Raw genomic sequence first — 56841 nt, 5'->3', positions numbered from 1 at the left:
CGGCGAGCAGGGCACGGTTCAACCGGAACATCTTGCCCTCGACCAGCAGCCCGGCGCGATTGGCCACGCCCATCAGCGTGCCGGTCGCATCGAACAGTTCGACGAGGAAGAACACCAGGATCACGTTCAGCACGCCGCCCGAGAGCGCGCCGCGAATGTCGAGCTGGAACAGCGTGGGTGTGATCGACGGCGGCGCGGAGACGATGCCGTGGAACTGATTGCCGCCGAAGAAAAAGCTCAGCACCGTCACGCCGACAATGCCGATCAGGATCGAACCGCGCACCCGCAGATAGTCGAGCGTGACGATCGCGAAGAAGCCGATCACCGCGAGGACCACATGCGAGTTGTGCAGATCGCCGAGCGTGACGAGCGTGGCCGGATTGCCGACCACGATGCCGGCCGATTTCAGCGAAATGATCGCGAGAAACAGGCCGATGCCGCCGGTGATGGCGATACGGATCGAATGCGGAATCCCGTTGACGATCACTTCGCGCACGCGAAACAGTGTGACGATCAGGAACAGGCAGCCGGAGATGAACACCGCGCCGAGCGCGGCTTGCCACGTGAAGCCCATGCCCTTCACGACGGTGTAGGCGAAATACGCGTTCAGGCCCATGCCGGGCGCGAGTGCGATCGGGTAGTTCGCGTACAGGCCCATGATCAGCGAGGCCAGCGCGGCCACGATGCAGGTCGCGACGAATACCGCGTCTTTCGGCATGCCGGCGTCGCCGAGAATCGCCGGATTGACGAAGATGATGTAGGCCATCGTCAGGAAGGTGGTCAGCCCGGCGAGCACTTCGGTGCGCAGGTCGGTGCCGGCGGCTTCGAAGCCGAAGTATCGTTTTATCGAGTCCATGAGGCGGGTCTCTCGTTGTTCATCTCGTTGTTGGAAAAGCGTTTCTTGTGGTTGATACGGCCCATGCACAGCAGATCAGCAGGCACGGGTGCCGTCCGGCACGGCGCCGGTGCGCCACGCAGCCAGGCCTACGGGCGGATTGTAATCATGATTGGCGGCGGCGCACTGAATTACGTGACTGCGGGCTTTGCCGAAGGGGCGAGATGATACCTTGCCAGCGCGCGGGGTGGCGCGGCAAGCGAATTTGCGATGTTGCGGCGGCGGGCGGTGCTGTTTGTGGGGTAGGCGGCGGGCGACGCGGGTGGCTCATTGGCTCGTGGGCTCACGGGCTCACGGGCTCACGGACTCATGGGCGGATGGGTAGGGCACGCGAGGCCGGCGTTGCCTGCGACGCCGGTCGTCGCGGGCGGGCCGGCCTGCCGCATCGAGGCTCGGGCGAGACCGGTTACTGCGGCATGCTCCCGCCCATCTGCTGCGCCCGCCGTGCGGCGACAATGCGGCCCGCGCGTTGCGCGTTGTCCGGATAGTCGATCCAGTCGAGCGGATCGTAGCCGGCGGCGCGCCAATCGGCCAGATCGGCTTTCACCTGGGCACGCGTTACCGGCGCCGAGGGATCGTAAGGTCGCGAGGTCTGCGCAAACGCCGTACTCATATTCACGGCGGTTAATAGCGCGCCGAGTCCAACTAATGAAGCGATTTTCATGACTGGCTCCCATGGAGCGGTTAATAACGACCGTTACATTTTAGTTTTCGTATGCAGGTCGATTAAGTCGATCGAAGACAATGCACCGTCTCACCCCGCGTTCCAAAGCGGGTCGATGTGAACCGGCGCGCCCCCCGGTTCAGGAGGCCGAAGGTTTGCTGAAGCGATCCAGCACCGCGCTCAGCAGATCGATCGGCAACGGGAATACGATCGTCGAATTCTTGTCGGCGGCGATCGTCGTGAGGGTTTGCAGGTAACGCAACTGCATGGCCTGCGGCTGCCGCGCGAGCGTCTGCGCCGCCTCCAGCAGATGCTGCGAAGCCTGCAATTCGCCTTCCGCATGAATCACCTTGGCGCGCCGTTCGCGCTCGGCTTCGGCCTGACGGGCGATCGCGCGGATCATCGTTTCGTTGATGTCCACATGCTTGATCTCGACAATCGAGACCTTGATGCCCCACGCGTCGGTCTGTGCGTCGAGCACCTTCTGGATATCGGCGTTCAACTGCTCGCGATCCGCCAGCAGGTCGTCGAGTTCGTGCTTGCCGAGCACCGCGCGCAGCGTCGTTTGCGATAACTGGCTGGTCGCCTCGAAATAACGCGCCACCTGGATCACCGCTTTCTCCGGATCGACGACGCGGAAATACACCACCGCGTTGACCTTCACCGAAACGTTGTCGCGCGTAATGACGTCTTGCGGCGGCACGTCGAACACGACGGTGCGCAAATCCATGCGTACCACCTGCTGCACGATCGGAATGATCAGCACGAGGCCGGGCCCCTTGACCTTCCAGAAGCGCCCGAGCATGAACACCACGCCGCGTTCATACTCGCGAAAAATCCGTATCGACGAAGCAATCAGTGCGGCCACCAGCAGAATCAGAATGCTGCTGAAGCCGAATGTGAAACCGATCATGAGCGTTCTCCTTGTTGTTGTGATTCCGCCGGCACCACGGTCAGCGTCAGTCCGCGCCGCGCCGTGACGCGCACCGCGTGACCGGCCGCGACCGGAGCCGTGCTGGACACCCGCCAGCGTTCACCGTGGACCTGAGCCCAGCCGGCCAGCGCGCCGCCCGCTGCTGTGTCCTCAGACCGCGGGCCCTCCGGCAGCAGGCCATCATCGAGCACGACGCCGAGACTGCCGATCAGCGCTTCCGAACCGGTCACCACGGGCCGGCGCCGCGACCGCAAGACGAGCCTCGATACGCCGAACACAAACATGACGCTAAACACCACCACGGCCGCGATCAGGGGCAGCGGAATGCCGTAGCCGGGCACGTCGGTATCGATCAGCATCAGCGCGCCGATCACGAACGCAACCACCCCGCCGAAGCCGAGCGTGCCGAAAGTCGGCAGAAACGCCTCGCCGATCAGGAACGCGGTGCCGAGAAAGATCAGGCCGAGCCCGACGTAATTGACCGGCAGCATCTGCATCGCGAAGAGACCCATCAGCAGACTGATGGCGCCGACCACGCCCGGTAGCACGAACCCCGGATTGGCGAACTCGAAAAAGAGGCCGTACATGCCGATCATCAGCAGAAGCAGCGCGACGTTCGGATCGGTGATGACCGCGAGGAACTGGTTGCGCCAGTCGGCTTCGAGCGTGACCACCCGTGCATTGGCGGTGCTGAGCTTGACGTCGCCCTGGCTCGTGCTGATCGTGCGGCCGTTCACCTGACGCAACAGGTCGGGAATGTCGCGCGCATTCAGATCGACCACATGTTGCGCGAGCGCTTCACTGGCCGACAGGCTGACGGCTTCGCGCACGGCGCGCTCGGCCCAGTCGGCGTTGCGTCCACGCATTTGCGCGAGACCGCGGATGTAGGCGGCCGCGTCGTGGACCTGCTTGCGCAGTTCGGTGGATTGGGTGTCGAGCGGAAGGGCGGCGCTCGCGGCGCTAGCTGAGCTTGCCGGGTTTGCCGACGTCGCTGAACTCGCCGAATCGGCTGAGGCTGGCGCTCCGGGGCCGTTCTTTTGTGCACCAGCACCACCGCCGGCTCCGCCTCCACCGCCTGGCAGGCCCGGCATACCGCCGCCGCCCGCAGGCGGCTCCGCACCGCCGATGCCCATCTGAATCGGCGTCGCCGCGCCGAGATTGGTGCCCGGTGCCATCGCCGCAATATGGCTGGCGTAGACGATATAGGTGCCGGCGCTCGCCGCACGCGCGCCACTCGGGGCGATAAAGGTGGCGACCGGCACCGGCGAGCCGAGAATCGCCTTGATGATCTGCCGCATCGACGTATCCAGTCCGCCGGGCGTATCGAGTTGCAGCACGGCGAGTTGCGCGCGGTCGTCGGCGGCGCGCTTCAAGCCGCGCACGATGAAGTCGGCGCTGGCCGGATCGATCGCGCCGTTCACCGGGATCACGATAACGCTATTCGGTGCAACGGCGGGCTGGGCGGCCAAAACTGGCGGCGCGTTTTCGCACAATGCGAATCCAAATGCCAAAAGCACGCCGAACGCGGTCATGCCGCGCATCAACCGGCCCACGACGCCGCCACGGATAAGCGCAGGGCGCGGACCAGACTGCCGGAACGGGAGACGCGGATACGGACTCATCGCTGACGGCTGCCGCGCCATGCCGACGGGTATCGGCCGGCGCGGGCCGATACCCCAAAAAGGCTGGCCTGCTCCTTACAGCTTAGTCCGATTCCGTGCGGCGCGTGAAATCCGCATGCGCCGGCCGGTAATCGCTCGGCCGCATGCCGGTCCACTTGCGAAACGCGCGATGAAATGCGCTCGGCTCGGCAAAACCCACCGCGGTGGCGATGTCGGCGATCGTGCGATCGGTGTCCTGCAGCTCGCCGATGGCGATGTCGCGCCGCAAGTCGTCCTTGATCGACTGATACGTATAGCCTTCGTGTTTCAAACGCCGCCGCATCGTCGCTTCGGCGACGTGCAGGCGTAGCGCCATCTGATCGGCGGCGGGCCAGCCGGCCATCGGCAGCGCGCGCAGCATCTTGCGCACCCGTGCGGCGAGCGAGCCAGGATTGCGGTATTTGACGATGAAGCTGCCGGGCGCATCGCGCAGGAACGGCTTCACCGACTGGGTGGTCTGGACCACCGGCAGGTCGAGAAACGCCGGCGAGAGGTCCACATAGGATTCGGCTTGATCGAACGCCATGTCGTCGCAGAACATCAGGCGGTATTCATGCGCGGCAGGCGGCTCGGCGCAGCGAAAGCGCGCTTCTAGCAGCGGAATGCGCCGCCCGACCAGCCAGCACAACAAGCCGTAGACGAGGATAAAGTGGGTCGCGTAAGCGAACATGGCGGGCGGCCGCGCGCCTTCGCGTTCGATATATCGCAGCCGCACGCGCTGCGCATCCGTCTCGATCTGTACGGCAAGATCGTCCAGCACGAGCCGCATGAAGCCGACCGCCCGCGCGAGCGCTTGCGCGCCGTTACGCGCGGTCAACGCCATCTGGGTCATCGCGATGAAGCTGCCGCTTTTCATCCGGTGCGAGTCCTGGCCGAAGAACTCGTCGTCCAGCGCGCGGGCGATACCGGCCCACAGCGCACCATACTGCGCCGACGAGACCCGGCTTTTCGGCGACGCCAGCAGGGTTGCCGCGATACCGGCGGCTTCGGCAAGCGGCAGCGCCTCGAAGCCGCGTGCCCGCGCCAACGCCAGGGTCTCCTCGACCATGCTGACGGAAATCGTGCCTTTATCGTTTCTGAGGTTCTTGAACGTCTTCATGTTTTTCAGGCCTGTCTGGCAAACGCGCTCAACAATTTCGTTCTGGCGATTCGCTAAGCCTTTGAAAATGCGGCCTGAATCGGCTTTGCATGATACCGGTATGGCAAATGCGCTCAGTCGGAATGATCGGGCTGAGCATCGAACCTGTCCAGCGGCTTCTCTACACTTGGCCTGAACCGATCGCGGATCGCCTCGCCGGGAAACATCACGGCGAGGCGGGCCACCCCCGCGATGAGTCGCGGATGACGAGGCAGCGCCTCGCTGCCGCGACTCGATGCACATCACAGGATCGAGCCATGGACAGCTTCTACACCGACGAACAGCGCATGATTCGCGACGCCGCCCGCGACTTTGCCACGGAGCGCCTCGCGCCGCACGCCGCCCAGTGGGATCGCGACGCGAAGCTGCCGGCGGAAATCGTGACGCAAATGGGCGAGCTGGGATTTCTCGGCATGATCGTGCCGCCCGAGTGGGGCGGCACCTATACCGACTACGTGGCCTATGCGCTCGCCCTCGAAGAGATCGCCGCGGGCTGCGCCGCTTGCGCCACGCTGATGAGCGTGCACAACTCGGTCGGCTGCGGGCCGATCCTGAACTTCGGCACGGACGCGCAAAAGGATCGTTATCTGCAGGACCTCGCCACAGGGCGCCGCATCGGCGCGTTCTGTCTGACCGAGCCGCAAGCCGGTTCCGAGGCGAACAATCTGCGTACTCGCGCGGTGCTGCGAGACGGCAAATGGATTCTCAACGGCAACAAGCAGTTCGTGACCAACGGGGCGCGCGCCAACATCGCGATCGTATTTGCCGTCACCGATCCTGATCGGGGCAAGCGTGGCCTGTCAGCCTTCATCGTGCCGACCGATACGCCGGGATTCAACGTTGGCAAGCCGGAGCACAAGCTCGGCATTCGCGCATCGGACACCTGTCCCATTTCGCTCGACGATTGCGCGGTGCTGGAAGCCAATCTGCTCGGCGAACCGGGCGAAGGCCTGCGCATTGCGTTGTCGAATCTCGAGGGCGGCCGCATCGGTATTGCAGCGCAGGCGGTCGGCATTGCGCGAGCCGCGTTCGATGCCGCGCGCCTCTACGCGAACGAACGCATCCAGTTCGGCAAGGCGTTGAAGGACCACCAGACCATTGCCAACATGCTCGCCGACATGGCCACTCGCCTCAATGCCGCGCGGCTGCTGGTGCATCACGCGGCGCGGCTGCGCACGGCGGGCAAGCCATGTTTGTCCGAGGCATCGCAGGCCAAGCTGTTTGCCTCGGAGCTCGCCGAGGAAATCTGCTCGAATGCGATCCAGATTCACGGCGGCTATGGCTATCTCGAGGACTACGCCGTGGAACGCCACTATCGCGACGCCCGCATCACACAGATTTACGAAGGAACCAGCGAAGTGCAGCGGATGGTTATCGCACGCCATGTTTAAACGCAAGCCAGATAGCGTTTGAGCGCAAAATAGCCTGCTAGTAGTGCAAAGAGCAGAGGCAAAAAGCAGAGCGCATACCGCGCCACAAGCATGGGACCGGAGTAAGCGCTAAAGCGCTAACTCCGATCGACAGCTTTGCATGGGATCGGAGTAAGCGCTAAAGCGCTAACTCCGATCGACAGCTTTGCATGGGACCGGAGTAAGCGCTAAAGCGCTAACTCCGATCGACACAAGGAGACGACGATGACTGTAGCGAAGGGCTTTCTCGAAGCGCGCGACCTGTTATTGCGCCATCGAACCGACTACGACCGCGCCTACCGCGAATTCGTGTGGCCGACGCCAGGCGAATTCAACTGGGCCCTCGACTACTTCGACGTGGTCGCGCGAAACAACGACAACCCGGCGCTGTGGATCGTCGACGATCCGGCAAGCGAGGGCTTGCGCCTTTCCTACGCGCAGATGTCGGAACGATCGTCGCGCATGGCGAATTTCCTGCGCGGTCTCGGCGTGGGGCGCGGCGACCGGTTGCTGCTGATGTTGCCGAACCGCGTCGAACTCTGGGACGTGATGCTCGCGGCGATGAAGCTCGGTGCGATCGTGCTGCCAGCCACCACCCAGCTTTCCGCCGACGACGTGCGCGACCGTGTGCAGATCGGCGGCGCGCAGTTCGCGGTGGTCGATAGCGCGGAGCTGGCCAAGTTCGACGCACTCGACGTGCCGCTCACCCTCATCTCGGTGGGCACGCCACGCGACGGCTGGATCGATCTAGCCGCAGCTTATGACGCATCGCCGCAATTCACACCGGACGGCGTCACGCACGCCAGCGATCCGCTGCTGCTGTACTTCACGTCAGGCACCACTTCGAAGCCGAAGCTGGTCGAGCATACGCACCTGAGTTACCCGGTCGGCCATCTGTCGACGATGTACTGGATCGGCCTGCAGCCCAACGACATCCATTGGAACATCAGTTCGCCCGGCTGGGCCAAACATGCGTGGAGTTGCTTCTACGCGCCGTGGAATGCGCAGGCCTGCGTATTCGTATTCAACTTTCCGCGCTTCGTGCCGAAAGACACGCTCGACGTGCTGGTACGTTTCAACGTCACCACGCTGTGCGCCCCGCCGACCGTCTGGCGCATGCTGGTGCAGGAGCATCTCACCGACTATCCGGTGAAGCTGCGCGAGATCGTCGGCGCGGGCGAGCCGTTGAATCCTGAGATCATCGAACGCGTCAGGCATGCTTGGGGGATCACGATTCGCGACGGCTTCGGCCAGACTGAAACCACCTGTCAGATCGGCAACTCGCCAGGGCAACCGGTGGTGCCGGGGTCGATGGGCCGCCCGCTCCCGGGCTACAAGATCGAACTCCTCGATGCCGATGATCACCCCGTTACCGAAGGCGAAATCTCGCTGCCGTTGGCCGAACGTCCGCTCGGTTTGATGACCGGCTATGCGAACAATGCCAACGCCACCGCGCAAGCCATGCGCAACGGCTTCTACCACACCTCGGACGTCGCGCTGCGTCGCGACGATGGTTATTACGTCTATGTCGGCCGCTCCGACGACGTTTTCAAATCGTCCGATTACCGGCTAAGTCCGTTCGAGCTCGAAAGCGTGCTGATCGAACACGAAGCGATCGGCGAAGCAGCCGTGGTGCCGAGCGCCGACGCGCTGCGCCTGTCGGTGCCCAAAGCGTTCGTCACCGTGCGTCAGGGCTATGAAGCCGGTCCCGAACTCGCGCGCGCGGTCTTCGCGTTCTCGCGCGAAAAGCTCGCGCCGTACAAGCGGATTCGCCGCCTGCAATTCAGCGAACTGCCGAAAACCATCTCCGGCAAGATCCGCCGCGTCGAATTGCGGCGCCGCGAAATGGAGCGCGAGGCCGAGCCTGCGCGCCTGCCCGGCGAGTATTGGGAAGAGGATTTCCCGGATCTGCGTTGATACTTTTTGTTCCCAGTCACTGCCCGGCCGATACACGGCTACCGCACAGGAGTTCCAGCATGAGCGCAATTGCTTCGAGCCATCCCGCCACCGTCAAACTGCTGATCAACGGCGAGTTCGTCGAGTCCAAAACCACCGAATGGCGCGACATCGTCAACCCGGCGACACAAGAGGTGCTCGCACGCGTGCCGTTTGCCACAGCCGATGAGGTGAACGAGGCGATCCGCTCGGCGCACGCCGCGTTCAAGACGTGGAAGAACACGCCGATCGGCGCACGCATGCGCATCATGTTGAAATTCCAGGCGCTGATTCGCGAACATTCGCCGCGCATTGCAAAGACCTTGAGCGCCGAGCAGGGCAAGACGATTCCCGATGCGGAAGGCGATATTTTCCGCGGGCTCGAAGTGGTCGAGCATGCGTGCTCGATCGGCACCTTGCAGCAAGGTGAATTCGCGGAGAACGTCGCCGGCGGTGTGGATACCTACACGCTGCGTCAGCCGATCGGCGTATGCGCCGGCATCACGCCGTTCAATTTTCCCGCGATGATCCCCTTGTGGATGTTCCCGATGGCGATCGTGTGCGGCAATACGTTCGTGTTGAAGCCTTCCGAGCAGGATCCGTTGTCGACGATGCAACTGGTCGAACTCGCGCTTGAAGCCGGCGTGCCGAAGGGCGTGCTGAATGTCGTGCATGGCGGCAAGGACGTGGTCGACGCGCTATGCACGCACGATCTGGTGAAAGCGATTTCCTTCGTCGGCTCGACGGCGGTCGGCACACATGTTTATCGCCTCGGCAGCGAACACGGCAAGCGCGTGCAATCGATGATGGGCGCGAAGAATCACGCCGTGGTGCTGCCCGATGCGAACCGCGAGCAGACCTTGAATGCGCTGGCCGGCGCCGGTTTCGGCGCGGCGGGACAGCGTTGCATGGCGACTTCGGTGGTCGTGCTGGTTGGCGCTGCGCAGCAATGGCTCCCCGAGCTGGTCGCGAAGGCGAAGACGCTGAAGGTCAACGCGGGTAACGAGCCGAACACGGACATCGGCCCGGTGGTCTCGCGTGCCGCGAAGCAACGCATTCTCGGCCTGATCGAAACGGGCGTGCAAGAGGGCGCAACGCTGGCGCTCGACGGCCGCGATGTGAAGGTTCAGGGCTACGAGCAAGGCAATTTCATTGGCCCAACGGTCTTCACCGACGTCACCACGGAGATGGAAATCTACCGTCAGGAAATTTTCGGCCCGGTGCTGGTGGTGCTGAACGTCGCCACGCTCGATGACGCGATTGCGCTCGTCAATCGCAATCCGTTCGGCAACGGTGTGGGCCTTTTCACTCAAAGCGGCGCGGCGGCGCGCAAATTCCAGAGCGAAATCGATATCGGCCAGGTCGGTATCAACATTCCGATTCCGGTGCCCGTGCCGTCCTTCAGCTTTACCGGCTCGCGCGGCTCGAAACTCGGCGACCTTGGGCCGTACGGTAAACAGGTCGTGCAGTTCTATACGCAGACCAAAACCGTCACGGCTCGCTGGTTCGACGACGACACCGTCAACGACGGCGTCAACACGACCATCAGCCTGCGCTGAGGCCTCGAGTCCATTGCTTTGCATGGGATGGGAGTAAGCGCTAAAGCGCTAACTCCTATCGACAGCTTTGCATGGGATAGGAGTAAGCGCTAAAGCGCTAACTCCCATCGACAGCTTTGCATGGGATAGGAGTAAGCGCTGAAGCGCTAACTCCCATCGACAGCTTTGCATGGGATAGGAGTAAGCGCTGAAGCGCTAACTCCCATCGACACAGGAGACGAATCATGAAAATAGGCTTTATCGGACTCGGCAATATGGGCGCACCGATGGCGCTCAACCTGCTCAAGGCGGGTCACGCGGTGAGCGTATTCGACCTCAACGCGCAGGCTGTGCGGACACTCGTCGACGCGGGCGCCAATGCGGCGAGTTCCCCGAAAGTAGCGGTGACCGACGTCGAATGTGTCATCACGATGCTCCCCGCAGCCGCGCACGTGCGCAGCGTGCTGTCAGCGGATGACGGCGTGTTCGCCGGCATCGCGGAAGGCGTGACGATCATCGATTCGAGCACCATCGACCCGGCAAGCGTGAAGGCGTTTGCCGAACTTGCCGAGCAACGCGGCAATACCTTCGTCGACGCGCCCGTCTCGGGCGGCACCGGCGGCGCGGCGGCGGGCACCTTGACCTTTATGGTCGGCGGCAGCGCGAGCGCGTTCGAGCAGGTCAAGCCGGTGTTGTCGGCGATGGGCAAGAACATCGTGCATTGCGGCGACACCGGCACGGGACAGGTCGCGAAGATCTGCAACAACCTCGTGCTCGGCATCACGATGGCAGGCGTGGCCGAGGCGATGTCGCTGGGCGAGGCGCTCGGCATCGACTCGAAAGTGCTGGGCGGCATCATCAATACTTCGACGGGCCGCTGCTGGAGTTCGGATACGTATAACCCGATGCCCGGCGTGATCGAAACCGCACCGTCCACGCGCGGCTATACCGGCGGCTTCGGCACCGATCTGATGCTCAAGGACCTGGGCCTCGCCACCGACGCCGCGAAATTCGCGCGTCAACCGCTGTATCTCGGCGCTTTGGCTCAACAGCTTTATCAGACGATGAGTACGAAGGGCGCGGGACGTCTGGACTTCTCAGCGGTGATCAAGCTCTATCGTAAAGACGGGGACGCGTCATGATCGAACTCGACTACGCGCACGACGGCGCTGTCGCTGTGCTCACGCTCAAGCGGCCCCCCGCGAACGCGTTCACGCCAGAGGGCTTGCTGCTGTTGCAGCAGACCGTCGAGCGGCTGAATGGCGAAGCGAGCGTGCGAGCCATCGTGATCACGGGTGAGGGCCCGAAGTTCTTCAGCGCGGGCGCCGACCTGAACACGTTCGCTGACGGCAATCGCGAGGTTGCGCGCACGGCGGCGACGCGCTTTGGCGCGGCGTTCGAAACCTTGCAGAACGCGCGGCCGGTGGTGATCGCCGCGATCAACGGTTACGCGATGGGCGGTGGGCTCGAATGCGCGCTGGCCTGCGATATCCGCATCGCAGAGCAACACGCGTTGATGGCGCTGCCTGAAACGGCGGTGGGCTTGCTGCCATGCGGCTGCGGTACGCAGACGTTGCCGTGGCTGGTCGGCGAAGGCTGGGCCAAGCGGATGATTCTGACCGGCGAGCGCGTCGATGCGGCGACCGCATTGCGTATCGGGCTTGTCGAAGAAGTGGTGGTGAAGGGCGCGGCGCGCGAGGCCGCACTGACCATGGCCGCGCGCGTCGCGACTTTGAGCCCGCAAGCAGTCGGCTTCAGCAAGACGCTGATTCATCAGGGCCGTAACGGCGTGCCGCGCGCGGCGGCTCTGGCGGTCGAGCGGGAACGCTTTGTCGATCTGTTCGACGGTGCCGATCAGCGCGAAGGCGTCAATGCGTTTCTCGAGAAACGCGCGCCGCGCTGGCAGGTGACCCAGGCTGGACAGGCAGGGAGCGCTGACCAGGAGAACCGTCGATGAGCGCCTTGCTGAGCGCCGCACTCGATACGAGCGTCGAAGTGGAGCGCGAGATTCTGTTTCGCGTGGTCAACCGCGTGGCGATCATTACGCTGAACCGGCCTGCCGCGCTCAACGCGTTATCGCACGCGATGGTGCGCGAGCTCGCCATGCTGGTCGAACATTGCCGTACCGACGACGGTATCGTTGCCCTCGTGCTGAAGGGCGCGGGTGCCAAGGGTTTTTGCGCCGGTGGCGACGTGCGCGAGGTGCACCGGCTCGCGAAGAATGGCGACAGCCGGTGGCTCGCGTTCTTTGTCGACGAATACCGGCTCGACTACGCGCTGCACACGTTTCCCAAGCCGGTGGTCGCCTTGCTCGACGGTATCTCCATGGGCGGCGGCATGGGGCTCGGCCAGGCGGCTCGGCTGCGCATCGTCACGGAGCGCAGCAAGATCGCGATGCCTGAGACGCGTATCGGCTTTCTGCCCGATGTCGGCGCGACGCGGTTTCTGAGTGTGATGCCGGCGGAGGTCGAACTGTATGTTGGGCTCACCGGGGTCACATTGTCCGGCGCGGATGCGGTGCGTTTGCGACTGGCGGATTTGTGCGTGCCCGCGGAGTGGCTAGGAACGTTCGAAGAACGACTGCAGTGCATGTCTCACGCGGGGGATTTGATGGACGCGTTGCGTGCGGTTTTTGAGCCGCCGTGCAACGTTGTTCCGCATGCGGCGTTGGGGCCGTTTACTCAGCTAATTCTGCGGCATTTCGATCGGCGTTCGAGTATCGAGCGGATTGTCGCGACGTTGCGTTACGATCTGGAGCGTGAGCCGCCGCGTGAAGTGAGGCAGTGGTTGCAGGCTGCTTATGACGCTATGGTCGGGCACTCGCCCACGATGCTGTACGTCACGCGTGAGGCATTGCTGCGCGGGCGGCAGATGAGCCTGGCAGAGTGCTTTCGGATGGAGCTCGGTATCGTCAAGCGGGTGGTCGAAGAAGGCGATTTCTGTGAAGGTGTGCGGGCGCAGTTGATCGATAAGGATCGGAAGAGCCGGTGGGCGCCGGCCACCATCGCCGAGGTTCGGCCGGAACGGGTTCGGTATTTTCTTGCCTCGCCGTGGAGGAAGGAGACGCATCCGCTGCGGGCTTTGGGGGTGTGATGTGGTTGAGGGTTGTTTTGTTGTTTGCCTGCGGCGTTGGGCTTTCCTTGTTTTGTTAGTGGTCTATTAGCGTTGCCCCTGTGCGGGGCGGCACTTACTTTCTTTGCCGCCGCAAAGAAAGGTAAGCAAAGAAAGCGGCTCAAACCGCTAACTCTTAAGCGGGTCCCCTGGCTTGGAGGAGGCAGTGGTGCATCTGGAATCTGTGTTCTCGCACATTCGGCGTGAGTGACAAGGGCGTCATACTTCCGGCGGCGCTGCGCGCGCCGATGCGGTGCTTCTGCGGCGGTGCTTGCTCGTTACTGGTTGCTCGTTACTTTAACTTTCTCCGACTGGGTTGCCCCTCAGTACGCTCGTAGGGGGTAATGCGCTTTGCGCTCCGTGGACCCTCGAGACCCAAAACACTCCGATCAGGGCGATGGCAACGCCTAGCCATCCCACGGTTCCGTAGCCCATGATCTGGCCTGTCGGTGAGCTGCTCAGCATCAAGCCGCCAAGCCACGCGCCACACCCCGTGCCCATGGCTTGCAGCGCGCTGTTGGCGCTTAGGAACGCGCCCCGGCGCGCAGGTTCCGGGACGGTCGTCAGGAGTGCTTGCATCGGTATCATGCGCGCCGACATCAACACCATAAAAAAATGGGAAAAACATCGCCAGCGCGTAGAACGGAAAGTCCGGCAGATGCGTCACGAACAGAACGGGCAGAAACGAAATCAGCACCGCAATCCGGAATACGCGCCGCGTGCCAAATCGATCAGCAAGCTGGCCCACCCGCCGCGATGTGAAGAACGTCGCCGCGCCACCCGCCATATATAGCCACGACAACTGCGCCGGGCTCACGCCGTGATTGGCGACCAATACCGGCGAGATAAATGGGATCACCACCGTATGCGCAATCATCATCATGAAAGTCAACGCAAACGCATTCATGTGCCGCGGGTTGCTCAACAATCGCCACAAATCAGGCAACACCTCGCCAAGCGCCGGCTTGCGGTGGCCCAAATGCTCGGCCAGCGACGGAACGAGTTGCCAGCCAGCCACCCAGATCAGCAGCGATAACACGACCAGCAAATAGAACGGCGCGGCCCAGGTGAAGTGCGCGCCCAGCATCACGCCAGCCGGCACGCCGGCAATCGCGGCCAATGAAAAGGCAGTCATGATCGTGCCGGTCGCGGCGCCGCGGCGTTGCGCCGGGATCACGTCGCCGACGATCGCCATGATCACCGAACCCAACACGCCACCCGAAATGCCCGCAAAAGCACGTGGTCCGGGAACCATAAATCTTTGACTTGGGCAGGAGATAAGTGCCGATTCTTCCTTTTTTGTGCGGCGTTCTTGAATCGACCCGGGGGAGCGGACAGTAAATAAGTCCGTAATCTTTTGGAAAGGTAAATTACTGCTCGGACTGGTGAACATTGAGGACTCTCGCGGCGACGCATGCGGCTTTCCACGAGACCGTTCCACGCAGTTTGCTGCGCGTCGTTTTGCGCATCAGCCTCTCACAGGTCGTGGGGGCACGCCAGATTTCAACGCATGCAGTAGTTGTGCAAAGGATTAGCGAGATGGCGAGTAGCGTCAATTTACGCCGTTTCGCCGCAGCGCACAGCAAGCTAAACGCGGATGACTGCGATTCGGCCAGAGCGGACGCTCGTCGCTGCGCGGTATCACCGATGAGTGTCCGCTTCCGGATAGTTTTGCGTCAGGCAGTAGCCGGCCACAACCGGCCAGTCGCCTTTGGTATGTAGATGGTCGACAATCATTGTGCAGGTAGAGTTTCCGCATGACTTGAACCGAGGCAAATGGAACGTGACGACGAAACGCACAAAATCCCGACTGGCTGGCGAACTCGGTCGCTTCGTTCAGCAGTACGCGCGAAAGGCGCAAGGTTCAGAGCCAAACGACCGTCAGTATGATCGCAAACTCGAAAGAAAAATGAAGCAACTCTCTCCGACCGATCTATCCGATCTTCTATCCGAAGACGAGGGTGGATCAGGGGTGCCGCGCACAGAAGAAAACTGACATCGGCCAACAGCGGTCAATCCCAAATTGCTTCAGAATACCAACCGTTGAAGCGGCTTCCTGGCTACGTACACTCACACTCCACCGGGAGAACAAATGATCGATTCGTCTGCTGTTGCGACGGTTTTTTCTGTCTATGCGGCAGGTGTCGTCATACCTGGCCCGAACTTCGTCGCAGTCGTTCACAAGGCAGTTTCCGGCAGACGCTCCGATACGCTCGCGCTTGTCGCTGGAATCGTGGCAGTCAATCTGTTCTGGGCGACTTGCGCCATCTTCGGTATCGGAATGGTGTTTGCCGTTTTCCCGTGGCTCGCTGTGGGCGTTAGGCTTGCTGGCGCTGCCTACCTGATCTGGTTTGGGCTGCGGCTCATCGTGTCAGCACGGGCAAGCGAAATAGCACCACCTCGCCCTCCGCAGTCGCCGCTTTTTCGTGCCGCATTCCTGCAAGGCGTCGTGACAAATATCGCGAACCCAAAGTCCATCGCCTTTTATGCTGCCGTGTTTTCCTCGGCAGCGCCCGCCCACGTCTCCATGCCGACCTTCTTTGCCATGCTTGCTACTGTCGGTGCGACTGCGACGTGCTGGTACGGAGCAGTCGCACTTGTTCTATCGCACGCGGTGATTGCGACGGTGTATCGTCGCGCGAAGGCGTGGATCGACCGCGTATGTGGAGGCCTCATTATTGCGTTGGGTATCCGGCAGGCATTTCGTTAGCAAAGCGCCCGATGGAGCCTATCTGAACGGCCGCTTTGCGCACGGGCGACTGTCCCTTTGGGGTCGACTTCAGTCCTCCGCGTTTCCCGAGAGCAGTCGTACGATGGGCTGCGATTGGCAGGGCGTCAACGTCAGTTTCGGCCGATGAACTGCCGATGGGACACCCCTGGCCACGGCCGACTGGCGATTTGGGCCCAACTTCTAAACCGGTACGCTAGCGTGGAAGACATATGGTTAAAGAATGGCGAACTTGGAAGATATCTGGTTAATTTTCCGGAAGCCAATCGAGTTCCGCCACAGCAATTTCGCCCCGAACACGAGTCATGCAGAGGTTGACGCGTCCGACCGATGAAGTGTCATCGGCTCGTCCCTCCCACGCCGACATGCGTTTCGATCTCGCTCACTACCTCGAACAGATCGCCGACGAGCCCAATGTCCGCGACCGAAAAGATCGGCGCGTCCGGGTCTTTATTGATCGCGACAATGGTCTTCGAGTCCTTCATCCCGGCCAGATGCTGAATCGCGCCGGAGATGCCGAAAGCAAGGTAGACGTCGGGTGCCACCATCTTGCCGGTTTGCCCGACCTGCGCGGCATTCGGTGCGTAGCCGGCATCCACCGCGGCCCGTGAGGCGCCGAGCGCCGCCCCCATCTTTTCCGCCAGTTCGCCGAGCCGATCCATGTTGTCCTTCGATGCCAGACCGCGCCCGCCCGCGACGACGATCCGCGCGTCGGGCAATTCGCGTCCGGTCTGCGCCGACGCCTGGCGCTCGACGAGCTTCGTCCGGCTAAAGCCCGCTTCCGGGTCGAGCGTCACGCGTTGCACGTTGCCGCCGCTGTCGGCCGCCGGCGCGAATGACGACGCGCGAAACGTCGCGAACGTCACTGCGCTGGCCGTGCTCACATTGGCGATGACACTTCCCGCGTAAAGGCTGCGCACGAACGCGCCTTCGCCTTCCACCGCGATCACATCCGGAATGAATGCACCGCCGACAAGCGCCGCAGCGCGCGGAAGAGCGCTACGGCCGAGCGTCCGATGACTCGCGGCGATCAGCGAATACGGTGCGTGCATCGCGTACAACTGTGCAGCGAGCGTTTCGGGCACAACGTCCTCGCTTCTCGTGCCAGCCATCACGAGCACGCGCTCGACACCGGTGATCTTCTCGACCGTGGATGCAAGCGCGGCATCCGGCAAGAACACATCGACCGGCAGGCCGCGTTGCATCACCGCGGTGATAACGCGAAGCGTCGCGTCGGCAAGGTGGCTGCTTTCGCTTTCAGCTACGACAAGGCTTCTCATGCGGGGACTCCTGATTGATCGAATACGCGCCGTTCTATGAGCGCTGCAATGAGCGCGGCGCTGTCGGCGACCTTGATGCCGGGCGGGCGAACCGGTGGATCGCGGAGTTTGACGATATGGCTTCGGGGCGTCAGGTCGATTGCCAGCGTGGCGGCGTCCACGATTGCGAGCGGCTTCTGCTTCGCCTTGACGATGCTTGGCAAGGTCACACGGCGCGGGTCGGCGAGGCGCAGATCGGCGCTGATGACAGCCGGACCTTCGAGCCGCCATGTCGCCGTGCCGGTGTCGTCGCCGCATATGACGGACCAGCCTGTGCCATCCGCTGACAGTGCGCCGGCGTTCAACGCCTGCGGCCAGTCGAGCAGGGCGGCGAGCATCGCTGCGACACCGCCGATATCGCCGTCGATCGCCTGCTTGCCGCACAGCACGAGGCCGTATGCCCGAGTCGCCATGTGAGCATCCAGCAAACGCGCCACCGCCAGCGAATCGAGCGTGGAAGTCGCCGTTGCGGTATCGATCAGCACGGCATCGTCCGCGCCCATTGCCAGCGCTGTGCGCAAGACGTCCTGACTGGCATGCGTGCCGCAGGTGACTACCGTCACCTTCGATGCGGCGCCGGATTCCCTGAGCTGCAAGGCTTTTTCGATGGCGCATTCGTCGAACGGATTGAGCGACATCTTGAGACCGGCGGTGTCGATCGAACCGTTCGCGGCGACCCGCACGCGCACATTCGCGTCCACCACGCGTTTGACTGGGACCAGAATATTGAGTGTCATGACTTGAGCATCCATCGATCGGAAATCAGGAAACCGCGCCGGAACCGTATTTGCCCACTAGCAGGGCGCCGCTGGCGAACCGGTCGAGCGCGTAGGGCGCGAGGGAAACGTCGGTGGGCTGACCGAGCGCATGCTGGGCGAGAATCCTGCCGATGCCCGGTGAGAGTTTGAAGCCGTGCCCCGAGAATCCGAAGCCGACCACGAGTCCCTCGATATCGGCGACCTTGCCCAGCACCGGATTCCAGTCGGGCGTCACGTCGTAGACGCCGGTCCACGACGAAGCGAGCCCCGCGGCTTCATAAGCGGGGAAACGTTCGGCGACCTGGGCGCCGACTTCGGCGACATAGTCGAGCGAGATATCGCCCTGTTCCGTTTCCGGCGAGTTCAGCGTTTCGCCGACCACCCCTTCGGACACGAGCATCTGGTTGCCGCCATAGCTGCGGTAATAGAGCATGCCGGCCGAGCCCAGGTCCTTGAACGCAGGCATCTTGAACGAGTATGCGGCGCCCTCGCATTCGAGCGCGAGCACCGTGTGACGCTCCGGCTTGACCGGTAGCGGTACGCCGATCCAGCCGGCGAGTTCCGGCGTCCAGATGTTTTGCGTGCTGATGAGGGTGCCGCAGCCGAAGTTGCCTGCGCTCGTCTCGACTCCGGTGATCCGGCGTCCTTCGCGAATGAGGCCCGTCACCGTGACGCCTTCCATGATCTTGACGCCACGCCGGCGCGCCGAACGGGCAAAGCCGGTGGCGACCAGATAGGCGTCGGCAAAACCCGCTTCTGGTTCGAAGCCGATCAGCGCGGCGTCGTCGAAACTTGCAATCGGCAGGCGCTCGTGCGCCTCGCCCTTATCAAGCAACTGCACTTCGATACCCATGTCCCGCTGCGCGGCGAGCGAGGCGCTGAGCGGCTCCAGCTTGTCGCCCTCGGGCGAGCAGATCAGATAACCGCATTTGACGAGGCCGCAGGACGCTTCGTCGTCGCCGACGTAGTCGGCGAAGTTATTGAACGCCCACCACGACGAGCGCGCGAGTTCCACATTCTGGCGTACCGAATAATGCGTGCGCAGCAGGCCGGACGACTGCGAGGTGGTGCCCGCGCCGATCGTGCCCTGCTCGATGACCAGCACGCTCTGCGCACCTAGTGCGGCAAGATGATGCGCGACCGACGCGCCGATAACACCAGCGCCGATCACGATGAAATCGTAGTGGCTCATGTGAACCTCTGTGTGGGCAATGAGGCGAATTCTAGGAAAACGCCGGGCGCGCTAATTTTGTATTAGGCAAACTTATGGCGACCCAATGCAATTTCTCATCCTGAACACCGGCTTTGCAAACATCGGCACCATGCTTTCGTGCCGCACAGGATGACCGGTAAGTCACCAACGCGAGCGGAGCATGCCATGAGACGAACCCCGACCCCGATCGATCTGCGCGCGCTGCAGGCGTTCGTCGCCGTGTGTGAAAGCGGCTCGATGACGGGCGCCGCGAAGCAGCTCGGCGTGAGCCAGAGCGCCATCAGCCAGTCGATTGCCGCGTTGGAGCGCGATCAGGGCCTGACGCTGTTCGACCGCGAGAGCCGCCCGCCGCGGCCGAATGTGGCGGGGCGCGCGCTGCTCGAACTGGCGGACCCGTTGATCGAGCATGCAAAGATGGTCAGCGCCCGCATCGGTGATGCGTCGCATACGGGCAAGATGCCGGTGCGCCTCGGCTGTGTCGATTCGTTCGCCGCAACCGTCGGCCCAGAGCTGATCCGCGCAGTGTCGAATTCGGAGCGGCAGATTTCGATGTGGTCCGGCCTGACGCCGGGCCTGAGCAAGCAGCTGCACGACCGGGAACTGGATATTGCGATCTGTACGCAGACCACGCTGAACGATGCACGGATCGTCGAAGTGCCGCTGTTTTCCGAGGCGTTCGTCGTGGTGGTTGCGCGCAGCCATCTGAGCGGACGCCGCAATATCGATTGGCGCTCGCTTGCGCTGGAAATGCCGCTGATCCGTTACACGGCGCGCTCGGTGATCGGCCAGCAGATCGAGCGTTTCGCGCGGCACCTGGGCATCGAGAGTCCGCGACGTTACGAGTTCGACGCGACCGATCCGCTGCTGAGTCTGGTGGCGGCGCGCGTAGGTTTCGCGATTTCGACGCCCTTGTGTTTGTGGCAGGCACGTCACTACCTGGACGATATCGCGGTGATGGCGTTGCCGCCAAGCCGGCTCGGGCGGCGCGATTTCTTTCTGCTGCACCGGCAGGGCGAATGGGATCAGTTCGCCGGCGACATCGTCATGCTGACGCGCGGCGTGCTCGATAACACGATCCAGCCGTCGCTGGCGCGGGCGCTGCCCGATTTGCCGGCCGACGCGCTGAGGTGACACGAGGGACGTGGATCGCGAGTAGCTGTTGACACGTCCGCTGTGAACGGACTGCCGGTTTTGCTACGCATGGTCGAGACGTCGCTGCACGCGGTTCAGGCGCCATAACGCCGCTTTGCATAAGCATTGCTTTTGAAGCTGCTTAACCGCGCACTTCGTTCTTGTGCAAAGTCGCACCAGCTGCAGCGAAGATGTGCACCGCAGTCGAGCCAGCGAGCGCTTCAGCCGGAATGCCGCCAAAGGCTCATTGCGTCCAATGCGTTTATTGATGGGAATTTTTGATTCACACAGATAAACATGGCACAAACGTTGCATAGGTTTGGGCGTTGGGCGTGAGCGGACGCAGCGAGAAATCAGTCAGTGCTCGATTGCGGGTACACAAAGATCGACAGGAACTGAATGGGCGTCTTGATCAGGCGTTCTGGCCCGTGTGGTATTTCACCCTGGAAGGTGAGGGTGTCACCGGGATGCAGGACGTAGGTGTGCTGGCCGTGGCGGTATTCGATCACGCCCTTGAGCATGTGGATGAATTCGGTGCCCGGATGCTCGAACACGGGAAAGCGTTCGGCTTCGTCTTCCATTGTGATCAGGAAGGGTTCGAAGAGCTTGCGCGGACCCTGGTCGTAAGCGAGCAGGTGATAGGTGTGACCGCTTTTGGTGCCTTTGCGGACCACCTCCATGCCGGCACCTTTTTTGACGAGCTGTGCACCGCCTTGCGGCACGTCGAAATTGCGGAACAGCATGGAGAGCGAAACGCCGAGCGCCTGGGCGATGCGGTTGAGCACTTCAAGGCCTGCGGAGGTTTGCGCGTTCTCGATCTTCGAGAGCATGCCGCGGCTGATGCCGGCCTGCGCGGAGACCTGGGCGATCGTCAGGCCGTGGCGCTGGCGTAGCTCGCGAATCGTGATACCGAGGTAGCGTTCGAGCGGCGTTTTGTTGTCTTCACCGTTTTGCATGTGGGCCTCAGGGAAAAGGGAAGCGTAGCAGATTGCAGCGCGGAGTCGCGCGCGAAGAGTTTCACCATGGGAATCATAGTTGCTCTCCAATAAAGTTTCCGTCTGACTGACGACAGGCTTGAAGCGCGCCGCAAGCGGTGTTCAACAGCAGCGTTCGAAAGCGTGTTGCATAGCCCGGTCACATGCGTTGCATGTGGCTTTTTCAACCCACGAACAATGTTGTAGCAAGGAGTGGCGATGAACCTGAACGATGCGAGCAAGCTGCCGGTCAACGAACTCGGATGCGTGCCCCGCTTCGGCTCGGCGGAAGAGGCGCAAGCTTATCTGTCGCAGCAGGGCGTGAAGTACGTGCTGGCGCAGTTTGTCGATATTCATGGCGTGGCCAAGGCAAAGTCGGTCCCGGTCAGTCATCTGAAGAGCGTGTTGAAAGCGGGCGCCGGTTTCGCGGGATTTGCGATCTGGGGTGTCGGCATCGAGCCGAACGGTCCCGACTACATGGCCGTCGGCGATCTGGCGACGCTCACGCCGGTGCCGTGGCAGCCGGGTCTGGCACGGATCGTCTGCGACGGACACGTGAATGGAGAGGCGTGGCAATACGATTCGCGTGTGACGCTGAAGAAGCAGGTTGCGCGGATGACCGAGCGCAACTGGACCCTCTTCACGGGTCTGGAGCCGGAATTTTCGCTGCTGCGCCGTTCGGCGTCCGGCACGCTGGAGCCCTGCGATCCGAGCGATACGCTCGCCAAGCCGTGCTACGACTACAAGGGCCTCTCGCGTACGCGCGTCTTCCTGGAAAAGCTCACCGAATCGATGCGCGCGGTCGGCATCGACGTCTATCAGATCGATCACGAAGACGCCAACGGGCAGTTCGAAATCAACTACACGTACACCGATTGCCTGACCTCATGCGATCACTACGTGTTCTTCAAGATGGCGGCCTCCGAGATCGCCAATGAACTCGGCATGATCTGCTCGTTCATGCCGAAGCCGTTCGCGAACCGCCCGGGCAACGGCATGCATATGCATATGTCGATCGGCGACGGCGAGCGCAACCTGTTCGCCGATCCCGCCGACAAGCTCGGCATGGGGCTTTCGTCGCTCGGCTACCAGTTCACGGCCGGTCTGCTCGCGCACGCGCCCGCGCTGACCGCGCTGTGCAATCCGACGGTGAACTCGTACAAGCGCCTCGTGGTTGGCCGCTCGCTGACTGGCGCAACCTGGGCGCCGGCCTACATCAGCTATGGCGACAACAATCGCTCGACGATGGTGCGCATGCCTGGCGAACGTATCGAACTTCGCCTGCCAGACGGCGCGTGCAATCCCTATCTCGCGACGGCAGCAGTGATCGCCGCGGGACTCGACGGCATCGACCGCGGCATGTCGCCGGGCGAACCGGCTAACGAAAACCTGTACGAATGGTCGCCCACGCGGCTCTCGGAGCACGGCATTGGCGTTCTGCCGCAGAACCTTGAGCAGGCGCTCGACGCGCTCGAAAGCGACCGCGTGATCTGCGACGCGCTCGGCCCGGTTGCCGACGAATTCCTCAAGCTCAAACGGATGGAGTGGCTCGAATACATGCGCCACGTGTCGGACTGGGAACTGAAGACCTACCTCGAATTTTTCTAAGGAGAACCACAATGTGCGGAATTGTAGGCTTGCTGGTGAAGACGCCGGCACTGCGCGAGAGGCTGGGCGTTCTGATGGTGCCGATGCTGATCGGCATGACCGAGCGTGGACCGGATTCGGCGGGCCTTGCGGTGTTCGGCAAACCGGTCGATGCGAGCCAGCGCAAGCTGAGCATCTACGCGGGCTTCACCGAAGAAGGCGCGGATTTCGCGTGGCAGCCGCTGGTGGAAGCGCTGAACACGGCGATGGATGTCAACGCGCGTATCGACTCGAAAGGCAATCACGGAGTGCTGACTGTGCAGGGCAACGTCGAGCGCGTGAAGACGTGGCTGCGCGAGCGCTATCCGAAGCTTTATCTGCTCTCGAGCGGACGTTCGATCGATCTGTACAAGGATATCGGCTCGCCTTCGCAAGTTGCCGAGCGTTATGACTTTGCGAACCTGAAGGGCTCGCATCTGGTCGGCCATACACGCATGGCGACGGAATCGGCGGTCACGCCCGACCGCGCGCATCCGTTCACAGCCGGCGACGATTTCTGTCTGGTGCATAACGGTTCGCTGTCGAACGCGCATGGCGTGCGCCGCAAGCTCGAACCGCAAGGCATTCACTTCGATACCGACAACGATACCGAAGCCGCCTGCCGCTTTCTCGAATGGCGGCTGCGCGAAGGCGACACGCTGCCGGTCGCATTGCAGAAGGGTTTCGAAGAACTCGACGGCTTCTACACGTTCTTGATGGGCACCTCGACCGAACTCGCGCTGATTCGCGATCCGTTCGCATGCAAGCCGGCGGTGGTCGCGGAAAACGACGACTACGTCGCGATTGCTTCCGAGTTCCGTTCGCTCGCGCATCTGCCTGATATCAAGAACGCCAGGGTCTTCGAACCCGCACCTGAGGAGATGTATGTATGGAAAGCCTGACATTCGATCTGGAGCGCAAGACGGTCCGAGAGCTGAACCAGTTCTTGCACCAACCCGCGAGCGAACTGGAAGGCCAGGCGGTGACGGTCGTCTCGCCGAACGGCGCGCATAACCTCGCAGTCGGCGTGGATGCACCGGTGAAAGTCACGATCGCCGGTCACGCCGGCTATTACGCGGGCGGCATGAACAAACACGCGACGATCGAGATCGACGGCAGCGCCGGCACTGGCGTCGCGGAAAACATGATGAGCGGCAAGGTACATGTGAAGGGTTTCGCGTCGAACGGCGCGGGCGCTTCGGCGCATGGCGGCCTGCTGGTGATCGACGGTGATGCGGGCCTGCGCTGCGGTATTTCGCTGAAGGGCGGCGACATCGTGGTGGGTGGTTCGGTGGGCAGCTTCTCGGCGTTCATGGCCCAGGCCGGGCGCATGGTGATCTGCGGCGATGCCGGCGACGCGCTCGGCGACTCGCTTTACGAGGCGGTGCTGTACGTGCGCGGCGAAGTGAAATCGCTTGGCGCGGACGCGCAATACGAGCCGATGACGCAGGCGGATATCGACGCGGTGCGCGGACTGCTGACAGCCGCAGCCATGGATCACGACCCGGCCTCGTTCAAACGGATCGCCTCTGCTCGCACGCTCTATCACTGGAACGCGGACGCGAACCAGGAATATTGAACACACGCTCTCGATGAAGGTCCCCATGGAAGCCAAACCCGTTCACTTCGCCCGCTTGCAGCAGGAAGAGTCGCAAGGCTACGACCGCAAGACGATCGACTATATCCACGCCGCCGCGCAGCGCGGCCTCTACGAAATTCGCGGTCTGGGCGCGAAACGCCGCGTGCCGCATTTCGACGATCTGCTATTCCTCGGTGCCTCGTTGTCACGCTATCCGCTCGAAGGGTATCGCGAGAAATGCGCGACGCAGACCGTGCTCGGCACGCGCTTCGCCACGAAACCGGTCGTGCTCGACATTCCGATCACGATTGCCGGCATGAGCTTCGGCGCGCTGTCCGCGAACGTGAAAGAAGCGCTCGGGCAGGCCGCGACCGCGATGGGCACCTCGACCACCACCGGCGACGGCGGCATGACGCAGGAAGAACGCCGCTCGTCGAAGACGCTGGTCTATCAGTGCCTGCCGTCGCGCTATGGCTTCAACCCGGACGACGTGCGCCGCGCCGACGCGATCGAAATCGTGATCGGCCAGGGCGCGAAACCGGGCGGCGGCGGCATGCTGCTCGGGCAGAAGGTCAATCCGCGTGTCGCCTCGATGCGCACGTTGCCGGCCGGTGTCGATCAGCGTTCGGCGAGCCGTCATCCGGACTGGACCGGCCCGGACGATCTGGCGATCAAGATTAAGGAACTGCGCGAAATCACCGATTGGGAAAAACCGATCTACGTGAAGGTCGGCGCAACCCGCACGTTCAACGACGTCAAGCTTGCGGTGCATGCGGGCGCGGACGTGGTAGTGATCGACGGGATGCAGGGCGGCACGGCGGCGACGCAGACCTGCTTCATCGAGAACGTCGGCATTCCGACGCTGGCCGCGGTTCGTCAGGCCGTCGATGCGCTCGAAGATCTGAATATGAAGGGCCAGGTACAACTGATCGTCTCGGGCGGCATCCGCACAGGTGCAGACGTGGCGAAGGCATTGGCGCTCGGCGCGGACGCGGTGGCGATCGGGCAGGGCATGTTGATGGCGCTCGGTTGTAACAGCGATACGTACTTTCAGCACGGCACGCTGCATTCGGCGGCGGCTGACTACGCGGCGCTGAACACGTCGCCGGGTTTCTGCCATCACTGCCATACGGGCAAGTGCCCGGTCGGCGTGACCACGCAGGACGCCGTGCTCGAACAACGTGTTCAGCCGGATGAAGGGTCGCGCCGCGTGCGCAACTATCTGAAGACGCTGAACATGGAACTGACGACGATCGCGCGTGCGTGCGGCAAGCAGAACGTCCATCACCTCGAACCGGAGGATCTGGTCGCGTTGACGGTCGAGGCGGCGGCAATGGCGCGCATTCCACTCGCGGGTACTTCGTGGATTCCCGGATGGACCAGGTGAATTAAGTTGTTTCGAGATTTTTGACTGTGGAAAAGTTGAGCGCATTCAACCTTGATTCACCCATCTATCAGGAGCCCTGACATGAGCACTCCGCAAAGCAGCACGCAAGTCGCGCCAACAGCGCCGGCATCATCCGGCGGCCTGCGTGCCGGTACTTTAGGTTTTGGCGAGGTGATCGGCCAATCTATCGCGAACCTTTCGCCGACCTTCACGCCGTCGATCAACGTGACCGCGATCGCGGCGCTGGCCGGCGCAGGGACCTGGCTGATCTATGGTCTTTCAACGCTCGGGCTGCTGCTGGTGAGCATGAGCATCATCGCGCTCTCTAGCCGGATCGCGACGGCTGGTTCGTTCTTTATCTATATCTCGCGCGCGCTCGGGCCGATGGCCGGTGGCATTGCCGGCTGGGGCCTGATTGCGGCTTATGTGGGCACCGCAATGGGGGTTGGCGCCGCAGGCGTCGTGTTCGTCCAGAACGCGTTTTCGGCCTGGGGCATCAATATCCCGTCGTGGGCGGTCTACACGATCTTTGTCGGGCTGGCCTGGTTCTTCTCGGCACGTGACGTGAAGCTTTCCTCGCGCCTGTCGCTGGCGATCGAAGCCGCTTCGGTAGTGATCGTGGGCGGTGTGCTGATCTATGTGCTCGCACTGCATCCGGACCATATCATCGACCATACGCAGTTGGGGCTGCAGGGCGTGAGCAGCAAGGGCATGGCGCAGGGCATGGTGCTCGGCATTTTCTCGTACGTGGGTTTCGAAAGCGCTGCTTCGCTCGGCCAGGAAACCAGGAACCCACTGCGCGTGATTCCGCGCGCGGTGATCTGGAGCGTGATTCTGTCGGGCCTGTTTTTTATGTTTGTGGCCTACTCGATGACGATCGCTTACCACGGTGACACAGCCAAGCTCGGCGCCGATTCGGCCGTGCTCAGCACCTTGCTCGCGAGCGTCGGCGCCTCGCCGCTCGGTCCGGTGTTTTATCTGATCGCCTCGATCAGTGCGTTCTCCTGCGTGCTTGCGTGCATCAACTCGTCCAGCCGCCTGCTGTATTCGATGGGCCGCTATCAGTTCGTGCACCGCTCGATGGGCATGGTTCACCGCACGCACCAGACACCGTACCTGGCCGTTGCGTTCTCCTCGATCGTGACCTTCGTGGTGTGCATTGCGATGCTCGGCACGGGGCCGCTCAACACCTTCGGCTATACCAGTACGTTTGCGACCTTTGGCTTCCTGGTCGTGTATTTCCTGGTCGCAATCTCGGCACCGGTTTATCTGAAGAAGCAGGGTGAGCTCAAGACGAGTAACGTTGTGTGGGGCGTGCTCGGCGCACTGGCGATGGTCGGCGCGGTGATCGGCAGCGTGTATCCGGTGCCCGATTATCCGTATAACATCCTGCCGTATCTGTTCGTTGCGTATATGCTGGTTGGCGCAGTCTGGTTGTTGATGCTCAAGAAGCGCTCGCCGCAGGTGCTCGAGAAGATCGAGCACGATCTGGAAACAAGCGACGTGATGACCCACGGCAAAAAGTAAATGAGTCAACCCTTCTCCCCGGATAGCTTGCCCGCACCGGACACGGGCCGGATGCCAGACGATCCAGAGAGAAGGCCCGCTAGCCGTCGCGGCATGGGCGGCCAGGAAATCGATCTGCAATTGCGGCCGGAGCGCGGCGAGTGTGCCGCCCTCGAGATCGGTTGTGTCTCTTCCCCTGCCCGCGCCCGCGGGCAGGATCACATCAACGAAGACTATGTCGGCGTGATGCTCGGCGATCTGGCGGCGCGCGCCGCGCGTGGCAGCGTGATCGCTCTCGCCGATGGTGTGAGCGGCAGCAAGGGCGGGCGGGTCGCGGCCGAACTCTCGGTGCGGACCTTTATCGATGCCTATTACGGGCTCCCCGACACCTTGCAGCCCGGCGTGGCCGCTGCACGCGCGCTCGAGGCGATACACGGCTGGCTGCATCAGATTGGCCGCGTCGATCCCGCACTGGAGCAGATGGCTGCGTCCTTTGCGGCGCTGATCGTGCGCCGCGCCACCGCGTATCTGGTGGCGGCTGGCGATGTGCGGCTCTATCTGCTGCGCGATGGCCAACTGACCCAGCTCGGCGACGACGACGTGGTGCCGGTCGCCTTCGGTTCTTATGTGGCGCATGCGGTCGGCATGCTGCCGACGCTGGTGACTCGCATCGAAACCCTTGAGTTGCGCGAGGGCGACCGCCTGCTGATGTGCTCCGACGGGCTCTATCGCCGCGTACCGATGCGCGAACTGCAAACGGTGCTGGCGGCGCGCAACGGTGCGCTCGAAACTGCCCGCCGGCTCGGCGCGCTGGCGGTGACGCGCGGCTCGCAGGACGACGTGACGAGCGCGGTGCTCGATGTGGGCAGCCTGCCTTTGCTCGATGTCGGTTACCTTGAACGGGTGGTCGGCGCCTTGCCGATTCCGGCTGTGCCCGACGCTGGCGAGGTGGTCGATGGCTATCTGCTCAAGAGCGTGTTGAGCGATGGCTTTTATTCGCGGATTTTCGCCGGCTACGATCTGGACGATCCGAATACGCCGCTCGCGCTCAAGTTTCCCAAGCCGCGTGTCGAGCAGGACGAGAACGTGCGCCAGTCGATCGTGCGTGAACGCTGGCTGGCCGGCAAGATCGGCGACGATGGCGTGCTCGCGCCGATGCCGGTCGATGCCGACCGGCAAACCCGGCTCTATGTGGTGATGCCGCTCGGCGCAGGCGTCACGCTCGAGAAACTGCTCGCGGCGTCTCAGCCCATGGCGCTGCCGCGTGCGCTCGAGATCGCACGGCAACTGGGCCGTTCGATCGACGTGCTGAATCGCCGCGACATCTTCCATCGCGACATCAAACCCGAGAACGTGCTGGTGATGCGAGACGGTAGTACGCGCCTGCTCGATCTCGGTTTCGGTTATATGCCGGGCATGCAGTTGCCGGGCCCCGACACCGCACCGGGCTCGCCCGCTTATATGGCGCCTGAGTTGATGAAGGGGGCACAGGGCGATGCGCGCTCCGAGGTGTTCGCGTACGGCGTGACGCTGTACCGGCTGTTCAGCGGCGGCAAACTCCCCTACGGCTTTAATGGCCGCGTACCGCTCTATCAGTACCGGCTCGACGCGCCGCAATGGCTCGACCTGGTGCTGGAGAAAGCCCTGCAGCCCGATCCGGCGCGCAGGTATCAGGACGTGCTCGAAGTCTGCGCTGATCTCGAACGTTTTTCGAGCGGTCGAGACGCAATGGCACCGATTCGGCGTAAGCCCTTGCTCGAGAGCGATCCGGTGCTGTTCTGGCAGTTGGTCGTGGTGCTGTTGCTGGCGCTGCTGTTGTGGTCCTTGATGCGGCATTGAGCGGGGCTGAGTGGCGAGGCATCCGCCGCGCCACTCGGCGCAAGCCGCGCGCCATGGCCCACGCCCGGGTCTGTGCTGCTGCCGTTCAAGCGCGGACACGGCTCTTGTCCGGATCGTAGAAGATCGGCGCCACGACTTGAGCGTCGATGCGTTTCTGATGCCCGTCGATCTTGCCGATCTGCACGCGTGTTCCCGGTTCGGCATGGGCGATATCGATCCGGCACAGTGCAATGTTCTTGCCGAGGATCGGTGAGCGCACGCCGCTCGTGACCACGCCGATCTGCGCGCGCGCGTTGTGTTGCCCGTGCACGCAGTCTCCGTGATGCGCCGGCTCATTGCCGTCGAGTTCCAGCCCAACCAGCTTGTGCCGCGGATGCGCACTGCGGGCAAGCAAAGCGTCACGGCCGATGAAGTCGTCGGTTTTGGTTTTCAGCGGCACCGAGAAGCCGATGCCTGCTTCGAATGGATCGGTTTCGTCGGTGAACTCGTAGCCGGCGAAGATCAGGCCGGCTTCGACGCGCAGCATATCGAGCGCGTTCAGTCCGAGCGGGACCATGCCTAGCGGTTGTCCAGCCGACCACAGGCGGTCCCATACGCGTTCGGCATCTTGCGGATGACACCAGAGCTCATAGCCGAGTTCGCCGGTATAGCCGGTGCGCGAGACCATAATCGGACAGCCTTCGTAGTCGTCGAGCCGGCCAACCAGAAAGCGGAACCAGCCGAGGCTCTCGAGCGCCGGCTGGGTGGACGGCGTCCACACCATCTCCTTCAGCAATTCGCGGCTCAGCGGCCCCTGAATCGACAGATTGTGAATCTGATCCGATGCCGATTTGATCCACACTTTCATGCCGAGCGCCGCGGCCTGCTCGCGCAGCCAGACACCGGCGTAGTCTTCACCGCAAATCCAGCGGAAATTGTCTGGGCCAAGGCGCAACAGTGTGCCGTCGTCGAGCATGCCGCCGTGCGGATAACACATCGCCGAATACACGACCTGACCGACAGCGAGGCGCCGGACGTCGCGCGTCAGGCAGTATTGCAACAGGGCTTCCGCGTCGGGACCGATGATCTCGAACTTGCGAAGCGCGGACAGATCCATCATGGCGACGCGCTCGCGGCAGCCGAAGTATTCTTCAACCGTGCCGAAGCCCTCGTAGTGCGTAGGCAGCCACCAGCCGCGATAGTCAGTGAAATGGCGGGTGAGCGCAGAGGTCTTTGCGTGAAAGCCTGACTCGCGGGTCAGGACCGGTTCGGCATCGGGCGTGGTTCGGGTAGCCATGGCAATGGAGAAGCGTTCCTTGTTCGGATAGACGCGAATCTGGATATCGGTCGGATTCCAGCCATTCGCGGGATCGATGTCGTCGGGACAGGACGAGCTCACGCACACGAGATCGGTCAGCGCGCGCATCAGCACGTAGTCGCCTGGACGCGACCACGGCTCATCGAGCGTCATTTGCTGGTGGGCGTTGATGCCGGTGTTGAAGAAGAAATTGATCGCGGGCCAGCCGGGGCGCGGCGCCACATTGAAAGCGGCGAGGGCGCGGCTCATGTTGTCGCTGCAGTTGCTATGGCCGAAGTAGCCCTGGCTTTCGTAGTAGCGCGCCGCGCACGCCAGTGCAAACGAGTCGTGACGGCCAACCGTGTCGCGCACCACTTCGAGCATGGGTTGCATGCGTCGATTGAAGAACTTCGAGAACAGACCGGGAGCGGGATACGCATTGCCGTTCAGCGTTCTCGTCACGGTCTGGTCGAGATCGAGTTCTTCGTTTCGATCGAGCGCGGCGAGGTCGAATGCGACGAAATCCGAACATTGCCGGCCCGCGACGTCCAGCACCTGAATGTATTCTCCCGCGCGCACCGTGTACGCGGTGGCCGTGCCGGGGTGGATCGTGAAGTCGTTCAGTGCGTCGGCCAGGGGGGCAGAAAGCGGCGGCGCGGCAAGCAGCGCGGGATTCGCGCGATCGATCGTGAGACGCAAATCGGTGGGCGGATTCTGCGAATCGATTGCGCTTGCGACGCCTGGCGCGGCGGCAATGACGAGCAGCGCTTCGGCGGCTACGAGATTGCGCGCAAATCCCGCCGGCGTATCGCCGCTCCAGATGGCCGCCGCGGGCTGCCGTGCACTCGCACTGACGCCACGCTTGAGCAGACCGGTCAGCACAGGCGAGGACGGGCCGTTATGCAAAAGACTCGCAATGAATGATGCGTCGGCCGACGCTTGCAGTTCGAGCGCGGCCAGCGCGGCTTTGCCTTGCGTGTCGAACGCCATCAGTTCGCAGGGCTGCCGGCCTTCGATATCGACGATCTGCAACGTATCGCCGGGCGCGAGCGCGACGACCGTGAAGCCGCCGCCTGCCACGCGATATCGTTCGCGTCCAGCCGTGCGGGCAAACAGCGCAGGCTCCGCAGGGCGCGAGCTTATGGGGGGCCGTATCAGCATGTTCTTCCCTGGTTCGTGCCGCTTAGCTGGCGGTTTTCAGCGCTGGGACGGGTTCGCCCAGATACGCCTCCATCGAGTCGTCGAGCGCCGACAGCCACGGCGTGTGATGCGGCGGCGATTGTGTGCCGGTCATGAGCGAGCGATAGGACTTGTTGCGGTAGCCCATGATGTCGTCATGCTTGTCGTGTTTCCATTCGACGAAGGTGCGGTTCACGCCCTCAATGTCGAAGCTCGGGTAGTCGGTGGCGTCGAGTAACGTCTGGATATAGCTGCCCTGAAATTCGAACATCTCCTGATTGGTGACGAGCTTCTCTTCCTTCGCTCGCCATGCGAGGCTGTGCGCGGTCATTTCTGCTTTCGGCGGCAGCGCAACGCGGCCGAGAATCACATCGCGCGCATACCAGGCCTGAGCGTCGAACATGTTGAACGAGTACCAGAGGTCCTGCATGCCGAGGTAGATCAGGCCGGGATTGTCTTCCCAGAAAATGCCCTGGTAGAGGTTCAAAGGCCACAGCCGGTTGCCGGTCTTCAGGCGCAGTTCGTCCGGCAGGAACGGAAAGTGATGCTGATACCCGGTGCACAGGATGATCGCGTCGATGCGCTTGTGCGAGTCGTCGGCGAAGTAGGCGATGTTGCCGCGCACGCGCTGCAAGAGCGGTTTCTCTTCCCAGTTGTCGGGCCAGTGATAACCCATCGGCGCGGTGCGATAGCAACTCGTGATGCTCTTCGCGCCGTACTTGTAGCACTGGGAGCCGATGTCTTCCGCCGAATAGCTGCTGCCGATCAACAGCACATCTTTGTCCTTGAACTCCAGCGCGTCGCGGAAATCGTGCGCGTGCAGGATGCGGCCGCCGAAGCTCTCAAAGCCGGGAAAGGTCGGCGCATTCGGCGTCGAGAAGTGGCCGCACGCGTTGATGACATAGTCGAACTCCTCCGACGTGGTCGCGCCGGCGGAAAAGTCTTGCGCGGCGACCGTGAATTTTTGGGTTGCCGCGTCGAAGCTCACCTGACGGACAACCGTATTGAAGCGGATATAAGGCCGCACGCCGGCTTTTTCGACACGTCCGCGAATGTAGTCCCACAACACCTCGCGCGGCGGATACGAGGCGATCGGTTTGCCGAAATGCTCCTCGAAGGTGTAGTCCGCGAACTCCAGACATTCCTTCGGCCCGTTGGACCACAGGTAGCGATACATGCTGCCGTGCTCCGGCTCGCCATTTTCGTCGGTGCCGGTGCGCCACGTGTAGTTCCACATGCCGCCCCAGTCTTGCTGCTTCTCGAAGCAGACGATCTCGGGAATCTCCGCGCCTTTTTCTCTCGCGGACTGGAAAGCGCGCAATTGCGCCATTCCGGAAGGACCTGCACCGATGATTGCGACGCGCTTTTTCATGGTCTTTATCTCACTAGATATCGAGTACGACAATCGAGCAACCCGGCAGCGGCGGCTTGACCGTCAACGAGTTAGGCCGGGTTTATCGGAAGATCACGGTGCGGTCGCGGTTGAGGAAGACGCGATGTTCGGTATGGAATTTCACGGCGCGCGACAGCGCTACTGTTTCTGTGTCACGCCCAATCGCCACGAGACCTTCGGGTTGCAGGACGTGATCGACACGCTGCACTTCCTGTTCGATGATCGGTCCTTCGTCGAGATCTGAAGTGACGTAGTGCGCAGTGGCGCCGATCAGCTTGACGCCGCGTTCGAACGCCTGGTGATACGGCTTCGCGCCTTTGAATCCCGGCAGAAACGAGTGATGAATATTGATGGCGCGGCCGGCGAGCTGCTTGCAGAGGTTGTTAGAGAGAATCTGCATGTAGCGCGCGAGCACCACGAGCTCCGTCTCCGTCTCGGCGACGACCTTCAGCAGTTCGGCTTCCTGCTGGTCCTTGGTTTCCGGTGTTACCGGTAGATAGATGAAACGGATGCCTTCGCGCTCCGCCATCGGCCGCAGGTCCAGATGGTTGGAGACGATGGCGGTGATCTGTATGTGCAACTGGCCTTTGTGATGCCGGTATAACAGGTCGGCGAGGCAATGGTCGAACTTGCTGACCATCAGCAGCACCTTCATCGGCTGCGCGGCACTGTAGAGCTTCCATTGCATCGCGAAGTCGTTGGCGATGCTGCCGAAGTCGGTGCGTAGCTTGTCGATGCTGCCAGTCTTCGCTTCGTTGAAGCGGAACACCGCACGCATGAAGAACGTGCCGTTGGATTCGTCGTCGAATTGCGCCAGTTCGCTGATATAGCAACCCGATTGCGCGAGATAGGACGAGACGGCCGCGACGATGCCGGAAGTGGCCGGGCAACTGATCGTCAGTATGTAGTTCTGGGTCACTGCGACACTCCTGAAAATACGTGAGAGATGTAACGGGAGACCGTCGACGGATTAGCCGATCGCGGTGCGTTTCTTCTTTTCCGGATCGTCGAACGGCAGTTCGGCGGCGCTTGCGCGGGCCTTGATGCGGCCACGCACTTCGAGCGGTGCGCCGGGGCGCGCGTAGTCCACGTCGAGGCGTGCGATCGCCATCGAGCGGCCGGTCAGCCGCGAGACCATGCCGCATGTGACGACGCCGACCTGCTTGCCGTCGTTCCACAATGGGTCGCCGCCGTTGGCTGCTTCGGTGGAGTCCACCAGCACGCCAAAAATCTTGAAACGCTCCTTGCCTTGCAGACGGAAGTGTTCGCCCGCGCCGCAGAACTCGGTTTTTCCCGGCGATACGGTGAAGTCGAGGCCGAGTTCCCACAACGTGTCGCCCGCCTTTTCGTTCGCAAATGGGTACATCTCGGAGTTGTCGTAGGGGAAGAACAGCAGATAGCTTTCGACGCGCAACCAGTCGAGCGCCGTGAACGCGCACGGGATGATGCCGAACGCTGCGCCTTTGTCGAGGACGGTGTCCCAGATGAAGGGCGCATCCGCGGCCTTGCAGAAGATCTCGTAACCGCGCTCGCCGGTATAGCCGGTGCGCGAGATCGTCACCGGCCTGCCGAAGAGTCGCGTTTGCAGATGATGGAAATAAGGCAGATCACGAATGCCCGGCACGTGTTCCGCAAGGAAGTCCACGGCGGCGGGGCCCTGTAGAGACAGATCATGCAGATCGTCGTCGAACAGTACGGCGACCTGGCGGCCCTGCGCGGAGCGAACGAGGCGCTCATAGCCGGTGCCGGAGCCATGCACGACCATGAACGCATTCGGCCCGGTCCGGTAGACGATGCAGTCGTCGATAAACTTGCCGTCTTCATTCAGTATCGCCGCATACACCGACTTGCCCGGGTAGAGCTTGCTGACGTCGCGTGTGGTTGCCCAGTTCAGCAGGCTCTCCGCGTGCGGGCCGACGTAGTGGACCTTCTTCAGGCCGGATACATCCATCAGGCCAGCCTTGGTGCGAATCGCCTCGTGCTGATCGGCAAGGTCGCCGGAGTAGGTCCATGCGGTGCCCATTCCGTTCCAGTCTTCGAGGTTCGAGCCTAATGCGCGATGACGGTCCGCGAGCGCGGAAATACGCCATGAATTAGCCATGTCTGCTACTCCAGAGGTGAGGGGGTATGCGAAATCAGCAAGGCATCAGAGACCGTCGTCGAACTGGCTCAACCAGTCGACAACGGTCTTCCGGTAGCGCGTCATGCCCTTGTAGTCGGCAATCGGTTCAGGCAGGTCGCGCAGGACCCGATGAAGGCGGCGCGCCCACGCCGGATGCGTGACGAGCTCGGCCATGCTGGCGAGATACGTGCGGATGCTGAACATCAGCGCGTTGCTCTGCGGAAGCCGCGCCATGAATTGCAGTTCGACGCGCAGATGCACGCATTGCGCGACGTTCTCAGGCGTCACCTGACCGCGCTCTGCGCCCCACAGGTGGTAGTTTTCGGGGGCGGTATCGAGGCGCGGGTTGATTGTGAGCGTCCAGTTCAGACGCCGTACCGGACGGTCCACCTGAATGTTCAGCAGATACTTGAGCGCGCGATCGAAGATGCCCAAGTCGTGTGCCATCGGCACCGGCGAATGCCATTGCCTGAAACTCATTCCCGCGTCGAACGCGAGCGACCAGTCCGCAGGACCGGTGATGATGCCGGCATCCATGAAGAGATCGCCGTCGCGTTGATCGAGCAGCGCGATATCGCCTTGCGTTTGCCGCATGACATATTCGAGCGGCTCGCACGGCAAGGTCTGCGCGTCGCCGAAACGGAACGCCTGCTCGATGCCGAGCGCACGATTGCTCCATAAGCACTGATCGCCCTTGCGCTTAAGCGAAAACAGCTCGGGATAATCCTGGGCGAGATGCTCCATGATCATTTCCAGCGTGTCCCACGAGGCTTTCTGCATGTGCGGCATCACCATGCAGCGGTGCGGATCGTTTTGCAGCACGATTGCGCGCTCGGCGACTTCGGAGCGATAGTGCTCGTCGATATCGAACCAGTGCTCGAAGACCGAGCCCGGATCGCGCGGCAGGGCCGGTTCGATATTCACCGAATACATGTAGGCGTCTTCGGGAAACGGAAAAGGGAAGCGCGCAATGGCGGCTTCACTGTTGCGAAACGAAAACGTCTCACGGTAGCTTTCGGCGGGTTTCAGAATGACGCTCATGGCGCGGTCCTCAGAGGTCAAGGAAAAGAGAGGTGCTGTGGGCACGCGAGACGCACGGCATCAGATGCGTGACGCGCTCGGATTCCTGAAGCACCAGATCGCGGTGGTCGACGTCGCCGGCAACGTGGCGCGTCGCGCATTGGCCGCAGACTCCGCCGCGGCACAGGTTCGGGATCTCGAGTCCGCTCGCTTCGAGCGCTTCCAGCAGGCTCTGGTCAGCCGCCACGTCCAACCTCGCGCCACTGCGCATGAGGGTCACGACGAACGGCGTGCCGGGCTGCGTCGCGGCGAATGCTTCCCAGTGCACGCGGCCGTCTGGCCAGCCGAGCGCGCGAGCTGTCTCGCGCACGGCTCTCAGAAGCGTTTGCGGACCGCATACATAGACATGCGTCCCCAGCGGGCGACCACGTAGCACCCGTTCGATATCGAGTCGCACGCGCTCGCCGTCGTAACCATGAAAACGGTTGCCGAGGCGCTCGCTCAACTCGGCGCGATACGCGTCGGTAAGCCCTTGCCGATAGGCGTAGTGCAATTCGAAATCGGCGGCGTCGCGCTCCAGCGCGGCGATATGCGCGACAAATGGCGTGATGCCGATGCCGCCCGCGATCAGGATGTGAGCCCGCGCGCCGGAATGCAGTGCAAACAGATTGGCCGGTGGCGTAATTTTCAACGCCGATCCTTCCCGGACACGCTCATGCATGAACACCGAACCGCCGCGCGAATCCTCCTGCTTGCGCACGGCGATGCGATAGCTGGACGCGTTCGCCGGATCGCCGAGCAGCGAATAGGCGTTGCGCAATGGGCGCTCGTCCAGCGGCAAGCGCACCTGGATATGACTGCCGGAAGAAAACTTCGGTAACCGGCCGTGCACGGCGGTCAGCGTGAACTCGCGTACCACCGGTGTCAGCAGCCGTGTCGCTTCTACGCGAACCTTGATCGTGTTCATGCGCGATCCTCCAGGTAAGGGCGATCCGGATCGGCGCAGACGCCGAGATACGCGCCGACGCGCTCTGAGAAATGCTGGCGCACGCCGAGGTTGATGCCACAGCCGATGCATTCGACTTCGGGCAGTGCGTCGTAGACGTGCGATGCACTGCAATGCACGCAATACACGGCGCGCGGTGCGGCAACGAGTTCGGCGCTGATTTCTTCCGGCAACATGCCCGCTTCGCAGGCGAGACGACGGATGCGCCAGATGAACGCTTCGTCGCCGCATACATAGAGCCGCAAGCCGATTGCCGAGCGATCCAGGGTCGCGAGAAGATGGCGCTCGAGCGCGTCGTACGTCGGGAAGAACGACGCGCCGCGAGCCGTAGCTGAGGTATCGCCTTGAACGAGCAGCGTGCTCAGGTCCGGCTCGAGCGGCAGCGTCGCGATGAAAGCCGCGATCTTCGTGAGTGCGTCGGCTTGAACGACCACAACGTGTTGACGCGCAGCCTCACATATCCGGAGTGCCTGATATCGCGGAAGGCTTGGAGGAGAGCCTGATGATCTGTCGTGCGTCGGTGTCATGTATTTGATTGCCGGTTTTGTCGATGCGGGCAAAACGCGTGGATCATGTTTCGCTTCAAACGTGTGCACTTGCATCTGAACTAAAACGGGGCATTTGCTCCATTCGAGTGCGTTGCGAAGCGCGGGTCTAACGGACAAAACACTCGAAAAGCGGCGTTCCCCACAAGCAAAATAGTTTCTTAAAGGGAAACGCCGTTCAATCCTGACAACGAGGTATGCCCAAAGGAGTAGGGCCGCAAAGGGCACGTTTCTTGCCTCTAAGATCACTTTTCTCGTGGGGTGGCCTGCATGGCGGTGAGCCGGACCCTGATGCAGCGCGACGCATCCACGCAAGTGGTGGATGGGGGCGATGAGGTCGATTGCGACGGGGGTACCCGTGCGCTGATCCGTGAACTTCATGATTCGGTCGCACAACAACTGGGCTTCATGTCGTTTCTCGTCAGCCGTGTGCAACAGCAGGTGCGTAATCCCGATGCAGCGGAACCGTTGCTCGCGGAGTTGCGAACCACGATGACGCGGCTGCAGCGCGACGTTCGCCAGTTGATCACCGGTGCGCGCCTGACTCTCGAAGGGCGCTCGTGGCGCCAGGCGCTGGCTGACTCTGTCGATGAGTTTTCGCGGCGCTGCAACGTGGTTTTCGAACTGGACAACCGCGTGCCGGAAATCGAACTCGCGCCGGATGTTGCGCTGCACGCGTTGCAGATCGTGCGCGAAGCGTTATCGAACGTGGTCCGCCATGCTCATGCGAGACATGCCCGGATCGAAGTGATGGGCGATCCCACGGGCGCTTTGTGCGTGACCGTGACGGACGACGGGCTCGGGTTGCGGCCTGCATCGGTGGAGGAAAATCACTACGGGTTGGAGATCATGCGCGAACGGGCGCGTGCGATCGGCGCACGAGTCGCGATCGAGAATGTGCAGCCGAGCGGCACGCGGGTACGCCTGCTTGTCCCGAATGACGATGCCAGAAGGGAGTCCCTTGATGGATCCGACGACGTTGCTTCTGATTGACGACCATCCGCTGTTCCGGCGTGGCCTCGCCGAGTACTTCAACTCGACTGGGGAGTTTCAGGTGGTCGGGGAAGCTTCCAGCGGCCGGCAGGGCATTGCGCTCGCGGAGCAGTTAAGGCCTGGTCTGATCCTGATCGATCTTCACATGCCGGGATTGGGTGGTTTGCATGTGCTCGATGAACTGGGCCAGCTCGAAATCGAGAGCCGCAAGGTCGTGCTGACCGCCTCGCTCGATCGCAACGAGTTGTTGAGCGCGCTGCGTCTCGGCGCCGACGGTTATATGTTGAAGGAAACCGAGCCGGACGATTTGCGGCTCTACATACGCAACTGTGTGCAAGGCGTGATCGTGCTCGACGATTGTCTGGTCACGCTTCTCGCGAATGACGACGATGTGCCCGAAGGGGAAAGAGGCACTCGCCAGGTCGAACTGACCGAGCGCGAAGCGCAGACACTGGCGCGCATTTCCGAGGGTATGAGCAACAAGCAGATCGCGAGGCAATTGGGCATTAGCGACGGCACGGTCAAGGTCTATGTCAAGAATCTGCTGCGCAAGTTGAATTTGCGTTCCCGGCTTGAACTGGCCGCGTGGGTTCACCGCGATGCCCTGGCGCGTCAATGATGAAGGCGTAAATGAATGCAAGATAATGCTGTTGTAAGCGAAATGGCCGCCAGCGCGTCGGGCCTCGACGCCTATCCGGTCGCGCTGTTGCAAGTGGATACCGAAGGCTGCATTCGCCACGCAAACGCTGCGTGGAGCGAACTGATGGAAGCCAGCGTCGCGGGCGTCGAGCTAGCCGCGTACGTGCATCCGGAAGATCGGCTGATCTGGCGCGCGGTGCTGGAGCGGCTGCGCAATGAAAGCGGTGCCTGCATGCGCGAGCGAATCCGCTTTGTTCATCCGCACGGCCAACTTCGCTGGCTGGAGGTGGCATGCCGCCGGCACAAAGACGCCTTCTTTATCGCCGCATTCGACACCACGGCGCAAAAACGTCAGGAGACTTCAATCGAAGCCAGGCTGCGCAGCGCGATGGGCCTCCTGAACGGCGTGCCGGGCCTGATCTATCGCGGCCGCAACAATCCGTCGTGGTCGATGGAATTCGTCAGCGACGGTTGCGAAGAGTTGACTGGCTATCCGGCTGCCTGGTTTGTCGATAGTCACGAACATAGCTACAGCCAGTTGATCGTGCCGGAAGACGTCGATTACGTCTGGCGCGGCGTGCAGGAAGCACTGGCGGATCGCAGGCCGTTTGAACTGCGCTATCGCATTCGCGGGGCGAATGGTGTGCTGAGAAACGTCTGGGAACGTGGTATCGGCATTTATTCGGCCAGCAGCGAAGTGCTGGGTATCGAAGGTGCGATCTTTGCCGTGCGATGAACTTCGCCCGTGTTACGCGGAGATTCACGCAACACGGGCGTTCGATCGTCAGAAGAAGTGTGCAATCAGGTCGTGATCCAGTGGCTTACGAAGACGACCACCACGCCAAGCGCCAATACCGCATACGGCAGAAAACCCGCGCGCCGCTGGGCGTTGTCGTTCGACAGATCCATGTCGTCCAGCATCGCGTCCGGGAAGCGGCCTTTGTCTGTCACGTAGTGGCGCCAGATGAACACCGGTACGATCAGCGCCGAGAAGACGATGCCCGAAATCAGGGTGCCCTTGCCCCATACATCCGCCCCCAGCCCCATCAATGCGAGATTGACGAACGACAATACGGCGCCGGCGCCGAGCACCCATTTCGGCGCTTTGAAAGGGCGCTCCCAGGTTGAACGGTCGAGCCGGTGGATCCACGCGGCATTGAGATTCAGGAAGTTGAAGATGATGTAGCCTACATTCGACATCGCGAGTACGACGACATAGTCGGACATCAGCAGCAGCACGAGATTGAATACGAGGTCGGTCCACATTGCGCGTGTCGGTGCGCCGTTGTGGTTGACGTGAGACAGATATTTCGGCAACCAGCCGTCAACGGAAGCCTGATAGAGCGTGCGCGACGAACCCGCCATCGACGTCATGATGGCGAGCACGAGCGCGAATACCAGCATCGGTTTCAGAATGAGTGCGCCCAGGTTGCCGGCGTGCACGATTTGCGCCATCGCTTCGGAAACGCCCATGCCGCTGTAAATGCCCGGCGACAGAATGCCGTCATAGACAGCCGGCTGCGTGATGTTGCCGGCAGCGTCCTTGACCTCGGGCGAGACGAGTTGGCCGAGACCGAGGGCGCCCTGGAACGCGAGCGGGACGAGCGTGAAGAACACGAGGCACAGGAGTCCGGAATAAACGATCGCCTTGACCGTATCGCGGCGAGGATCCTTGAATTCGCGCGTGTAGCAGACCGCCGTTTCGAATCCGTAGGTGGACCACGCGGCGATAAAGAGTCCGCCGGCCATCAGTTCGATGCTACTCAAATTCCAGGTGCCGTCTATAACACGGCCGCCGGCGTCTTTTGCCAGCGGATAGAGCGGGAACAGGTTGTGCATCGGCAAATCGCCTGTCAGTAGCGGATAGACGCCGACCAATAGGAGCGGCAGCAGCGCGGAGATCGCGAGAATCATCTGGAGCCGCGCGGCTTGCAGAATGCCGCGATGCTGGATCGCGAACGTCGTTAGCAGGATCGCAGCGCCGATCACGAAGGTCGCATTGACCCGCAGACTCAGCCCGCTCGAAAGCCAGCCAAGATCGACCAGCGTGATTTGCCACGTGTTGATCGCGGAGGTTGCGGGGAACAACATGTTCAGCACGTAGCCCGCACCGAGGCCGGACCCGATCGCCAGCACGGTTGACCACGCGAACCAGTTGCACCACACGGAGAGAGGCGCGAGCAGCTTGCTGTAGCGCACCCAGGCGATTGCGCCATACACCGATGCGCCGCCGGACTTGTGTGGAAACAGCCCGGCGATCTCGGCGTAGGAAAAGGACTGGATGAAGCCGAAACAGATTGAAATGGTCCAGATGATCCACGACGGCTTGCCGACGGTCGCCGCAATCGAGCCGATCGAGAACAGCACCAGAGCCGGTACACCACTGGCTACCCAGAATGCGCCCGCCCAGCCAATCTTTCTATGAAGTCCTGTCGCGTCTACTGGTGCGGCAAGATGGATCTCCTGACCTGCATCGTTTACTGAACTCACGTTCGGCCCTCCAAAGGTGTCGTCACTCTGGCGACATTTACCGGCCAATATCGGCGGGGCAAGGGGCGCGAAGAGGTACTCCCTCGGAGGGGGTAGTAAGAAATCCTTAAGGGTAGGGGGGCTCGATGCATTCAGTCCCGGCTGGCTTTCCGACGCCGAGACAGATGAATCCCCGTGAGCGTGCGGCGCACGGATACCCATTCATTTCGAATTAGTAATCCCTTTCATATTGGCTTTGCTCGCGTGATTTCGTTTGCCGCGAAAACACCCGTTATCGCGGCTCACATAGCTCAGACGGCTCGCCCAACGTACGCAGTTCATTGTGCGCGCGCTGCGGACGGTCAATCGTCGAGCGACTCGTGTACCGCTTCGGCACCCTGTTTCCAGTAGCTGGCCGCGCGAATGCGCGACTTGTCGACGCCACGTTCCGTGCACAGGTGGTAGCGCACCGCGCGCATCGTCGCGGATTCGCCGGCGGCCCACACGTAGCCTTCACCGTCTTCGGGTAAGTAAACTTCGCGTACTGCCTGCAGCAAGGCCTCGCCGCGATAGCCCGATTCGCTGCGATGGCGCCAGACGATATGCAGTTCGGCCCGCGTCGCGAATTCGATCTGTGCCGACCGGTCGGCCACCTCGATCACGGCCGCGACGCGTGTGCCGGCAGGCAACTCTTCGAGGCGGCGGGCAATGGCCGGCAACGCGGTATCGTCGCCGATCAGCAGATGCCAGTCGAAGCCGGTCGGGATCACCAGCGAGCCGCGCGGGCCGCCAATGCCGAGATACTGGCCCGCCTTGGCTTGCGCCGCCCATGTTGCAGCCGGGCCGGCCTCGTGCATGGCGAACTCGATGTCGAGTTCGCGCGCCTCGGCGTCGAAGCGGCGCGGCGTGAAGTCGCGGGCGATCGGCCGCGGCTGGCCGGCGGGAAACTCGGGACCGTCAGGGCCGGCTTCCGGCAGCACGGGTTTGTCGGCGCCGGGCTCGGGGAAGAACACTTTGATGTGATCGTCGAACGAAGCGGAGACAAAGTCGTGCAGATCCTCGCCCGTGAAGGTGACGCGAATCAGATGCGGAGTCAGCGCGCGCACCGTTTTGACCTGCAACAGACGGAACTTCAGGGGATGCCGTACGCGATGGACCGCCAGATCGGCCCGGTTGTCATTTGTCAGCATAAGGGTGTCATTCCTGTTGGTTTGATTGGCGTGCGAAGGTGCGAAGGTGCGAAGGTGCGCATGGGCGCCTTCGCGCGCGAATGTCGGGTAGCGCGATCTGTGCGATCTCAAGCGGCCGGCACGCTGCTGCCTTCACCGCTGCCGGGATTGCCTTCGCCTTCGATTTCTTTTGCCGCGCGCATCAGGATCGCGGCGATGCGGCGCTGCTCAGCGGCCGGTGCATTGTCTCGGCGCAGGAGCGCATGTTTCAGCGCGCGGCGTGCCTCGTTCAGTTCCGGCAGCCAGCCGCCTTCGCTGATGTCGGCCGGCTCTTCACCGGCAAACGCGCGGCGCACGGAATCCATCTTGCGGGCGATATGCGCCAGTTTGGCGAGCATCAATTCGACGCGGTCGCGGTTGGCGGCCAGGTACTCGCGGCCCGTCTCCGAGAGTTCGTAACGCTTGCGGTTGCCTTCGAGTTGCACGGTCACGTAGCCGAGTTCTTCCAGATACGTGAGCGCCGGATAAACCATGCCGGGACTCGGACTGTAGAAACCGTTCGAGCGCGTTTCGAGTGCCTTGATCAGCTCGTAGCCATGGCTCGGCTGTGCTTCGATCATCGAGAGCAGCAGCAATTGCAGGTCGTCGGAGCTGAATTTGCGGCCGCGCGGAAAACCGTCGCCGTCGCCACCGAAACCACCCGGGCCGCCGCCACCGAAGCGCCCGCGGCCACCGCCCCGATGCTCGTGATGCCGGCCGATCGCGTGCCACAGTGCGTGAAGCGAGAAGCGGTCGTGGCCGAAGCCGCCGCGGTCACCGCGGTTGCCATGATCGCGGTCGTCGCCTTGGAACTCGTGCCGGCCGCCATGGTGGCCGCGCTCGTGGCCTCGAAACTCGTGCCGGCTGTCACGGCCACGCTCGTTGTCTTGAAACTCGTGCCAATCGCCGCGTCCGCCATGGTGGCGTTCAAATCCTTCACTGCGCGCCTCACTGCCGCGCTCGTAGCGACGGGCGAACGCATGCCAAAGCGCATGCAGCGACGGGCGGTCATGCCCTGCGAAGAAACCTTCGTCCGCGCCACGCGAACGGGAAAAACGATGGTGATGACGCATCTTGGGTACTCCCATTTGTGTCTTAAGATGTGTCGTAAGATATATATCTAAAGATAGTTTGTCAAACGTATTTTTGCATTTATCGGCAGACAACAAAGTTTGCGGGGAGCGGAGAGCGGCCGTTCAAGTGCAGCAAAGTCTGCGGCATCGTCCATTTTCATTGAGCGATGCACCAATTTCACCGGAGGCTGACCTGCGGTGCTGCCTTATAAAAGGAGGCTTGTCGATGCCGTTGCTGGAAAAGGTGGCCGTTTCTGAACGTCCACGCGTAGTGACAGTTGCGTCCATTGCACACAAACGGGGACGCATCAATTTCGATGATTTCCAGTCCACGCGACGCTACCGTTCGAGTCAGTTGCTCGAATGGCGGTTGTGCCTCGTGAACCTGCCGTCGAAGTCGATCTGGGTCGAATGGCCGCTTAGCGGTGATTTGGGAACGTCGAGAGAGCTGACTCGCCGGGCTTAATGCCTCGACACCGACGACAACTTGCTAGGAACGTCGTTCGTGTTTCCGAGCCGCCACACATCATGTGAAGCGTCGAATAAACGGACCACACATGCCATGACCAAACCGAACAGACTGTGCCAGTCAGTCAGTCGAAGTGCCGAAGCAGCGGCCGCACGAACGTGCCTTGCCCAGCCGCAGGCGCCCGGCGCTCACTGTCACCTCACGATCGCAGTCGCACCGGCAAACCCACAAACCATCGCCAGCGTACCGATCGGTCGTCAGCTGGCCAAACACCTCGCCGCCCCGCAGCGCAGGTGAGCCTGGGCGGGATCGCCACACACGACGCTGCTCACGGCAGCCACAGTCCCGCGTTCTGCCGCCTTCCACCGCCTCAAGTTCGACAGTCACGTGGCCGCCGCAACGGCAGCTCCAGAGCCACCTATCGGCGCCGCGATATTGAAGCGCGACAAGGTAGCCGAAGGTGCGACCAGCGACATCGCGACTAGGCGGAAAGGGCCATTCAGGCAGCAAGGGGGGACGGATACGCTGATTCACAAAAGGTAAATGGGATTCGGCAACCTACTTTCAAGGCATCAGTGCTGCCCGTCGCTTCGCGGGCGTGGCTCAGGAAAACAGGGGCAGAGGGGCCCCAGACAATCCATGAATCGGCACTTCGTTATAAGGAGCGCGTGCGCAAGCTGGCACCGCAGCAACATGCCGATGATAGTTCGTGGACGTTCTCTTGGGTGAGTGACGAACAGCTGAGACGGCGTCATAACGACTATTTGCAACGGACACATGTCGGCCAGCTCCAGCCATTTGGACAGACGGATCAGCGGCACAGAATCTACGCCAGCGGCTTTGGGGACGACCGACGGCAAGTCGGCCGCAGCTGCGACCTGTCTGCTGACGCCGGAGGATTGCGCTGGTCCTGTTCCGCTGACAGCGCAGGCGGTCAGTGCCAGCAACGCGTTAATCGCCCGGTGAATTTCATGGCGTGCCCCTTAAGGATCGTGCATGCAGCTCCGCTGTCCCCTGGCTCAATCGAGGCACGGCCTGCCGGCGGCTATGAACTGGCCACGTCCCGCTTCGGCCCCGACAAACCGTCCGTCCTCAACCAGCAGTTCGCCACGGGACATGCAATGCCGCGGCCACCCCGTGACCTCAATCCCCTCGTAGGGCGTGTAGTCGACCGCGTGATGCAGCGATGCGTTTGCAATCTTGACGCGTCGCTGCGGATCCCACACGACGATGTCCGCATCGGCGCCGACGGCAATCGTTCCCTTGCGCGGATAAAGTCCGTAGAGCTTCGCCGGGCGGAGCGCCGTCAGTTCCACAAACTGGTGCAGCGACAGACGTCCTTCGTTGACGCCGTTGAACAGCAGCGGCAAGCGCGTCTCGAGCCCCGGAATGCCATTGGGAATGTGATTGAACGCGACTTCGTTACCGCCGGGCTTCTTGCCGAGCGGGTCGTCGTAAGAAAAAGGCGCATGGTCCGACGATACGATCGAGAACACACCTTGGCGCAGCGCCTTCCAGACCGCCTTCTGATTCTCCGGATCGCGCGGTGGCGGACTGCACACGCACTTCGCACCTTCGTATTCGCCGCCGCCAAGATCCGCTGCGGTGAGATACAGATATTGCGGACAGGTCTCAGCCAGAATCGGCAGGCCCCGCGTCTGTCCCCAACGAATCTGCTCGATGGCGTCGGCCCCGGATACATGCACGATCAGAATCGGCACGTCCACCAGCTCCGCGAATGCGATCGCCCGATGCGTCGCCTCACGCTCGACCACCGCGGGCCGCGCATGCGCATGAAAATGCGGCGCGACGTGTCCATCGCCGAGCAGCCGTTCCGTGAGCCAGCCGATGCAGTCTGAATTCTCCGCGTGCACCATGACAAGCGCGCCATGCGCGCGCGCCACCGACAGGACATCGAGCATTTCGCGATCGTTCAGCTTGAGATCGTCGTAGGTCATGTAGACCTTGAACGACGTGTAGCCGTTGGCGATCAGGCGAGGCAACTCATCGGCGAGCACGTGCGGCGACGGATCCGACACGATCAGATGAAACCCATAGTCGATCACCGCCTTACCCGTCGCGCGGGCATGGTAATCGTCGACGGCCGCCTGCAGCGATTGCCCTTTGTGCTGGGCCGCAAACGGAATCACGGTAGTCGTACCGCCGCATACGGCCGAGCGTGTGCCGCTCAGGAAATCGTCGGCCATGCGCATGCCTTCCGGCATCGGCTGATCCAGATGACAGTGGCCGTCGACGCCGCCTGGCAGCACCAGCAGCCCACTGGCATCGAGTTCGCGCGGTGCGCGCGGCAGATCGTGTCCAAGCATCGCCACGCGGCCATCGCGAATGCCGATGTCGCACGAAAACCGGTCCGACGCGGTGACCACGTCGGCGTGACGAATCACGAAATCGAGTTCGTTCGACATGGTTGCTTCCTAAACGACTTCGTTGAACAGGCGGCCCCAACCTGTCACGCACCGCGTGTCGTAGTCCGCCAGTTGCAGGGATTTCCACACGACGGTCGCAATCGTGTCGTAGATCGGAATGCCCGTTTCCCGTTCCAGTTCGGGAACGAGGTGTGCCGCATTCAGATTGGTGCAGAAGATGGAAATCGCTTTTGGCTTCGCTTGCGCGACTTCGCGAACCATCCTGCGAATTTCGTCACCCGCGACTTCGGAGAACGAGAAATTCACCTTCAGGTTCAGATGCCGTTCATCGACGCAGTTGAAGCCCGAACGACGATAGTTGTCGACGATCTTCGTCTGCACGTCGTCGAGATAAGGCGTGACGAGACCGAAATCCTGCGCGCCGGTCTTGCGCAGGATTTCGTTGAGCGCCAGCACGGAAGTGGTCGCGGGAATGCCCGTCGCCTCGGTGATGCGGCGGCACAGCCGCTCGTCGGCCTCGAAGCCCAGCCAGCCCGACGACGTGCCGTTCCAGGCGATCACGTCGACCTTCGCGTCGGCCAGCAACTGGGCGGCCTGGATGATCTTCGAATCGTCGAACTGTCCGAGCGCCTGATCGCTGAGCGAAATTTCGGTGACAGGAAAACGCGCAAAGTGTGCCGATACGTCCGGCAATCCGGCGACCATCGCGCTCGTGAGCGGTTCGAGCGAGGTGTTGGACGAGGGCGTCAGCATGCCGAGTAGGGTACGTTTTTTCATCGTGATATCTCTGGTTGACAACAACGGTCGGTCAAACATCAAACGGGGATTTTCGTTTCGTAGTCGATTGAGCTCGAGCAGAACAGCAAGCCGAGCCCGGCGGCAGCGAAGAACATCAGTGCAAGGAAATACGAGCCGGTGAACTGGACGATCGTGCCGACAATGATCGGCACCGTGATGCCGCCGATATTGCCGCCAAGATTCATGAAGCCACCGAGAAAGCCAATCTTGTTACGGCTGCCGAGTGACGATGGGATGCACCAGTAAAGTCCGCACCACCGCAGGAAGAACAGCGTGGATGAGAGCAACGCCACCACGACCACGGGACTAGTCACATAGGCAACCGAGAAGATCGACACGGTTGCCACTATCGCGGCGATGCCGAACAAGGTGCGCATGACGACGTTCGGCCGTCCTCCCGCCGCCTTCCATTTGTCCGCAATCCAGCCGCCGATGAGCTCACCGATGAAGCCGCTGAAGAAAATGATGAAGCTCGAGCCGCCCATCTGCTTGATGTCGAACCCGTGCACCTTGTGCAGATAGTTGGGCATCCAGGTCAGCAGACCGTAGAACACGGTGTTGAAACACATCCAGCCGAAAAACATGCACCAGACCGAGCGGTACTTGAGGAAATCCTGCGACCGGCCGGACAGCATCGCCGGTTCGAGCGCGGCGTCACGGGCATGGGATGCCTCGATATAGCTCGCCTCGAGTTCATTGACGCCGCGATGTTCACGCGGCGAATTGCGGACGTAATACCAGGCGAGGATCCCCGCCAGCACCGTGCCGATACCGGCGACCGCAAATGCAATCCGCCATGAACCGAGCACGGCGATCAGGCCCGTAATCAGGATTGCGCCCAACGCGGCGCCAAGCGGTGCGCCGCCGTCGAGCAGGGTCGCGCCGCGGCCCCGTTCGGTCTGCGTCATCCAGATGGCGTTGAGCTTGCCGCCGGCCGGATAGATCGGCGCTTCCGACACGCCGAGTCCGAGGCGCGTGAGAAGGAGTCCGGGCGCACTCGTGCAGACCGCCGCGAGTGCCTGAAACAAGCCCCAGAACACCGTCGCGGCCGCGATAACGACGCGTGGCTTATAGCGGTCCGCGAGCATCCCGCCTGGAATCTGCATGACTGCATAGGTCCAGAAGAACGAACTGAGGATCAGTCCCTCCATGGCCGGGCCGATATCGAACTCCTTCGAAATCAGCGGCATGGCGACCGACAGCGACGCCCGGTCAACGTAATTGATGGCGATCAGACTCAGCATGACGACGAAAATCTTCCATCGGACGGCGGATTTTCCTTCCGTCATGGCTGCAACACCGGGTGAGGACGACATAGACATGCTCCTGGGTAGGCGAGTGTTTTCGTGACGTCGCGCAACGTTCACCGGAGTATAAGATTAGTAATCTGTAATTACACATATCGCAAACCCCTGGTTTAATTGGTTTTATTTGTGATGTAGCGAAGCATCTCTGAGTGGCTCCATTCGTGGTAAGCTTGCAGCCATCATGAGCCAGACCACTCGAAAACCCCTGCTTCTGCGCACTCGCGGCATGGCTGCGGAGATCGGCGCGCGCCTGCGCGTGATGATCGATGAAGGTGAGTTGCCGCCGGGTGCCCGGATCGACGAAAAGGACCTGTGCGTCGCCTTCGACGTATCGAAAACGCCTTTGCGGGAGGCGCTGAAGGTACTCGTCTCCGAGGGATTGGTTACGCATCGCCAGTACATTGGCTATCGGGTTGCGCCGATCGATCTTGCCGATCTCAATTCGACATTCGAACTGCTGCATGGCCTCGAGGCGATGGCCGGAGAACTGGCCCAGCAGCGCATCGGAGCCGCGCAAGTGTCGGCGATCGCCGCGAAACATCGGCGCGTGGTGGAGTGTCACGAGGCCGGCAAGCGGGTGGAGTATTTCCGCCTGAATCAGGAAATTCACCAGATGATCGTCGACGCATCGGATAACCCGGTGCTGTCCACGATCTATGCCTCGTTGATGTCGAAGGTTCGTCGCGCGCGCGGTGCGGCTAACGCCGATACGCTGCGCTGGGCCGAATCGATGAGCGAGCACGAGGCGATCCTTGCCGCGTTGACCGATCCCGCTCACAAGGATCTGCCGCAGATCCTTCGCGCACATTCCGAGAACACGGCGCGCGAGGTGATGGCCGTCCTGAATCGGACCTGGGTTGAGACAGTGTCGAACTCCTTGAGCGAGCTTCCCGGCGTCGGCGCCCCAGGTTGATCTCATCAAAGGCTCCCGGCACTACATCGGGTGTCGCGAGCGTCAAGACATTCGCCGAACCTCGTTGCAGGGCAGATACGCCGATTACCGATCCACTCGCATACGTTGACCCGGGAAGGTCACGGCGTGACGACCAACGACGTATGCATGCCCATTGAATAGTGGCCCGGTTGGTTGCATATCAATACATAGCGGCCGGGTGTCAACTTGAGCGTCATGTGCCTGCTCTTGCCCGGTGCCACGTCCTCCACTTCTCCCATTTTTTTGAACTGACTTTCTCGCACTTGCCCGTTTTTAACGGGCAGCCTGGCGTCGGCCAGATCCGTTTTCAGCACGACCAGCTCATGCGTCAGACCGGTGTCAGGTGCGTTGCTTACCTCGAACACGATTGAGCCTGCCTTGACGTGATTGGCATCAAGCTGGATCGCGTGATTATTGAGGAGCGTGGCTTTTATCATCGCGTCTGCGTAACCCGGGCTGCAAACGAGACTAAGTGCGGCCGCACCAAAGAAGATCGCGATACGTGGACTGCGGATCATGATGTTCCTCTCTACAAATCGCATTCGGCATCGTGCGTGTGGCTGACTGAGCCGCGCATGATGCCGAGGTGGGGTGTTTCATTGCCAAGGTCCCGAATGAAACGCGACGAGGTGACGTACCGCCGATTGACATCAAGATGATGTCCATCGCTGGCATTGCGACGTGGCTCGTTCAGGTGACCCACTTACTACGGAAACTGCGGTAGTAGAACGATCCGCGCAGCCAGGTTATTCCCATGTTCCAGAGATAGTGCGACTGGGACAGTCATCGATCGTTAAGAGTACACACGGTCTATACCATCGCGCGCTGCGACGAGGTTGGCAACATTCACTACGTTCCGGTTTCCTGGCACATTTCGTGAACGTGCCACGCCGAGGGCGGCCGGCCGATATCGCGCCCGCAACCAATCGAATCGATCGGCGCGCACGGGAACGATTGCCCCAACATGCCCTAATTGACGCGGCCCACGTAACACGCACGGCGCTGGAATAAGCCGGCGTGCTCCATCGTTTACCCGTCAGGCAACCACGTCCCGAGCGGCGGGCCTCTACCGCAGCTAAGCCCGCGGCGTGAATTTGCACAAGCACACCGATGTGCTGGGTGACGCCGACGACACGACGTCGAAAACGTCGGGGATTCATGTGGCCATACATCATGGACAACCTGCTTCGTGTCGGGACATTGCTCGTCTGTCTCGGCTTCGCTGCGCCTGCACTCGCGCAAACCTATGACGAGCAACCGGTGCTAGCCGACAGCACGAATTGCCGCGCAGTTGCCGGGCAGGCAGAAATCGATGGGACGATGCAGCAGGTCGTCGGACGTGCCTGCCTACAGAGCGATGGGACCTGGCAAATTGTTCAAAGCCAGGATGGCAGCGCTCTGTGGTACCCCGTCGCGGCCTATCCCTATCCCGACCCATGGTGGTGGGGGCCGCCGCTATTCATTGGCGGCGGCGTGAGCTTGATCTTTGTCGATCATTTCCATCGCTTTCACCACTTCGACCACTTTCACCAGATGGGTCACGATCACGTCACGTTCGTCGGAGCGGGCTTTCATCGCGGCCCGCTCCCTGGCGGTGGTATGCATGGCTTCGGTGGAATGCATGGCTCCGGTGGTATGAGGGGATTCGGTGGTACGCCTGGCTTCGGTGGTATGCATAGCTCCGGTGGTATGCATGGCCCCGGTGGTATGAGGGAATTCGGCGGCATGCATGGTTCCGGTGGAATGCATCGGCACTAGTCCAACTGTCCCTATGCTCGACTCTCGCAACGCTCATACGGATCGTCCAACGGGATGGCTCAGGAACGCATTGTTCAAGCCGTTCAGGGGCAGTAGGGCAATCGGTCGCAGTACGGCATTAACAGTTGATTACATTTGTTTTATGTGGACGATGTTCGCTGCTGATGGCCCTGGTTTTGCGGTGGCTCTTTGTGCCCGATCAGGACGCAGAAATTCGGTTGAACGCGATTGCATCAGGCGCGAAGACCGAGCTCAAGTTAGCGAGACTGTCGCCTCCCGACTTTCTGTTCCCGAGCCGCATTCACGGATCAGTAAATGTGTTTGCCTGGGGGCATTGTCCCCGTACTGAGCTGTTCCGCTGTCCTGTCGATGCTCGCCGTGTACAGGCTGTGCGAAACCGCCTACCGGCGACTACTTTCTCCAGATCATGCCGAGACGGAAACTCCGCGCGGGACTCGACTAACATCCGTCTCAAGCCGGGCTCAAATGGGGCGGTTGTGAGCGTAATCTGACCGGAGCCCCGGGGGCAAGGGCGTTTGCCAGCGCCTGGCGCCGGTCATGCGCAGCGGTAAGCAACGTCGCTGTGCGTTATAGATGGGATATGTAGTGACACCGTCGAGACGACTATTTTGTCTCAATGGCAAACATTTCCGTCGGTTCACCGACCAATCGGAATTCCGGTCGGGTCGATGTAACCCAGCCAATGTGCGACCCATAAACTAAGAAACAGGGTGATAGACAGCCCCACCCGCACTGCAAGCGACCAAGCCATCCTTCCGGTGCGTCCACGGTCGTGGTTCATGAAATACAGCGCGGAAATCAGGCTACCGATGATCAGCGCGAATGCGATTGCTACGAGAACATCCTTCATTTCTGATTTCCTGACTGGTAAGGATCTGAATGAACCAGGGCAGCCAGCTTGTGGCGCTCCGCTACCACATCACTTGCGCCGGTCGCCGGCCAGTCCAACGCGATGCCATCCTTCAGCGATTGGCGTGCGAGTGCCTGATAATCCCAATCATCAATTCGGTCATGCTTCATTGCGTTGGCAATCTCACGCCGAAATTGTGGTGGAAAATCTGTATATGAGTCCGAGAGTGCCGCGTATTGTCGCGCATCGATTTCCTTTGACGAAGGTATGGAAGTCCAGATGACCACGCCAACGATCGCAATCAGTGGCACCGCGGTATAACGAAGTACGAACTTGGCTGGACTCATAAAATCTCACTATTCGCGATGACTAACTGATGCTGGGTGATAGGGACTCGCTGCTCCATGCATTCAAGTCCCGAGTCTCATGGATTCCCTCTACGCAGGAAGCGCTTTCCACTTCTAATCGTATCCACATCGTCGCCGAGGTGTGGCCACACAGACGGGAGGACTTACCCAAATTTCAGGCGCCGATTCTCCAGCACACGTCTCCATGTGAAGGCCGAACCAGACGCCTCCAGTCTAGACACTCGCCGTCTTTCAGGCGTCTGGCCGTTGCGGATAAACGGAGATCGCTTACCCAACTCATGGACCGCGCATGTGTCAGCAACGCTTGCCTCGACGGTAATTGACGCGCATCCTTCCAGGCGAAGCTGACATAGTTCGCCCCCCCCATTGCAGGACACAAGCGCATACGAGATGCCAAACACCGCTTCAAGTTTTTGCACGTGAAGCGGCAATCCTGGATCGTCGCCAGTGAAATTGACAACGAGTACGCCAGAATCCGTCAATCTCTCGCGGCACGTGGCAAAAAACTCGAAGTTCGCGCACTGGTCAGACATCCCGCGCGCCGAATGCGTCGAGCAGGATCACGTCCGTCGCTACGGCGGCGTCTCGCATGTACTCCGCTCCGTCAGCGCAAATCACCTTGAACCGACCATCATCCGCCGGTATCCGGAAAACGTCGCGCAGGGCGATCACCTCAGCGTTGATTTCGATTGCGGTAATAGTGGATTCGGGCAGGCGGCGATAGCAGTATTTCGCCAGCGATCCGCCACCCAGGCCGATCATGCATATGTGTTCGGGTTGGGGTTGGAGGAGTAGAAACCCCATCATCGTGCGCGTGTAGCCAAGAACGAGCTCGTCTGGCGACCTGCGCGACATCGAACTCTGTATCGCAAAATGATCAAAATGCAACGATATCCCACGCTTCGTTTCCAGCACGAACGGCCGCCCGTCGTCCAGCGGTGTCGATAAAAGCTCGACAAATGCATCATAAGATGCCCAATCATCACTCATCTCAAGCATTCATCCTGGCAGCTGAAACGATCTGATATCCAGACCTGACTTGCTCGCGCGACGGCCGTGATGCCTGTCATACGCACCTGATCAGACCTTCCTCAGATAGCACGCCTTAAGCATGAAACTGCCCGCGTCCATCCTGCAGTCCACTTCGTGATCACCTTCCGCCAGACGAATGCTCTTGACGCGGGTACCCACCTTCAGTGTGATTGAGGAGCCTTTGACGCGCAGATCCTTTACCAGAACCACCGAATCTCCGTCTGACAGGGCATTCCCATTTGCGTCCCTGATAACGTTCATCTCCGGCAGATCGTCCGACGCCTGCATCGAGTGGGGCGACCATTCGTGACCACAATCAGCACAAACATTGAGCGTGCCGTCAGGGTAGGTGTTCTCCTGGGCACAGTTGGGACACGGCAGTACATCCGACATACATTCTCCCTTCAAGTTATTCGAAGCGTGCAAAAACCAATGCGTGAGCCGCTCGCATTGTCCCGCCCGGCCACCTGGAGTGACGTTTCCATACACACATTCTATTATAATAGAAGTCGACTATAATTACATTTGCCAAGGTAAACATCGGTCACGTCCTGACCTGGCCTTGCTGAACACAACCGGAACCGGCCCGACGAGGACATCACCATGTTTGATCTGGACGGAGTATTGCTATCACCTGACCGTCGACCCACTTCGTTGGGGGAGCAGGTGGGTAGCCGCGGAATTGTCGTCGTTGGCGTGGGCAAAGGCGGGGAACGTGGCTTCCAGATGGCCTATCGGTTCAACTGCATTGGAAAACAATTGGTGAGGGCAGGTGTCAATCTTGTCCTGATCTACCCGAAGGCATCCTCACGGCACGTGCTGGACCCACTGTCCGTCGCAAGTAGCCGCTTCCAGGGCAGCCCCGTTTTGCTGCTCGACGGGGATGGACATTTCTTTCGACGGCCGCAGCAGGCGCGCTCGTTGAGCTTTGCGCACATGGATCGCGGCCTGCGACTGATCGCCGCAGCGAACATCGATCTGCAGGACAACACATGGGCCGATTTGCTGCAGACATTTCTGTCCAGCACCCTGGAATCCGACGGGTATCCAGCAATACGGATTGAATGTCACCGCAGTACGAGATCAGATTCACAGTGCCCGCCTTGAAAAAGCTTTCCCAGCGGGGCCCGATATGCGGGCGTGCCGTCTCCACGGATGTGCGCGGGCGCGGTTGTGCTCGGGTCCAAGCGAACCATGATGGGTTTCGCACTGATACGCGACGACCAGTTGCACATCGGAACCAGCTTGTCGATTACGCTCGCAGGCAGGGTGTTCATGAAAAACCGTGCCTCACCTTTGCGGTTGACACAAGACGCAATTGCAACAGCAATGACGTAAGCGGCCGCCAGGGGGCTAATGACCCGGTAAGTCTGGTGGGCTTTAGATCGTTGTCGAGGAATCTTGCGAAAGGGACAGGCTTCTAAATAAAGACCAGTGAACTCGACGGCAAAGCGATTTGCGGATTTCGAGGGGCGGACGAACCTGAGAGAGGCTGCGGGCAGGCGCGATGGACTTCTTTCAGAGGAGAGGCAAAGGTCCCGTCGGCGGAATCACTTTCCATCGATAAACGGGTGAGCGAAAGGGTCGTGGCTCACATTGCCGATGCAAGCGCGCGTGGTCCTGATTGCCGACAACGCCCGCTACGCCTCCGAATAGCTACGCACAAACAGGCAGAGTTTTGATGGCACGCAAGATTTTCGGGAATGCTCTGGCCACTCGGGGCAAAGCACTCTTCCTTCCCATGCCACGAGCCGACGTAGATGCACTCATGCTTCAGCACCGGATGGCACTCGAGGCTGCGCGCGGCAGACACGGCGACGCGTCCATTACGCGGCGGCTTTATATGGTTATCCTGATGACCCGTTATCTCACGGAGGACGGGCACGGACTACTCACTCTCGACAGCGTGCGTGAGGCGGAGCAGGAAGTGGCCGCGATCTTTGATCGTGGAGAAGCCGTGGGCGACTGGAGCTACCCGGACAAAGTGATTGGGCTGATTTCTACGGTCATCAATGAGTATGACAGGCAACTCAGGGAAACCCGTCTGCAGGCAATTCTTCGGGCGAACGAGCGTCTGGGTCGCCTGATCGCACACGGAGCGGCCATTGCCGCAGCGGACGGCAACGGTTAGAGAGATGGGGTCGGCGGACGGCACTTTGTCAGAGAAATAGTCAACCTTCCACGCTTCCACGCATCGTAAATCTAACTATACTGAAAGAAATAGCCTTGATTCAGGAGTGCCTGGCTCAAGCTGCGGGCTCCGGGCAGGACGTCAGGACGAACAGGCCTAGCCGCAGGGAGAAACGCATGTTCAAGCATCTGCTGGTGCCGACTGACGGGTCGGCCCTCTCCGAAGCCGCGATCCAGATGGCGGTGACGCTCGCGAGGGAAAGTGGCGCCAAGGTTACGGGGCTTCATGTCATCCCGGAATTCCATGTCCTGGCGTACGGCGCCGAAGTGATCGCGGACACCGGGGACCAGTTCATTCAGGCTGCCCGACAGCATGCGGATGACTACCTCATGGTCGTCACAAAAGCGGCCACCCAGGCCGGGGTCGAGTGCGATACGTTCACCAGGAACCGCGCTCACCCGTACGAGGCGATTATCAGCGTGGCGGCGCAACGAAATTGTGATCTGATCGTCATGGCG

The 56841-nt window shown here is 61.5% G+C and carries 50 protein-coding genes and 2 pseudogenes (2 of these 52 only partly in view); 23 read left to right on the top strand and 29 right to left on the bottom strand.

Features of this window, described 5'->3' with window-relative positions; all coding sequences use genetic code 11:
• The 5 genes from KHO23_RS09305 to KHO23_RS09285 form a co-directional block, all read right to left on the bottom strand.
• Nucleotides 1-856: the 5' portion of an NCS2 family permease gene (locus KHO23_RS09305; protein ID WP_211610702.1), read on the bottom strand. Its footprint begins 446 nt before the window's first position; 856 of the gene's 1302 nt are visible here — the first part of the coding sequence; the start codon lies at nt 854-856; its stop codon lies off the left edge, out of view.
• 445 nt (nt 857-1301) lie between these two features.
• On the bottom strand, nt 1302-1559 hold the full coding sequence (locus tag KHO23_RS09300) for a DUF4148 domain-containing protein (RefSeq protein ID WP_211610701.1): 258 nt from the start codon (nt 1557-1559) through the stop codon (nt 1302-1304).
• Nucleotides 1560-1698: 139 nt separating this feature from the next.
• Nucleotides 1699-2472, bottom strand: coding sequence for a slipin family protein (locus KHO23_RS09295; RefSeq protein WP_211610700.1), 774 nt, complete (start codon nt 2470-2472; stop codon nt 1699-1701).
• Entirely contained in the window at nt 2469-4115 is a 1647-nt protein-coding gene (locus KHO23_RS09290; RefSeq protein ID WP_211610699.1) for an NfeD family protein, read from the bottom strand. The genes KHO23_RS09295 and KHO23_RS09290 overlap by 4 nt, the downstream gene beginning before the upstream one ends.
• Nucleotides 4116-4197: 82 nt before the next feature.
• Entirely contained in the window at nt 4198-5253 is a 1056-nt protein-coding gene (locus KHO23_RS09285; RefSeq protein ID WP_211610698.1) for an AraC family transcriptional regulator, read from the bottom strand.
• 296 nt (nt 5254-5549) lie between these two features.
• Between KHO23_RS09285 and KHO23_RS09280 the strand changes: the two genes are divergently transcribed.
• From KHO23_RS09280 to KHO23_RS09255, 6 genes are all read left to right on the top strand, one after another.
• Nucleotides 5550-6683, top strand: coding sequence for an acyl-CoA dehydrogenase (locus KHO23_RS09280; protein WP_211610697.1), 1134 nt, complete (start codon nt 5550-5552; stop codon nt 6681-6683).
• 243 nt (nt 6684-6926) lie between these two features.
• Complete coding sequence (locus KHO23_RS09275; protein ID WP_211610696.1) at nt 6927-8618, top strand: AMP-binding protein; 1692 nt, start codon at nt 6927-6929, stop codon at nt 8616-8618.
• Between the two features lie 59 nt (nt 8619-8677).
• Nucleotides 8678-10195 (top strand): CoA-acylating methylmalonate-semialdehyde dehydrogenase, encoded by a 1518-nt coding sequence (locus KHO23_RS09270; protein ID WP_211610695.1) that lies wholly within the window; start codon nt 8678-8680, stop codon nt 10193-10195.
• A 224-nt stretch (nt 10196-10419) separates the two neighbouring features.
• Nucleotides 10420-11316, top strand: a complete 897-nt coding sequence (gene mmsB / locus KHO23_RS09265; protein WP_211610694.1) for a 3-hydroxyisobutyrate dehydrogenase — start codon at nt 10420-10422, stop codon at nt 11314-11316.
• Nucleotides 11313-12131, top strand: coding sequence for an enoyl-CoA hydratase (locus tag KHO23_RS09260; protein WP_211610693.1), 819 nt, complete (start codon nt 11313-11315; stop codon nt 12129-12131). The genes mmsB and KHO23_RS09260 overlap by 4 nt, the downstream gene beginning before the upstream one ends.
• Complete coding sequence (locus KHO23_RS09255; protein WP_211610692.1) at nt 12128-13267, top strand: enoyl-CoA hydratase/isomerase family protein; 1140 nt, start codon at nt 12128-12130, stop codon at nt 13265-13267. Before KHO23_RS09260 ends, KHO23_RS09255 begins: the two co-directional genes overlap by 4 nt.
• Nucleotides 13268-13582: 315 nt before the next feature.
• On the opposite strand, the pseudogene KHO23_RS09250 reads toward KHO23_RS09255, so the two are convergent.
• Nucleotides 13583-14525 (bottom strand): annotated as a pseudogene (locus tag KHO23_RS09250) (MFS transporter); the annotation flags it as partial.
• A gap of 543 nt (nt 14526-15068) precedes the next feature.
• Between KHO23_RS09250 and KHO23_RS09245 the strand changes: the two are divergent.
• Nucleotides 15069-15281, top strand: a complete 213-nt coding sequence (locus KHO23_RS09245; protein WP_211610691.1) for a hypothetical protein — start codon at nt 15069-15071, stop codon at nt 15279-15281.
• 96 nt (nt 15282-15377) lie between these two features.
• Entirely contained in the window at nt 15378-15995 is a 618-nt protein-coding gene (locus tag KHO23_RS09240) for a LysE family translocator (RefSeq protein WP_211610690.1), read from the top strand.
• 356 nt (nt 15996-16351) lie between these two features.
• Here the strand turns inward: KHO23_RS09240 and KHO23_RS09235 are convergent, their stop codons facing one another.
• From KHO23_RS09235 to KHO23_RS09225, 3 genes are read right to left on the bottom strand one after another with little or no spacing between them, the layout of a single operon-like run.
• Nucleotides 16352-17293: an electron transfer flavoprotein subunit alpha/FixB family protein gene (locus KHO23_RS09235; protein WP_211610689.1), complete on the bottom strand. Its 942-nt coding sequence runs from the start codon at nt 17291-17293 to the stop codon at nt 16352-16354.
• Nucleotides 17290-18069 (bottom strand): electron transfer flavoprotein subunit beta/FixA family protein, encoded by a 780-nt coding sequence (locus KHO23_RS09230; RefSeq protein WP_211610688.1) that lies wholly within the window; start codon nt 18067-18069, stop codon nt 17290-17292. Before KHO23_RS09230 ends, KHO23_RS09235 begins: the two co-directional genes overlap by 4 nt.
• A 25-nt stretch (nt 18070-18094) precedes the next feature.
• Nucleotides 18095-19282, bottom strand: a complete 1188-nt coding sequence (locus KHO23_RS09225; protein WP_211610687.1) for an NAD(P)/FAD-dependent oxidoreductase — start codon at nt 19280-19282, stop codon at nt 18095-18097.
• A gap of 186 nt (nt 19283-19468) precedes the next feature.
• Between KHO23_RS09225 and KHO23_RS09220 the strand changes: the two genes are divergently transcribed.
• Nucleotides 19469-20434: a LysR family transcriptional regulator gene (locus tag KHO23_RS09220; RefSeq protein WP_211610686.1), complete on the top strand. Its 966-nt coding sequence runs from the start codon at nt 19469-19471 to the stop codon at nt 20432-20434.
• Between the two features lie 353 nt (nt 20435-20787).
• Here the strand turns inward: KHO23_RS09220 and KHO23_RS09215 are convergent, their stop codons facing one another.
• On the bottom strand, nt 20788-21390 hold the full coding sequence (locus tag KHO23_RS09215; RefSeq protein WP_211610685.1) for a helix-turn-helix domain-containing protein: 603 nt from the start codon (nt 21388-21390) through the stop codon (nt 20788-20790).
• 237 nt (nt 21391-21627) lie between these two features.
• Here KHO23_RS09215 and glnT point away from each other — a divergent pair, with 237 nt between their 5' ends.
• The 6 genes from glnT to KHO23_RS09185 all read left to right on the top strand — a co-directional run bounded on the left by glnT (nt 21628) and on the right by KHO23_RS09185 (nt 29345).
• Nucleotides 21628-23016 carry a type III glutamate--ammonia ligase gene (gene glnT, locus KHO23_RS09210; protein ID WP_211610684.1) on the top strand — a complete coding sequence of 463 codons (1389 nt, stop codon included), beginning with the start codon at nt 21628-21630 and terminating at the stop codon, nt 23014-23016.
• Between the two features lie 11 nt (nt 23017-23027).
• A complete protein-coding gene (locus KHO23_RS09205; RefSeq protein WP_211610683.1) occupies nt 23028-23936 on the top strand; it encodes a class II glutamine amidotransferase in 909 nt (302 codons plus the stop codon).
• A complete protein-coding gene (locus KHO23_RS09200) occupies nt 23924-24613 on the top strand; it encodes a GltB/FmdC/FwdC-like GXGXG domain-containing protein (RefSeq protein ID WP_211610682.1) in 690 nt (229 codons plus the stop codon). Before KHO23_RS09205 ends, KHO23_RS09200 begins: the two co-directional genes overlap by 13 nt.
• A gap of 25 nt (nt 24614-24638) precedes the next feature.
• Complete coding sequence (locus KHO23_RS09195) at nt 24639-26000, top strand: FMN-binding glutamate synthase family protein (protein WP_211610681.1); 1362 nt, start codon at nt 24639-24641, stop codon at nt 25998-26000.
• 81 nt (nt 26001-26081) lie between these two features.
• The gene (locus tag KHO23_RS09190) at nt 26082-27527 is read left to right on the top strand and encodes an APC family permease (RefSeq protein WP_211610680.1); all 1446 of its coding nucleotides are present in this window, start codon (nt 26082-26084) and stop codon (nt 27525-27527) included.
• Complete coding sequence (locus KHO23_RS09185) at nt 27528-29345, top strand: bifunctional protein-serine/threonine kinase/phosphatase (protein WP_211610679.1); 1818 nt, start codon at nt 27528-27530, stop codon at nt 29343-29345.
• An 85-nt stretch (nt 29346-29430) separates the two neighbouring features.
• Here the strand turns inward: KHO23_RS09185 and KHO23_RS09180 are convergent, their stop codons facing one another.
• The 7 genes from KHO23_RS09180 to KHO23_RS09150 form a co-directional block, all read right to left on the bottom strand.
• Entirely contained in the window at nt 29431-31782 is a 2352-nt protein-coding gene (locus tag KHO23_RS09180; RefSeq protein ID WP_211610678.1) for a DUF1989 domain-containing protein, read from the bottom strand.
• 22 nt (nt 31783-31804) lie between these two features.
• Complete coding sequence (locus KHO23_RS09175; protein ID WP_211610677.1) at nt 31805-33172, bottom strand: NAD(P)-binding domain-containing protein; 1368 nt, start codon at nt 33170-33172, stop codon at nt 31805-31807.
• 82 nt (nt 33173-33254) lie between these two features.
• On the bottom strand, nt 33255-34112 hold the full coding sequence (gene purU / locus KHO23_RS09170) for a formyltetrahydrofolate deformylase (RefSeq protein ID WP_211610676.1): 858 nt from the start codon (nt 34110-34112) through the stop codon (nt 33255-33257).
• A 51-nt stretch (nt 34113-34163) separates the two neighbouring features.
• Complete coding sequence (locus KHO23_RS09165) at nt 34164-35294, bottom strand: aminomethyltransferase family protein (RefSeq protein ID WP_211610675.1); 1131 nt, start codon at nt 35292-35294, stop codon at nt 34164-34166.
• Nucleotides 35295-35339: 45 nt separating this feature from the next.
• Entirely contained in the window at nt 35340-36356 is a 1017-nt protein-coding gene (locus KHO23_RS09160) for a heme-dependent oxidative N-demethylase family protein (protein WP_211610674.1), read from the bottom strand.
• A 10-nt stretch (nt 36357-36366) separates the two neighbouring features.
• Complete coding sequence (locus KHO23_RS09155; protein ID WP_211610673.1) at nt 36367-37302, bottom strand: PDR/VanB family oxidoreductase; 936 nt, start codon at nt 37300-37302, stop codon at nt 36367-36369.
• Nucleotides 37299-37868: a dimethylamine monooxygenase subunit DmmA family protein gene (locus KHO23_RS09150; protein ID WP_407946043.1), complete on the bottom strand. Its 570-nt coding sequence runs from the start codon at nt 37866-37868 to the stop codon at nt 37299-37301. Before KHO23_RS09150 ends, KHO23_RS09155 begins: the two co-directional genes overlap by 4 nt.
• A gap of 288 nt (nt 37869-38156) precedes the next feature.
• Between KHO23_RS09150 and KHO23_RS09145 the strand changes: the two genes are divergently transcribed.
• The 3 genes from KHO23_RS09145 to KHO23_RS09135 are packed head-to-tail and all read left to right on the top strand — an operon-like array spanning nt 38157 to nt 40254.
• Nucleotides 38157-38879, top strand: a complete 723-nt coding sequence (locus KHO23_RS09145) for a sensor histidine kinase (protein ID WP_211610671.1) — start codon at nt 38157-38159, stop codon at nt 38877-38879.
• Nucleotides 38851-39498, top strand: a complete 648-nt coding sequence (locus tag KHO23_RS09140) for a response regulator (RefSeq protein WP_211610670.1) — start codon at nt 38851-38853, stop codon at nt 39496-39498. The genes KHO23_RS09145 and KHO23_RS09140 overlap by 29 nt, the downstream gene beginning before the upstream one ends.
• A gap of 15 nt (nt 39499-39513) precedes the next feature.
• Nucleotides 39514-40254: a PAS domain-containing protein gene (locus KHO23_RS09135; RefSeq protein ID WP_211610669.1), complete on the top strand. Its 741-nt coding sequence runs from the start codon at nt 39514-39516 to the stop codon at nt 40252-40254.
• A gap of 65 nt (nt 40255-40319) precedes the next feature.
• On the opposite strand, the gene KHO23_RS09130 is transcribed toward KHO23_RS09135, so the two are convergent.
• From KHO23_RS09130 to KHO23_RS09120, 3 genes are all read right to left on the bottom strand, one after another.
• Entirely contained in the window at nt 40320-42008 is a 1689-nt protein-coding gene (locus KHO23_RS09130) for an APC family permease (RefSeq protein ID WP_236066760.1), read from the bottom strand.
• Nucleotides 42009-42349: 341 nt separating this feature from the next.
• Complete coding sequence (locus KHO23_RS09125; protein ID WP_211610668.1) at nt 42350-43177, bottom strand: siderophore-interacting protein; 828 nt, start codon at nt 43175-43177, stop codon at nt 42350-42352.
• A 107-nt stretch (nt 43178-43284) separates the two neighbouring features.
• Nucleotides 43285-44268 carry a PadR family transcriptional regulator gene (locus KHO23_RS09120; protein ID WP_211610667.1) on the bottom strand — a complete coding sequence of 328 codons (984 nt, stop codon included), beginning with the start codon at nt 44266-44268 and terminating at the stop codon, nt 43285-43287.
• 226 nt (nt 44269-44494) lie between these two features.
• Between KHO23_RS09120 and KHO23_RS09115 the strand changes: the two genes are divergently transcribed.
• Complete coding sequence (locus tag KHO23_RS09115) at nt 44495-44734, top strand: hypothetical protein (RefSeq protein WP_211610666.1); 240 nt, start codon at nt 44495-44497, stop codon at nt 44732-44734.
• A gap of 1022 nt (nt 44735-45756) precedes the next feature.
• Here the strand turns inward: KHO23_RS09115 and hydA are convergent.
• The 3 genes from hydA to KHO23_RS09100 are packed head-to-tail and all read right to left on the bottom strand — an operon-like array spanning nt 45757 to nt 49238.
• Nucleotides 45757-47163, bottom strand: a complete 1407-nt coding sequence (hydA, locus tag KHO23_RS09110; protein WP_211610665.1) for a dihydropyrimidinase — start codon at nt 47161-47163, stop codon at nt 45757-45759.
• A 9-nt stretch (nt 47164-47172) separates the two neighbouring features.
• Complete coding sequence (locus tag KHO23_RS09105) at nt 47173-47901, bottom strand: maleate cis-trans isomerase family protein (RefSeq protein WP_211610664.1); 729 nt, start codon at nt 47899-47901, stop codon at nt 47173-47175.
• 38 nt (nt 47902-47939) lie between these two features.
• Nucleotides 47940-49238: an MFS transporter gene (locus KHO23_RS09100; RefSeq protein WP_211610663.1), complete on the bottom strand. Its 1299-nt coding sequence runs from the start codon at nt 49236-49238 to the stop codon at nt 47940-47942.
• Between the two features lie 172 nt (nt 49239-49410).
• Here KHO23_RS09100 and KHO23_RS09095 point away from each other — a divergent pair, with 172 nt between their 5' ends.
• On the top strand, nt 49411-50142 hold the full coding sequence (locus KHO23_RS09095) for a GntR family transcriptional regulator (RefSeq protein WP_236066759.1): 732 nt from the start codon (nt 49411-49413) through the stop codon (nt 50140-50142).
• A 119-nt stretch (nt 50143-50261) separates the two neighbouring features.
• Here the strand turns inward: KHO23_RS09095 and KHO23_RS09090 are convergent, their stop codons facing one another.
• The 6 genes and pseudogenes from KHO23_RS09090 to KHO23_RS09065 form a co-directional block, all read right to left on the bottom strand.
• A complete protein-coding gene (locus tag KHO23_RS09090) occupies nt 50262-50681 on the bottom strand; it encodes a plastocyanin/azurin family copper-binding protein (RefSeq protein ID WP_211610662.1) in 420 nt (139 codons plus the stop codon).
• Nucleotides 50682-51618: 937 nt separating this feature from the next.
• Nucleotides 51619-51912, bottom strand: coding sequence for a hypothetical protein (locus KHO23_RS35620; protein WP_211610661.1), 294 nt, complete (start codon nt 51910-51912; stop codon nt 51619-51621).
• Nucleotides 51913-52579: 667 nt separating this feature from the next.
• Nucleotides 52580-52792: a twin transmembrane helix small protein gene (locus KHO23_RS09080; RefSeq protein WP_137958864.1), complete on the bottom strand. Its 213-nt coding sequence runs from the start codon at nt 52790-52792 to the stop codon at nt 52580-52582.
• Entirely contained in the window at nt 52789-53139 is a 351-nt protein-coding gene (locus KHO23_RS09075) for a hypothetical protein (RefSeq protein ID WP_211610660.1), read from the bottom strand. Before KHO23_RS09075 ends, KHO23_RS09080 begins: the two co-directional genes overlap by 4 nt.
• A gap of 175 nt (nt 53140-53314) precedes the next feature.
• A pseudogene (locus KHO23_RS09070) lies at nt 53315-54150 on the bottom strand (spermine/spermidine synthase domain-containing protein).
• Between the two features lie 90 nt (nt 54151-54240).
• Nucleotides 54241-54585 (bottom strand): zinc ribbon domain-containing protein YjdM, encoded by a 345-nt coding sequence (locus tag KHO23_RS09065; RefSeq protein ID WP_211610659.1) that lies wholly within the window; start codon nt 54583-54585, stop codon nt 54241-54243.
• Between the two features lie 210 nt (nt 54586-54795).
• On the opposite strand from KHO23_RS09065, the gene KHO23_RS09060 reads away from it, so the two are divergent.
• The 3 genes from KHO23_RS09060 to KHO23_RS09050 form a co-directional block, all read left to right on the top strand.
• On the top strand, nt 54796-55299 hold the full coding sequence (locus KHO23_RS09060; RefSeq protein ID WP_211610658.1) for a hypothetical protein: 504 nt from the start codon (nt 54796-54798) through the stop codon (nt 55297-55299).
• A gap of 574 nt (nt 55300-55873) precedes the next feature.
• Complete coding sequence (locus KHO23_RS09055; RefSeq protein WP_211610657.1) at nt 55874-56323, top strand: hypothetical protein; 450 nt, start codon at nt 55874-55876, stop codon at nt 56321-56323.
• Nucleotides 56324-56499: 176 nt separating this feature from the next.
• Nucleotides 56500-56841, top strand: the 5' portion of a protein-coding gene (locus tag KHO23_RS09050) for a universal stress protein (RefSeq protein ID WP_211610656.1). The gene runs 222 nt beyond the window's last position; 342 of the gene's 564 nt are visible here — the first part of the coding sequence; its start codon is at nt 56500-56502; its stop codon lies off the right edge, out of view.

The sequence above is a fragment of the Paraburkholderia haematera genome (genome assembly GCF_905220975.1).
Lineage (GTDB): Bacteria > Pseudomonadota > Gammaproteobacteria > Burkholderiales > Burkholderiaceae > Paraburkholderia > Paraburkholderia haematera.
Note: the sequence above shows the minus strand (reverse complement) of the source record. Positions and strands in the feature narration are given on the sequence as shown.

Bases quoted from the DNA above. Each gene is read 5' to 3' on its own strand.
- KHO23_RS09300 (WP_211610701.1), bottom strand. From the start codon at position 1,559: ATGAAAATCGCTTCATTAGTTGGACTCGGCGCGCTATTAACCGCCGTG.
- KHO23_RS09295 (WP_211610700.1), bottom strand. From the start codon at position 2,472: ATGATCGGTTTCACATTCGGCTTCAGCAGCATTCTGATTCTGCTGGTG.
- KHO23_RS09290 (WP_211610699.1), bottom strand. From the start codon at position 4,115: ATGAGTCCGTATCCGCGTCTCCCGTTCCGGCAGTCTGGTCCGCGCCCT.
- KHO23_RS09285 (WP_211610698.1), bottom strand. From the start codon at position 5,253: ATGAAGACGTTCAAGAACCTCAGAAACGATAAAGGCACGATTTCCGTC.
- KHO23_RS09280 (WP_211610697.1), top strand. From the start codon at position 5,550: ATGGACAGCTTCTACACCGACGAACAGCGCATGATTCGCGACGCCGCC.
- KHO23_RS09275 (WP_211610696.1), top strand. From the start codon at position 6,927: ATGACTGTAGCGAAGGGCTTTCTCGAAGCGCGCGACCTGTTATTGCGC.
- KHO23_RS09270 (WP_211610695.1), top strand. From the start codon at position 8,678: ATGAGCGCAATTGCTTCGAGCCATCCCGCCACCGTCAAACTGCTGATC.
- mmsB (WP_211610694.1), top strand. From the start codon at position 10,420: ATGAAAATAGGCTTTATCGGACTCGGCAATATGGGCGCACCGATGGCG.
- KHO23_RS09260 (WP_211610693.1), top strand. From the start codon at position 11,313: ATGATCGAACTCGACTACGCGCACGACGGCGCTGTCGCTGTGCTCACG.
- KHO23_RS09255 (WP_211610692.1), top strand. From the start codon at position 12,128: ATGAGCGCCTTGCTGAGCGCCGCACTCGATACGAGCGTCGAAGTGGAG.
- KHO23_RS09240 (WP_211610690.1), top strand. From the start codon at position 15,378: ATGATCGATTCGTCTGCTGTTGCGACGGTTTTTTCTGTCTATGCGGCA.
- KHO23_RS09235 (WP_211610689.1), bottom strand. From the start codon at position 17,293: ATGAGAAGCCTTGTCGTAGCTGAAAGCGAAAGCAGCCACCTTGCCGAC.
- KHO23_RS09230 (WP_211610688.1), bottom strand. From the start codon at position 18,069: ATGACACTCAATATTCTGGTCCCAGTCAAACGCGTGGTGGACGCGAAT.
- KHO23_RS09225 (WP_211610687.1), bottom strand. From the start codon at position 19,282: ATGAGCCACTACGATTTCATCGTGATCGGCGCTGGTGTTATCGGCGCG.
- KHO23_RS09220 (WP_211610686.1), top strand. From the start codon at position 19,469: ATGAGACGAACCCCGACCCCGATCGATCTGCGCGCGCTGCAGGCGTTC.
- KHO23_RS09215 (WP_211610685.1), bottom strand. From the start codon at position 21,390: ATGCAAAACGGTGAAGACAACAAAACGCCGCTCGAACGCTACCTCGGT.
- glnT (WP_211610684.1), top strand. From the start codon at position 21,628: ATGAACCTGAACGATGCGAGCAAGCTGCCGGTCAACGAACTCGGATGC.
- KHO23_RS09205 (WP_211610683.1), top strand. From the start codon at position 23,028: ATGTGCGGAATTGTAGGCTTGCTGGTGAAGACGCCGGCACTGCGCGAG.
- KHO23_RS09200 (WP_211610682.1), top strand. From the start codon at position 23,924: ATGGAAAGCCTGACATTCGATCTGGAGCGCAAGACGGTCCGAGAGCTG.
- KHO23_RS09195 (WP_211610681.1), top strand. From the start codon at position 24,639: ATGGAAGCCAAACCCGTTCACTTCGCCCGCTTGCAGCAGGAAGAGTCG.
- KHO23_RS09190 (WP_211610680.1), top strand. From the start codon at position 26,082: ATGAGCACTCCGCAAAGCAGCACGCAAGTCGCGCCAACAGCGCCGGCA.
- KHO23_RS09185 (WP_211610679.1), top strand. From the start codon at position 27,528: ATGAGTCAACCCTTCTCCCCGGATAGCTTGCCCGCACCGGACACGGGC.
- KHO23_RS09180 (WP_211610678.1), bottom strand. From the start codon at position 31,782: ATGCTGATACGGCCCCCCATAAGCTCGCGCCCTGCGGAGCCTGCGCTG.
- KHO23_RS09175 (WP_211610677.1), bottom strand. From the start codon at position 33,172: ATGAAAAAGCGCGTCGCAATCATCGGTGCAGGTCCTTCCGGAATGGCG.
- KHO23_RS09165 (WP_211610675.1), bottom strand. From the start codon at position 35,294: ATGGCTAATTCATGGCGTATTTCCGCGCTCGCGGACCGTCATCGCGCA.
- KHO23_RS09160 (WP_211610674.1), bottom strand. From the start codon at position 36,356: ATGAGCGTCATTCTGAAACCCGCCGAAAGCTACCGTGAGACGTTTTCG.
- KHO23_RS09155 (WP_211610673.1), bottom strand. From the start codon at position 37,302: ATGAACACGATCAAGGTTCGCGTAGAAGCGACACGGCTGCTGACACCG.
- KHO23_RS09150 (WP_407946043.1), bottom strand. From the start codon at position 37,868: ATGACACCGACGCACGACAGATCATCAGGCTCTCCTCCAAGCCTTCCG.
- KHO23_RS09145 (WP_211610671.1), top strand. From the start codon at position 38,157: ATGGCGGTGAGCCGGACCCTGATGCAGCGCGACGCATCCACGCAAGTG.
- KHO23_RS09140 (WP_211610670.1), top strand. From the start codon at position 38,851: ATGGATCCGACGACGTTGCTTCTGATTGACGACCATCCGCTGTTCCGG.
- KHO23_RS09135 (WP_211610669.1), top strand. From the start codon at position 39,514: ATGCAAGATAATGCTGTTGTAAGCGAAATGGCCGCCAGCGCGTCGGGC.
- KHO23_RS09125 (WP_211610668.1), bottom strand. From the start codon at position 43,177: ATGCTGACAAATGACAACCGGGCCGATCTGGCGGTCCATCGCGTACGG.
- KHO23_RS09120 (WP_211610667.1), bottom strand. From the start codon at position 44,268: ATGCGTCATCACCATCGTTTTTCCCGTTCGCGTGGCGCGGACGAAGGT.
- KHO23_RS09115 (WP_211610666.1), top strand. From the start codon at position 44,495: ATGCCGTTGCTGGAAAAGGTGGCCGTTTCTGAACGTCCACGCGTAGTG.
- hydA (WP_211610665.1), bottom strand. From the start codon at position 47,163: ATGTCGAACGAACTCGATTTCGTGATTCGTCACGCCGACGTGGTCACC.
- KHO23_RS09105 (WP_211610664.1), bottom strand. From the start codon at position 47,901: ATGAAAAAACGTACCCTACTCGGCATGCTGACGCCCTCGTCCAACACC.
- KHO23_RS09100 (WP_211610663.1), bottom strand. From the start codon at position 49,238: ATGTCGTCCTCACCCGGTGTTGCAGCCATGACGGAAGGAAAATCCGCC.
- KHO23_RS09095 (WP_236066759.1), top strand. From the start codon at position 49,411: ATGAGCCAGACCACTCGAAAACCCCTGCTTCTGCGCACTCGCGGCATG.
- KHO23_RS09090 (WP_211610662.1), bottom strand. From the start codon at position 50,681: ATGATCCGCAGTCCACGTATCGCGATCTTCTTTGGTGCGGCCGCACTT.
- KHO23_RS35620 (WP_211610661.1), bottom strand. From the start codon at position 51,912: ATGCATTCCACCGGAACCATGCATGCCGCCGAATTCCCTCATACCACC.
- KHO23_RS09080 (WP_137958864.1), bottom strand. From the start codon at position 52,792: ATGAAGGATGTTCTCGTAGCAATCGCATTCGCGCTGATCATCGGTAGC.
- KHO23_RS09075 (WP_211610660.1), bottom strand. From the start codon at position 53,139: ATGAGTCCAGCCAAGTTCGTACTTCGTTATACCGCGGTGCCACTGATT.
- KHO23_RS09065 (WP_211610659.1), bottom strand. From the start codon at position 54,585: ATGTCGGATGTACTGCCGTGTCCCAACTGTGCCCAGGAGAACACCTAC.
- KHO23_RS09060 (WP_211610658.1), top strand. From the start codon at position 54,796: ATGTTTGATCTGGACGGAGTATTGCTATCACCTGACCGTCGACCCACT.
- KHO23_RS09055 (WP_211610657.1), top strand. From the start codon at position 55,874: ATGGCACGCAAGATTTTCGGGAATGCTCTGGCCACTCGGGGCAAAGCA.